The organism is Streptomyces sp. NPDC088915 (assembly GCF_044749825.1).
Classification (GTDB): Bacteria; Actinomycetota; Actinomycetes; order Streptomycetales; family Streptomycetaceae; genus Streptomyces.
Map to the genome: position 1 here is coordinate 1 of NZ_JBIVIR010000026.1, position 55,657 is coordinate 55,657.

The 55,657-nt window shown below is 70.6% G+C and carries 63 protein-coding genes (1 of these 63 cut by a window edge); 43 read left to right on the forward strand and 20 right to left on the reverse strand.

Annotated elements, in window-relative coordinates; translation table 11 throughout:
- Positions 1-205: 205 nt before the first annotated feature.
- Positions 206-964: a hypothetical protein gene (locus ACIP5O_RS34035; protein ID WP_401300803.1), complete on the forward strand. Its 759-nt coding sequence runs from the start codon at positions 206-208 to the stop codon at positions 962-964.
- 379 nt (positions 965-1,343) lie between these two features.
- Here ACIP5O_RS34035 and ACIP5O_RS34040 read toward each other — a convergent pair whose 3' ends face one another.
- Genes ACIP5O_RS34040 through ACIP5O_RS34050 form a run of 3 tightly spaced genes read right to left on the reverse strand, consistent with a single transcriptional unit; the run spans position 1,344 to position 2,732 of the window.
- Positions 1,344-1,667, reverse strand: coding sequence for a hypothetical protein (locus ACIP5O_RS34040; protein ID WP_401300806.1), 324 nt, complete (start codon positions 1,665-1,667; stop codon positions 1,344-1,346).
- A complete protein-coding gene (locus tag ACIP5O_RS34045; protein WP_401300809.1) occupies positions 1,664-2,191 on the reverse strand; it encodes a DUF721 domain-containing protein in 528 nt (175 codons plus the stop codon). Before ACIP5O_RS34045 ends, ACIP5O_RS34040 begins: the two co-directional genes overlap by 4 nt.
- A gap of 4 nt (positions 2,192-2,195) precedes the next feature.
- Positions 2,196-2,732 carry a hypothetical protein gene (locus ACIP5O_RS34050; RefSeq protein ID WP_401300811.1) on the reverse strand — a complete coding sequence of 179 codons (537 nt, stop codon included), beginning with the start codon at positions 2,730-2,732 and terminating at the stop codon, positions 2,196-2,198.
- A gap of 286 nt (positions 2,733-3,018) precedes the next feature.
- Between ACIP5O_RS34050 and ACIP5O_RS34055 the strand changes: the two genes are divergently transcribed.
- Both ACIP5O_RS34055 and ACIP5O_RS34060 read left to right on the forward strand, forming a co-directional pair.
- Complete coding sequence (locus ACIP5O_RS34055; protein ID WP_401300814.1) at positions 3,019-3,978, forward strand: DNA-processing protein DprA; 960 nt, start codon at positions 3,019-3,021, stop codon at positions 3,976-3,978.
- Positions 3,979-4,202: 224 nt separating this feature from the next.
- Complete coding sequence (locus ACIP5O_RS34060) at positions 4,203-4,730, forward strand: ComF family protein (RefSeq protein ID WP_401300817.1); 528 nt, start codon at positions 4,203-4,205, stop codon at positions 4,728-4,730.
- Between the two features lie 3 nt (positions 4,731-4,733).
- Here the strand turns inward: ACIP5O_RS34060 and ACIP5O_RS34065 are convergent, their stop codons facing one another.
- From ACIP5O_RS34065 to ACIP5O_RS34105, 9 genes are all read right to left on the reverse strand, one after another.
- Entirely contained in the window at positions 4,734-4,862 is a 129-nt protein-coding gene (locus ACIP5O_RS34065) for a hypothetical protein (RefSeq protein WP_401300820.1), read from the reverse strand.
- Positions 4,863-5,351: 489 nt separating this feature from the next.
- A complete protein-coding gene (locus ACIP5O_RS34070; RefSeq protein WP_401300823.1) occupies positions 5,352-5,585 on the reverse strand; it encodes a hypothetical protein in 234 nt (77 codons plus the stop codon).
- Between the two features lie 333 nt (positions 5,586-5,918).
- Positions 5,919-6,764, reverse strand: coding sequence for a DciA family protein (locus tag ACIP5O_RS34075; protein WP_401300825.1), 846 nt, complete (start codon positions 6,762-6,764; stop codon positions 5,919-5,921).
- 4 nt (positions 6,765-6,768) lie between these two features.
- Complete coding sequence (locus ACIP5O_RS34080) at positions 6,769-9,381, reverse strand: hypothetical protein (RefSeq protein ID WP_401300826.1); 2,613 nt, start codon at positions 9,379-9,381, stop codon at positions 6,769-6,771.
- Positions 9,382-10,278: 897 nt separating this feature from the next.
- The gene (locus ACIP5O_RS34085; RefSeq protein WP_401300829.1) at positions 10,279-10,587 is read right to left on the reverse strand and encodes a helix-turn-helix transcriptional regulator; all 309 of its coding nucleotides are present in this window, start codon (positions 10,585-10,587) and stop codon (positions 10,279-10,281) included.
- A 116-nt stretch (positions 10,588-10,703) separates the two neighbouring features.
- Positions 10,704-11,168 carry a deaminase gene (locus ACIP5O_RS34090; RefSeq protein WP_401300832.1) on the reverse strand — a complete coding sequence of 155 codons (465 nt, stop codon included), beginning with the start codon at positions 11,166-11,168 and terminating at the stop codon, positions 10,704-10,706.
- The gene (locus tag ACIP5O_RS34095; protein ID WP_401300835.1) at positions 11,168-11,848 is read right to left on the reverse strand and encodes a RibD family protein; all 681 of its coding nucleotides are present in this window, start codon (positions 11,846-11,848) and stop codon (positions 11,168-11,170) included. Before ACIP5O_RS34095 ends, ACIP5O_RS34090 begins: the two co-directional genes overlap by 1 nt.
- Before the next feature lie 21 nt (positions 11,849-11,869).
- Complete coding sequence (locus ACIP5O_RS34100) at positions 11,870-13,297, reverse strand: helix-turn-helix domain-containing protein (RefSeq protein WP_401300838.1); 1,428 nt, start codon at positions 13,295-13,297, stop codon at positions 11,870-11,872.
- Positions 13,298-13,450: 153 nt separating this feature from the next.
- On the reverse strand, positions 13,451-13,783 hold the full coding sequence (locus ACIP5O_RS34105; protein WP_401300841.1) for a GntR family transcriptional regulator: 333 nt from the start codon (positions 13,781-13,783) through the stop codon (positions 13,451-13,453).
- A 186-nt stretch (positions 13,784-13,969) separates the two neighbouring features.
- Between ACIP5O_RS34105 and ACIP5O_RS34110 the strand changes: the two genes are divergently transcribed.
- The 8 genes from ACIP5O_RS34110 (at position 13,970) to ACIP5O_RS34145 (ending at position 20,058) form a co-directional block, all read left to right on the forward strand.
- Entirely contained in the window at positions 13,970-14,347 is a 378-nt protein-coding gene (locus ACIP5O_RS34110; protein ID WP_401300844.1) for a hypothetical protein, read from the forward strand.
- A gap of 744 nt (positions 14,348-15,091) precedes the next feature.
- On the forward strand, positions 15,092-15,439 hold the full coding sequence (locus ACIP5O_RS34115; RefSeq protein ID WP_401300847.1) for a hypothetical protein: 348 nt from the start codon (positions 15,092-15,094) through the stop codon (positions 15,437-15,439).
- Between the two features lie 79 nt (positions 15,440-15,518).
- Entirely contained in the window at positions 15,519-15,701 is a 183-nt protein-coding gene (locus tag ACIP5O_RS34120) for a hypothetical protein (protein ID WP_401300850.1), read from the forward strand.
- A 159-nt stretch (positions 15,702-15,860) separates the two neighbouring features.
- Positions 15,861-16,190: a hypothetical protein gene (locus ACIP5O_RS34125; protein ID WP_401300852.1), complete on the forward strand. Its 330-nt coding sequence runs from the start codon at positions 15,861-15,863 to the stop codon at positions 16,188-16,190.
- A gap of 106 nt (positions 16,191-16,296) precedes the next feature.
- Positions 16,297-16,674, forward strand: a complete 378-nt coding sequence (locus ACIP5O_RS34130) for a hypothetical protein (protein WP_401300855.1) — start codon at positions 16,297-16,299, stop codon at positions 16,672-16,674.
- A gap of 66 nt (positions 16,675-16,740) precedes the next feature.
- Entirely contained in the window at positions 16,741-19,008 is a 2,268-nt protein-coding gene (locus tag ACIP5O_RS34135) for a hypothetical protein (protein ID WP_401300858.1), read from the forward strand.
- A gap of 176 nt (positions 19,009-19,184) precedes the next feature.
- Positions 19,185-19,838 carry a hypothetical protein gene (locus ACIP5O_RS34140; RefSeq protein WP_401300860.1) on the forward strand — a complete coding sequence of 218 codons (654 nt, stop codon included), beginning with the start codon at positions 19,185-19,187 and terminating at the stop codon, positions 19,836-19,838.
- Between the two features lies 1 nt (position 19,839).
- Positions 19,840-20,058, forward strand: coding sequence for a hypothetical protein (locus tag ACIP5O_RS34145; RefSeq protein ID WP_401300863.1), 219 nt, complete (start codon positions 19,840-19,842; stop codon positions 20,056-20,058).
- Positions 20,059-20,442: 384 nt separating this feature from the next.
- Here ACIP5O_RS34145 and ACIP5O_RS34150 read toward each other — a convergent pair whose 3' ends face one another.
- Complete coding sequence (locus ACIP5O_RS34150; RefSeq protein WP_401300866.1) at positions 20,443-21,039, reverse strand: hypothetical protein; 597 nt, start codon at positions 21,037-21,039, stop codon at positions 20,443-20,445.
- Between ACIP5O_RS34150 and ACIP5O_RS34155 the strand changes: the two genes are divergently transcribed.
- The 9 genes from ACIP5O_RS34155 (at position 20,993) to ACIP5O_RS34195 (ending at position 27,182) form a co-directional block, all read left to right on the forward strand.
- A complete protein-coding gene (locus ACIP5O_RS34155; RefSeq protein WP_401300869.1) occupies positions 20,993-21,466 on the forward strand; it encodes a hypothetical protein in 474 nt (157 codons plus the stop codon). The two genes, ACIP5O_RS34150 and ACIP5O_RS34155, sit on opposite strands and share 47 nt — an antisense overlap.
- A 50-nt stretch (positions 21,467-21,516) precedes the next feature.
- Positions 21,517-21,909: a hypothetical protein gene (locus ACIP5O_RS34160; RefSeq protein WP_401300871.1), complete on the forward strand. Its 393-nt coding sequence runs from the start codon at positions 21,517-21,519 to the stop codon at positions 21,907-21,909.
- Positions 21,910-21,922: 13 nt separating this feature from the next.
- Positions 21,923-24,226 (forward strand): hypothetical protein, encoded by a 2,304-nt coding sequence (locus ACIP5O_RS34165; RefSeq protein ID WP_401300874.1) that lies wholly within the window; start codon positions 21,923-21,925, stop codon positions 24,224-24,226.
- The gene (locus ACIP5O_RS34170) at positions 24,223-24,678 is read left to right on the forward strand and encodes a hypothetical protein (protein ID WP_401300877.1); all 456 of its coding nucleotides are present in this window, start codon (positions 24,223-24,225) and stop codon (positions 24,676-24,678) included. The genes ACIP5O_RS34165 and ACIP5O_RS34170 overlap by 4 nt, the downstream gene beginning before the upstream one ends.
- A 20-nt stretch (positions 24,679-24,698) precedes the next feature.
- A complete protein-coding gene (locus tag ACIP5O_RS34175) occupies positions 24,699-24,908 on the forward strand; it encodes a hypothetical protein (protein WP_401300880.1) in 210 nt (69 codons plus the stop codon).
- Positions 24,909-25,037: 129 nt separating this feature from the next.
- Positions 25,038-25,373, forward strand: coding sequence for a hypothetical protein (locus ACIP5O_RS34180; RefSeq protein ID WP_401300882.1), 336 nt, complete (start codon positions 25,038-25,040; stop codon positions 25,371-25,373).
- Positions 25,374-25,551: 178 nt separating this feature from the next.
- Entirely contained in the window at positions 25,552-25,851 is a 300-nt protein-coding gene (locus ACIP5O_RS34185) for a hypothetical protein (protein ID WP_401300884.1), read from the forward strand.
- A 142-nt stretch (positions 25,852-25,993) separates the two neighbouring features.
- Complete coding sequence (locus ACIP5O_RS34190; protein WP_401300887.1) at positions 25,994-26,983, forward strand: AAA family ATPase; 990 nt, start codon at positions 25,994-25,996, stop codon at positions 26,981-26,983.
- Positions 26,967-27,182, forward strand: a complete 216-nt coding sequence (locus tag ACIP5O_RS34195; RefSeq protein ID WP_401300890.1) for a hypothetical protein — start codon at positions 26,967-26,969, stop codon at positions 27,180-27,182. The genes ACIP5O_RS34190 and ACIP5O_RS34195 overlap by 17 nt, the downstream gene beginning before the upstream one ends.
- 103 nt (positions 27,183-27,285) lie before the next feature.
- Here ACIP5O_RS34195 and ACIP5O_RS34200 read toward each other — a convergent pair whose 3' ends face one another.
- Positions 27,286-27,513, reverse strand: coding sequence for a hypothetical protein (locus ACIP5O_RS34200; RefSeq protein ID WP_401300892.1), 228 nt, complete (start codon positions 27,511-27,513; stop codon positions 27,286-27,288).
- Positions 27,514-27,611: 98 nt separating this feature from the next.
- Here ACIP5O_RS34200 and ACIP5O_RS34205 point away from each other — a divergent pair, with 98 nt between their 5' ends.
- The 16 genes from ACIP5O_RS34205 (at position 27,612) to ACIP5O_RS34280 (ending at position 41,059) form a co-directional block, all read left to right on the forward strand.
- Positions 27,612-28,034, forward strand: coding sequence for an RRQRL motif-containing zinc-binding protein (locus ACIP5O_RS34205; RefSeq protein WP_401300895.1), 423 nt, complete (start codon positions 27,612-27,614; stop codon positions 28,032-28,034).
- 30 nt (positions 28,035-28,064) lie between these two features.
- On the forward strand, positions 28,065-28,319 hold the full coding sequence (locus ACIP5O_RS34210; RefSeq protein ID WP_401300898.1) for a hypothetical protein: 255 nt from the start codon (positions 28,065-28,067) through the stop codon (positions 28,317-28,319).
- Between the two features lie 378 nt (positions 28,320-28,697).
- Positions 28,698-29,327, forward strand: a complete 630-nt coding sequence (locus ACIP5O_RS34215; protein WP_401300901.1) for a hypothetical protein — start codon at positions 28,698-28,700, stop codon at positions 29,325-29,327.
- Positions 29,328-29,428: 101 nt separating this feature from the next.
- Positions 29,429-29,947, forward strand: a complete 519-nt coding sequence (locus tag ACIP5O_RS34220) for a hypothetical protein (protein ID WP_401300903.1) — start codon at positions 29,429-29,431, stop codon at positions 29,945-29,947.
- A gap of 80 nt (positions 29,948-30,027) precedes the next feature.
- The gene (locus ACIP5O_RS34225) at positions 30,028-30,582 is read left to right on the forward strand and encodes a hypothetical protein (protein ID WP_401300906.1); all 555 of its coding nucleotides are present in this window, start codon (positions 30,028-30,030) and stop codon (positions 30,580-30,582) included.
- Between the two features lie 211 nt (positions 30,583-30,793).
- Positions 30,794-31,471, forward strand: a complete 678-nt coding sequence (locus ACIP5O_RS34230) for a GGDEF domain-containing protein (RefSeq protein WP_401300909.1) — start codon at positions 30,794-30,796, stop codon at positions 31,469-31,471.
- A complete protein-coding gene (locus tag ACIP5O_RS34235; protein WP_401300912.1) occupies positions 31,468-31,929 on the forward strand; it encodes a hypothetical protein in 462 nt (153 codons plus the stop codon). Before ACIP5O_RS34230 ends, ACIP5O_RS34235 begins: the two co-directional genes overlap by 4 nt.
- Positions 31,926-32,432, forward strand: coding sequence for a WhiB family transcriptional regulator (locus tag ACIP5O_RS34240; RefSeq protein WP_401300915.1), 507 nt, complete (start codon positions 31,926-31,928; stop codon positions 32,430-32,432). Before ACIP5O_RS34235 ends, ACIP5O_RS34240 begins: the two co-directional genes overlap by 4 nt.
- 8 nt (positions 32,433-32,440) lie before the next feature.
- Positions 32,441-33,133, forward strand: a complete 693-nt coding sequence (locus ACIP5O_RS34245; RefSeq protein ID WP_401300918.1) for a hypothetical protein — start codon at positions 32,441-32,443, stop codon at positions 33,131-33,133.
- A gap of 3 nt (positions 33,134-33,136) precedes the next feature.
- The gene (locus ACIP5O_RS34250) at positions 33,137-33,613 is read left to right on the forward strand and encodes a hypothetical protein (RefSeq protein WP_401300921.1); all 477 of its coding nucleotides are present in this window, start codon (positions 33,137-33,139) and stop codon (positions 33,611-33,613) included.
- 112 nt (positions 33,614-33,725) lie between these two features.
- On the forward strand, positions 33,726-34,844 hold the full coding sequence (dnaN, locus tag ACIP5O_RS34255) for a DNA polymerase III subunit beta (protein WP_401300924.1): 1,119 nt from the start codon (positions 33,726-33,728) through the stop codon (positions 34,842-34,844).
- A gap of 84 nt (positions 34,845-34,928) precedes the next feature.
- Entirely contained in the window at positions 34,929-35,360 is a 432-nt protein-coding gene (locus tag ACIP5O_RS34260; RefSeq protein WP_401300927.1) for an NUDIX domain-containing protein, read from the forward strand.
- 189 nt (positions 35,361-35,549) lie between these two features.
- Entirely contained in the window at positions 35,550-35,813 is a 264-nt protein-coding gene (locus ACIP5O_RS34265; protein WP_401300930.1) for a hypothetical protein, read from the forward strand.
- A gap of 346 nt (positions 35,814-36,159) precedes the next feature.
- Positions 36,160-37,407, forward strand: a complete 1,248-nt coding sequence (locus tag ACIP5O_RS34270) for a ParA family protein (protein WP_401300932.1) — start codon at positions 36,160-36,162, stop codon at positions 37,405-37,407.
- Positions 37,404-38,588: a ParB/RepB/Spo0J family partition protein gene (locus tag ACIP5O_RS34275; RefSeq protein ID WP_401300934.1), complete on the forward strand. Its 1,185-nt coding sequence runs from the start codon at positions 37,404-37,406 to the stop codon at positions 38,586-38,588. Before ACIP5O_RS34270 ends, ACIP5O_RS34275 begins: the two co-directional genes overlap by 4 nt.
- A 476-nt stretch (positions 38,589-39,064) precedes the next feature.
- A complete protein-coding gene (locus tag ACIP5O_RS34280) occupies positions 39,065-41,059 on the forward strand; it encodes a hypothetical protein (RefSeq protein ID WP_401300937.1) in 1,995 nt (664 codons plus the stop codon).
- 73 nt (positions 41,060-41,132) lie between these two features.
- On the opposite strand, the gene ACIP5O_RS34285 is transcribed toward ACIP5O_RS34280, so the two are convergent.
- Positions 41,133-42,071 (reverse strand): hypothetical protein, encoded by a 939-nt coding sequence (locus ACIP5O_RS34285; RefSeq protein WP_401300940.1) that lies wholly within the window; start codon positions 42,069-42,071, stop codon positions 41,133-41,135.
- A gap of 172 nt (positions 42,072-42,243) precedes the next feature.
- On the opposite strand from ACIP5O_RS34285, the gene ACIP5O_RS34290 reads away from it, so the two are divergent.
- Positions 42,244-42,411 (forward strand): hypothetical protein, encoded by a 168-nt coding sequence (locus tag ACIP5O_RS34290; protein ID WP_401300943.1) that lies wholly within the window; start codon positions 42,244-42,246, stop codon positions 42,409-42,411.
- A gap of 63 nt (positions 42,412-42,474) precedes the next feature.
- Here ACIP5O_RS34290 and ACIP5O_RS34295 read toward each other — a convergent pair whose 3' ends face one another.
- The gene (locus ACIP5O_RS34295) at positions 42,475-42,771 is read right to left on the reverse strand and encodes a hypothetical protein (protein WP_401300946.1); all 297 of its coding nucleotides are present in this window, start codon (positions 42,769-42,771) and stop codon (positions 42,475-42,477) included.
- A 277-nt stretch (positions 42,772-43,048) separates the two neighbouring features.
- Here ACIP5O_RS34295 and mobF point away from each other — a divergent pair, with 277 nt between their 5' ends.
- Complete coding sequence (gene mobF, locus ACIP5O_RS34300) at positions 43,049-45,046, forward strand: MobF family relaxase (RefSeq protein ID WP_401300948.1); 1,998 nt, start codon at positions 43,049-43,051, stop codon at positions 45,044-45,046.
- A gap of 1,163 nt (positions 45,047-46,209) precedes the next feature.
- On the opposite strand, the gene ACIP5O_RS34305 is transcribed toward mobF, so the two are convergent.
- The 3 genes from ACIP5O_RS34305 to ACIP5O_RS34315 all read right to left on the reverse strand — a co-directional run bounded on the left by ACIP5O_RS34305 (position 46,210) and on the right by ACIP5O_RS34315 (position 49,012).
- Positions 46,210-46,713 (reverse strand): hypothetical protein, encoded by a 504-nt coding sequence (locus ACIP5O_RS34305; protein ID WP_401300951.1) that lies wholly within the window; start codon positions 46,711-46,713, stop codon positions 46,210-46,212.
- Positions 46,714-47,082: 369 nt separating this feature from the next.
- The gene (locus ACIP5O_RS34310) at positions 47,083-47,526 is read right to left on the reverse strand and encodes a hypothetical protein (protein ID WP_401300954.1); all 444 of its coding nucleotides are present in this window, start codon (positions 47,524-47,526) and stop codon (positions 47,083-47,085) included.
- Positions 47,527-48,182: 656 nt separating this feature from the next.
- Positions 48,183-49,012, reverse strand: a protein-coding gene (locus ACIP5O_RS34315; RefSeq protein WP_401300983.1) for an IS5 family transposase whose coding sequence is annotated in 2 segments (ribosomal slippage) — positions 48,183-48,676 and positions 48,676-49,012 — 831 coding nt in all. Because the reading frame shifts where the segments join, the coding sequence is not laid out codon by codon here.
- 676 nt (positions 49,013-49,688) lie between these two features.
- Here ACIP5O_RS34315 and ACIP5O_RS34320 point away from each other — a divergent pair.
- Positions 49,689-50,258 carry a mucin-2 gene (locus tag ACIP5O_RS34320; protein ID WP_401300956.1) on the forward strand — a complete coding sequence of 190 codons (570 nt, stop codon included), beginning with the start codon at positions 49,689-49,691 and terminating at the stop codon, positions 50,256-50,258.
- Between the two features lie 336 nt (positions 50,259-50,594).
- Here the strand turns inward: ACIP5O_RS34320 and ACIP5O_RS34325 are convergent, their stop codons facing one another.
- On the reverse strand, positions 50,595-51,038 hold the full coding sequence (locus ACIP5O_RS34325; protein WP_401300959.1) for an ATP-binding protein: 444 nt from the start codon (positions 51,036-51,038) through the stop codon (positions 50,595-50,597).
- 568 nt (positions 51,039-51,606) lie between these two features.
- Here ACIP5O_RS34325 and ACIP5O_RS34330 point away from each other — a divergent pair.
- The 4 genes from ACIP5O_RS34330 to ACIP5O_RS34345 form a co-directional block, all read left to right on the forward strand.
- Positions 51,607-52,677, forward strand: coding sequence for a LacI family DNA-binding transcriptional regulator (locus tag ACIP5O_RS34330; RefSeq protein ID WP_401300961.1), 1,071 nt, complete (start codon positions 51,607-51,609; stop codon positions 52,675-52,677).
- 381 nt (positions 52,678-53,058) lie between these two features.
- Positions 53,059-54,333 (forward strand): extracellular solute-binding protein, encoded by a 1,275-nt coding sequence (locus ACIP5O_RS34335; RefSeq protein WP_401300964.1) that lies wholly within the window; start codon positions 53,059-53,061, stop codon positions 54,331-54,333.
- Between the two features lie 89 nt (positions 54,334-54,422).
- Entirely contained in the window at positions 54,423-55,427 is a 1,005-nt protein-coding gene (locus tag ACIP5O_RS34340) for a carbohydrate ABC transporter permease (RefSeq protein WP_401300966.1), read from the forward strand.
- Positions 55,427-55,657 carry the 5' end (the start) of a sugar ABC transporter permease gene (locus ACIP5O_RS34345; protein ID WP_401300969.1) on the forward strand. It continues 663 nt past the right edge of the window, so 231 of the gene's 894 nt are visible here — the first part of the coding sequence; it begins with the start codon at positions 55,427-55,429; the stop codon falls past the right edge of the window. The genes ACIP5O_RS34340 and ACIP5O_RS34345 overlap by 1 nt, the downstream gene beginning before the upstream one ends.

Sequence of the window (55,657 nt, forward strand, 5' to 3'; positions counted from 1 at the left end):
CGCCTCGCTCACCACGGCCTCCGCGAAGGCCCTCGCCGAGGCCGCGCTGACCGGCTCCTCCCTGGACTGGCAGAAGAACGTCCGGCCCTGACCCGACGCCACCTGACTCCGGCCTCGGGGAGCATGGCCGACGTGGGTGACGGCGGGGTGTTCAGTTTGTTGAACGGCCCGTGCGGGGTGCTCGGAGGCTGGCACGCTGGGCGGGGTGAAGGGTGACTGGCTGGGGAAGGTCCGGCGGCAGCGGCGTGTCCTGGCTCGCGTGCGCAGGGCCGCCTGGCGGTTGGAGCAGGCGGAGCGGGAGCGGGCCTGGGCGTTGGTGGCGGCCAGGGTGGAGGGGGTGTCGGTGAGGAAGGCCGCGGAGGCGGCCGGGCTGTCGCCCAGCCGGGTGCATCAGCTGACGAAGGACGCCGACCTGGACGCCTTGGACGTCGTCCTGGGCGAGCTCCGAGCGGCGGGCTGGCCGGCGCCGGAGGACCCGGAGGGCAGCGACGAGGAGCTCTCCGGCCGCGCGAGCGTCGCTGAGCGGCTGGTGGACGAGGTGGGCTGGATCCGGCAGTGCGCCGACTGGATCGATCATCTGGACCGCGAGTCCTACCCGCCCGCCGCCAACCTCCGCCCCGAGGCTAACTTCCCGGACCGTGCGAGCGTCGTGGTGGACTCCGCCCGGATCTCGGCGATCCTGCGCCGGATCGCCTTCGACGTGGACGAACTCGCGCGCGCCCGGAGCGTGGAGGACCTGACCGGCGCCCGTGTCGGCGACGACCCGCGCGCTGAGCGCCGCCGCCGGCTCGCCGAGCCGGTCCTGGAGTACGCCGAGTTCACCCGTAGGAAGAACCTGCCGTGGGGCTCCACCCAGCAGGGCGAGGCGGCCTGGGACGCCTACCAGGCCGAGCGGCACCGCCGCGGCGAGACGGACCAGGCCCCGTACACCGCGTACAACCCGTTCCGTCCCGGGCGCGCCTGATCCGGCGCCACCCGCCTTCCCGACGTCCGTCACCCGTCCGGCGACCGCCGGCACGCAGCCTCTCCCGTCTGGAGCCGTCCCGCCATGAGCACACCCCCGCGTGCGCGGGGAGCAGACGTCGGCACCCGTGTCGATCGAGCGGGCCCGGGGATCATCCCCGCGCCCGCGGGGGTTGCTCGTCCTCAGCGGGCGCGCTGTACGACGCTGGGGTGTCGTCCCCGCGCCTGCGGGGGTTGCTCTGTGCAGCACCTCGACCTCCGTCCGCTCGGGTCGTCCCCGTGCTGGTGAATGGAGAGTTGTCCCTGCATTTGCGGGGGTTGTCCGATCCAGACGTGGGAGCGTAGAAGAATCAGGTGCGGCGCCGGGCCCGCAAGGGTGCTCACCCGGCCCGGCGCAGCGCAGGCGCGGCGGGCGGCACCATCCGTTCGGCTCGCTCGGCGCGGGCCCGCAGGATCGTGGCGGCGCGTACGGCTTCGAGGCTCTGGCGCTGCTGGACGCGGACGTCCTCGAGGAATGGCGGCACCTCGTCCTTCTGATCTTGCTCGACGTCGGGGAAGGCATGGGCGGCGAGTTCACGGCGGACCTGTTCCTGCCATTGGACGGCGTCGGCCAGGTCCGGGTCCTCCTGGCGGGTCGGGGCGACCGCACGGTAGGCGTCGAGGGCACGGCGATAGCCGGCCGACGCGCTCTCCCGTGTCTTCACCGGCCCGGCCGGAATAACCGGGCGCGGCGCCGGGTCGTCAGCGGCCGCGCCTGGAACGCCGTGGCCGTGGTGGCGGTATGGGCGGCGGGGGCCAGGACGTGAACGGAGCGGACGTTCGCGCCCCGCACCCGCTCGTTGGCCGCCGCGATCAGCGTCGATGCGCTCCAGCGCAGCTGCGTGCCGTACGCGGGGGCGCCGGGGGCGACGTCCAGGCGGCCGGTGTCCGCGTCGAAGCCCACGGCCCTCACGTGTCCGGCGAGTTCGGGGGCGGTCACGGCGAGGATGTCGTCGAACTGGGCGAGGACGCTGCCGCCGGCGGCCGGGGCGACCAGGCCGCACTCGGTCATCATCAGGCCGATCGCCGCGCCCAGCCCGAGCGGCTCACGGCCGTCCCTCCGTACGGCGGTGCCGGTGCGCCGCTTCGGCTTCTTCGTCTGGGCGCCGTTCTTCTTCGCCGTCTCCCGGGCGGCGAGCAGGGCCTGGCGGGCGAGGTCGACGCCGGACAGCTCCGGGACGGCGTTCACGCGGTCACCTCCAGGACCTCACCGTCCAGCGGGCGGGCGGCGAGCTCGGGCAGACGCTGGGCCCACGGAGCGGGGCCGGACCGGGGGTGGGGCGGGCCTGGGTGTGCAGCTGCTCCAGCCGCACGGCGAGCAGGTGCTCGGCGATGCGGGTCTGGGCCTTCGCGGCGGCCTCGGTCGCGGCGCGCTGGGCGTCGTCGCTGTCGGGCAGCGCCCGGAACCAGGGCTTGGCGAGCTCGGTCGCGTACGCCTTGCGGGCCTCAGCCTGGACGTCCTCGCTGCAGCCGAGCATCACCAGGGCCTCGTGCTGGCACTCCACGGCCGCGCTCTCAGCAGTCAGGAACGCGTTGTGCGCGGCGGCGTCCTCGATGGCCGTACGGACCTCAGCGGCGACAGCCGCGACGGCAACCGGGTCGGTCAGGTCGGCCGACCACGTGGCCGCGAGGAGACCGGCCTCGCCGATCAGGGCCTCGGTCTGCCGCCGGTGGTCGCACGCCTCGCACAGTCCGGCCGACCGTTCCCGGCCGCAGTCCTCGCACGCCACGGCCTGCCTCGCCGCCGCCTGCTCCCGGGCCTCGGCCCGATCTATCGGTCACAGAACGTAGTTGGCTACGTTCATCCCGGCGCTCACTCGGGAGAGTGGCAGAAACCGCTCAAGACAGAAGCCCTGGTCATCCTGGGGAAGAGGCGGCCGTCCGGGTGTTTTGCAGAACTGAAACGACGGGCCCCCGTGCGCGCCCCGGACGCCGTACGCCATGATGGGAAACGGCCCAAAGAATCAGAGCACCACCCTTCGAACAATCGGGGCCATAAGTAGAAGGACACAAAAAATGCCAGCCATAACGCCTGAGCAGAGGGATCTACTGGCGATCTGCGCCCTCCGCGTCGGAAGCAAATCCGTCGACTGGAACCTGATCGCCCGAACCTGCCAGTCGCCCGAAGCGCTCCAGGTCGTTCTCGGGGGCGACATCCCCGAAGACTCCGCTGTCGCCCGCAAGAACCTCCTCCTCCTACGCGAAGCCCTGCCGACGATCGACGACGCCCGCGCACGCGTGGCCACGGAGCTGGAAGCAGCCGAGAAGGCAGGCGCCCGCCTCGTGACGGTGCTCGATCCGGACTACCCGGCCAACCTGCGCCTCGTACCCAACCTGCCTCCGTTTTTGTTCCACCTCGGCGACCTCGAAGAACGCGACGCCCGCTCGGCCGCCATCGTCGGCACGCGCAATGCAAGCGAGGACGGGATGCGCCGTGCCGCCCGGATGGCGCGGCTCCTGGTCGACGAGGACGTGGTGATTTTCAGCGGCCTGGCCAAGGGCGTCGACACCGCCGCGCACACGGCCACGCTCGATGCCGGCGGCCGGACCGTCGCCGTCATGGGAACCGGCATCGCCGCGAAGATCTACCCCGCCCAGAACAAGGGCCTGGCCGCTCGCATCGTCGACGAGGGCGGAGCCCTGGTCTCGCAGTTCTGGCCCACCTCGCCGCCGGCCACGTGGACCTTCCCCCGCCGTAACGTCGTCACTTCGGGCTCCACCATGGGCTCGATCGTGATCGAGGCGTCCTCGACCTCCGGCGCCAAGATGCAGGCCCGCATCGCCCATGAGCACGGCAAACAGGTCTTTCTGATCAAGTCCCTCGCGACGAGCGAACCGTGGGCTGCGAAGATGGTCGCGGAAGGCAAGGCGATCGAAGTCGCGGAGCTTGACGACGTGATCTCACGCCTCGGCAACGCCAAGCGAGTACAGCAGGCGGCACAATTGCGCCTCCAGCTCGCTTTGGCGGGCCTGTGACCCACGCCTCTGATCTGCCCACGCCGCTCGGATTCCCTGACTGCCCCAAGTGCGGGTACGTGCGCGTTGGAACGCCTGAGATCTGCGCTCTCTGCGCGACCAAGACTCTGCGTCCTCTGGCGCAGCATCATTGCAAGCTGTGCAGTCAGACCCTGAGTGCGGCAGACACATCGTGCCGAAACCCGATCTGCCGCTGGACGCCGGAACAGAGGTTCTTCACCCGAGTGGACGCTGTTGCCCTGTTCGCCGCCCCGCTTGACGCCAAGATCAAGAAGTTCAAGTACGACGGGGCCAAGGGATGGGCGGTCATCTTCGGCCGCCTGATCGTCGGCTGGCTTAACGCGCACGCTGATCAGCTGGCTGATATTGACCTGATCGTCGGCAACCCCTCGGCCGCGGAACGTACTCCGATCCAGCACATCGAGACCATCATGCTCGCGGCTCATGCGGAAGATACGGCCGGTCGCTGGCCGATTGCCGCGCCGTCCAGCCCCGTTCTGGTGAAGACGAGCGAGACGAAGAAGTCGGCTGGCGACGGTGTGAGTTGGTCGGACAAGATGGAGGCGGCCAAGGCTCACGCCGCGGTCCTCAAGCTGCGTCAAAGCGTGCAGGGGAAACGCATCCTCCTGATCGACGACGTCTTCACCACAGGCGCGACCTTTCACACCGTGGGAAAGATGCTGATGACTCAGGGGCGCGCGACGGAGGTGCGGGGACTCGTTCTCGCACGGGTTCCGTTCGGTGGGTCCTGAGGCTCAGTTCTTGCTCAATTCGCCCCGTTGGACCGCGTAGGCCCAGTCCTGAAGAATGGGGCTGTCCTCGTCGAGCCGCAGCGCCTCGTGCGTGTCGCACACCAGCCGGCACGCCGTGTCCTCGGCCGCCACGAGATCGACCTCGAAGGGCCCAGCCTTGTAGAACGGCCGGCGTTCGTTGCCGACCTGCTCCCAGTTGCTGGCGGTGGCGATGATCCGGGGGCAGGAGGCGGAGTTGGGTGGCGTAGGCAGGCGAGCCGGGGCGCAGGTCGAGGCTGCCGGCCTCCGGGTCGTAGCCGGTGGCCTGGACGTGGGCGGGCAGGGTCGGGGAGACGGCGGCGGCGATGTCGGGCCACTGGGCCAGGACGGTGCCGCCAACGGCGGCATGTCCCACGCGCGTTCGGCCATCAGGTGCTGCGGGACGACGGTAAACCCGGCCGGGTCCCACCGGTCGGGCAGCACGCCGTTGGGTCGGGGACAGCGACTTTGACGGGTGGATGGCGACTGCCGAGTCGCTACCCCCTACCTCTATGTGCCGCCTGAGCTGGCCTTTTATCGTGGCAGCGGGAGAATCCCAACAACTGCTTCGGCCCCTGCCGAAGCAGGAACCGAAGCGGCCTGTCAATACCGGCGGACGACCTCGGCGAGCGAGATCAGCTCCACGCGCTGCTCGTCCGCCAGACCCTCGCCGGTCATCTTGTTCATAGCCTCGCGAACCGCCTTCGCTATTTCCCACTTCCGGTGGTTGCTGTCCGTCAAGAACGGCATCAGCTCGCCGATCGGCGCCGTGGTCACTCCCGGCAGGAGTAGCAGCTCCACCGCCCGCAGCAGCTTCTCCCGGTCTTCGCTTGCCATCCCCCAGCCCCTCTACTCGTTGGTCGCGCCGTCCGACGGTATCCCGGCCCCGCACCTGCCGGGACGGGATTTCGACACCCGCTCGAAGCCGTCCATGAGCCCGCAGGCGACGCCCTCTCATTCCCAGTGCCCGGGTCCGGAGGCCGCGAAGGCCGGTTCCAGGCCGCGAGGGACGCGTCCAGGGCCAGCCCCGCGACTCCGACCATGACGTCCATCTCGACGACGGCCACGGCCAGGACGAGCAGCACGACGACGAAGGCGACGACGGCCAGGACGGCCAGACCCGGGGGCCGATCGGCTGGGGCCGCTGAACACCCGCCCGCAGCACGGCCCTCACCCGGCCTGCCGCAGCACGGGCACGGCGGGCGGCACCGTCCGTCCGGCGCGCTCGGCGCGGGCCCGCAGGATCGCGGCGGCACGCACGGCTTCGGCGCTCTGGCGCTGTTGGACGCGTACGTCCTCGAGCGATGTCGGCGCCTCGTCCTCCTGGTCCTGCTCGATGTCGGGGAAAGCACGGTCGGCGAGCTCGCGGCGGGCCTGCTCCTGGCGTTCGACGGCGGCGGCCAGGGCCGAGTCCTCCTGGCGGGGCGGGGCGACCGTGCGGTGGGCTTCGAGGGCGCGGCGGTAGCCAGCCGACGCAGTCTCCCTCGTCTTCACCAGCCCGACCGGAACGTCCGGACCCGAGACCGGGCCGTCGGCGGCCGTCGGGGACGTCGCCGACGTGGTGGCGGTGCGGGCGGCGGGCGCCAGGACGTGCACGGTCCTGATGTTTGCGCCAGGCACTGCCTCGTTGGCGGCCGCGATGAGCCTCGGCGCGATCCAGCGGGCCCGTGTGGCGTACGCGGGGGCGTCGGGGACGACGTCCAGGCGGCCGGACTCCTCGTCGACCGCGACGGCCCGGACGTGTCCGGCGAGTTCGGGCGCGGCCGCGGTGAGGATGGTGTCCCACTGGGCCAGGACGCTGCCGCCGGCGGCCGGGGCGACCAGGCCGCGCTCGGTCATCATCATGTTGATCGCCGTGCCGAAGGCGAGCGGGGCGCGGCCGTCGCGGACGACGGTGGTGGTCCGCCGCCGCGGCTTCTGCCGGACCTCGGACTTCTTCGCCTTGGCCGCCTCGCGGGCGGCGAGGAGGGCCTGGCGGGCGAGGTCGACGCCACTGGTCTGCGGTGCGGGGCTCACGCGATCACCTCCGGGGTCTGTTCGTGCAGCGGGTGGGCGGCGAGCTCGGGCAGGCGCTGCGCCCACGGAGCGGGGCCGGACCGGGGGTGGGGCGGGCCTGGGTGTGCAGCTGCTCCAGCCGCACGGCGAGCAGGTGCTCGGCGGTGCGGGTCTGGGCCTTCGCGGCGGCCTCGGTCGCGGCGCGCTGGGCGTCGTCGCTGTCGGGCAGCGCCCGGAACCAGGGCTTGGCGAGCTCGGTGGTGTACGCCTTGCAGGCCTCGGCCTGGGCCTCCTCGCTGTGCCCCAGCATCACCAGCGCCTGGTCCCGGTACTCCATGACCGCGCTCTCGGCGATCACGAACGCGTTGTGCGCGGCGGTGTCCCGGGTGGCGTCCGGGCCGGCCGCTTCCAGGTCCGCCGGGCTGGTGAGCTGCAGGAACTGTTTCCATCCGGCGGCGGTGTCGGTCTCGATGGCCGTACGGACTCCGGCGGCGACGGCCGCAACGCCGGTCGGGTCGGTCAGGTCGGCCGACCACGTGGCCGCGAGGAGACCGGCCTCGGCAATCAGGGCCCGGGTCTGCCGGCGGTGGCCGCACGCCTCGCACAGCCCGGCCGACCATGCCCGGCCGCAGTCCTCGCACGCCACGGCCCGCCGGGCCGCCGCCCCGGCCGCCGCCCGCTCCTGCTCGACGGCGGCCTGCGCCTCGGCCTCGGCACGGAACGCCGCCTGGCGCGCCTCCCGCTCCCGGGCCTCGGCCTGCCGGGCCACTAGGCCGGCGGCTTCGGCCTCGGCGTGACGGCGCATCCGGGCCTCGATCTCCCGGTACCGGGCATCGGTCTCCAGGCCGGGGAGCTCCTGGTCGACCTCGGCCGCGATCCGCACCCGCCACGCCCGCCGTGAGTGCAGGATGTTGGCGCAGTTGTCGCAGTCGGCGCCGGTGTCGATCCGGGCGCCGTCGTCGCACCGCACGTCCGAGCACGACGGCCGGCGCACCAGCCCGCGGTGGGTGATCCAGCCGTACGGGCGGGCGATCAGGGCCTCGCCGCCGGTCTCCTTGAGCCGGGACGTCAGCCGGGAGGCCAGCACCGACGGGGCCTGCCCCGCCCACTCCAGCACGTTCCGCAGCTGCGCGAGCTCCGCCTTCGCGGCCTCCACGACATGGTCCTGCTGCCAGCAGTTCAGCTTCGTCCACAGCCAGGACATCGGCGCCAGAGCCACCCGCAGGTCAAGATCGGCCGGGAGCTCCGACTGCCCCTGCTGCTGCGTCTTTCGCCCACCAACGACAGTCAGTCGGGCACCGGCGTCAACGGCGATGCCGCCTGCCTGCTCCTGCTCGTCGACGGGTGACTTGGTGGGCTTTTCACCGCGAAGCGGGTCGGCCCCAGCCACCAAGCTTCCGGCTCCGGCAACGGCGCTCTCGTCGTCGGCGGCCTGGTCCTCGCGCACACACGCGCGTCCCGGCCGACGGCCCTCACCCCCACGGCCTTCGCCGGAAAAGCCACCAGAGAGCTGCGGAGGAACTACGGGAGTAACTACAGAAGCGTGGTCTGCGTGGAGCTCTGCACCATCGGGACGCTCCTGAACCACCGCGTCCCCGGCCTCCTCAGCACCGCCGATCCCAGACGTACCAAGGGCACCAGCCGCAGCGGCCCGACCATGATCTCCGGCTGCACCATCGGGACGCACCGAAAACGAGGGCTTGGGCTCCTGGATGGCCTCCAGGAAGCGAGAGCGGCAGCCGTAGGCGTGGGCGACCGGCAGCAGCATGACCCGGCCCTTGCCACGCATCCGCGTCGCCGTGTCCCGGTGCTCGCGCGCCACGACACCGGTCTCCGCCAGCCGCGCCAGCACCTTCCGGGCCCCCGAGGGCGAGCAGCCCAGCAGCCGGGCCAGCGTCGCAGCCCCGCGCCCCTCCTTCGCCTTCACCGACCCGCCGACCAGCTGCAGCCAGCCCGACGCCCGCGTGTTCAGCACCATCAGCAGCAGCCCGAGCCGGTCGGTCGCAGCCCCCTTGCCCGTACGGCCGGCCAGCAGCCCCGGCGGCGTCGGCTCCTTGTCCTCCGGCGTCCAGCCAGGCCCGAACAACGCCTCGATGAGACGCAGCAGCGTCGCCAGCTCCGCCTTCGTCAGCACCAGAGGATGCGCGGCCCCGCCGGTCTTACGGGCACGCCACAAGGGCATGACCAGGCAGTCCAGACCGGTCGGGTGACCCTTTTCGTTCCTCTTCTCCTTGGTGTGCACCCCGTCCGACGCACGCAGCGGCACCAGCGCCCGGCGGTTGACCGTGGACTCACCCACGCCCATCCACCGGCCCAGCTCCGCAACCCAGATCGACGTCTGGTTGTCGTTCTTCGCACCCTTCGGCGCCCGCGACTTCGCGTACAGCACCACCGCCGCGAGCCTCGCCACGTCCGACTGCCCGGCGATCGACGGGTCCGCCAGCAGCGCCTGGACCGCGGCGAGCAGCCGCAGCCGCATCGTCCGCCCCAGACGCAGCGGGTCATCCGAGCCGCCCTCCCCCGGCCGCCCGGAAGCCGGCACCGACCGCAACGCGCGACGCGGCCGGGGAAGCCGGGGCGCGACGAGCGCCTCGTCGTCGAGGTCGGGCACCGTCGCGGCCGCCGTCGAAGCGCTCATCGAGCACCCCCGGCGAGTACGACGGAGGAAGTACGGGCGTGGAGGACTGCCGGAGTGGACAGGGCGGTGCAGGTCATGGCCGTGGTGTACCGGCCAAGGCGGACACTCCCGCTGGGAGCGGGACGGACGCCGGGCGCAGCAGCGCGAGAAGAGATCACCCCGGCAGCCTGGACCGGCCACCCTGTGGACAGAGGCCACCGAGACCCGATTGCCCCCGGCGCTCCCGCACGGCGGGCAAGAACCTTAAATCGCGTCCCGCGTGATGGGACGGCCGCCTCGAGGGCAGCACGGACGGAGTCGTCGCGGACATGGACGGAGGCCGACCGGACAGAACCGGTCGGGCTGTGGCTTCCTACAGGAAGACCCACTTCCTGTAGGAAGGGCGCGAAAGCGGAGGAAGCGGACGGCTGTTTCACTGAGTGAAACGCGCGAATCGTCCGGACCGTGCCGAAACGGGCGGCGATCGACTTTTCAGGGGGCACCAGATCGGGCACTATGGCGAAGACACCAGCCTTCATATGGATCGCCCCGACCGCGACCAGGCCCCTGCCAAGGGACCCGACCACGGCCGAGCGTTCTGTATGGATGGATACCAATGCGGAGCCCCGAGCCCGACGGCCTGCCAAGGCCGCCGGAACCTGGGATGAAGCTGTGGTTCGACAGAGGCCCCCTGCCAAAGGGGCTTCCGAAAAGCCGGGGTGGCCCGCTTGCCAAAGCGGACCGGGTGCCCGCCTGCCAAGGCGGGGTTTTGCAAGAGATCAGCTCGATGAGCTAGAGCCCAGGACCGGCGCCAACCGGAGACTGGGTGGCCGACCTGATGGTCGGCGTGAAGGGCCGCGCGAGGCCGAAGTGGATGACCGTCCACTCGTTTGGCGCGCGCGGCCGGTGGCGGCTACGTCACCCCGACCCCCTTGATTTCGAGGCTGGCGTCGGCATGCCCTCATCCGGCCTTGCGGCCTCGGGGAACCGTTCGGCGAGGCCCTTAAGCAGGTGCATGTAGTTCTCGCGATGCGGACGTCGCGGGTGGGCCTGTCCCAGCTCCCAGCGAGCCACGGCAAGGCGCTTCACGCCTATGGCCTTCGCGACTTCCTGCTGAGTGAGGCCTGCGGCGAGTCGCAGCTTCGCGCGCACACTTGGTGGTGGCAGGACGTCATCCAGGCTGCTCAGCAGGGCATCAACCCGCTGCGAGCCATCGGGAACGGACATAGCCAACCCTTCCATGATCCAAGATGTATTGAAAGATACACCATTGGATCTTTGGAAGGGAAGCTGCTGCCCTACTGCCGGTGAAACGGCGATGTCGGGGGCACGGACAGGCGTGATCATGGGAGCCTCAGATGCGAGTTCGCCGCGCGCGCGGCCTCCGCGAGTTCCGGCAGCTCCACGACGTCCACACCTGCCTCGGCGAGCTGTTCGACTCCCACGCAATCGGCAACGAACAAGGTCGGCTCGCGCCAGGCGATGACGACGCGCGGGATGCCGGACTCGAGGATCCGCTGTGCGCATGGGGTTCGGTCCGCGCTCCGCTGGGAGCATGGCTCGAGGGACGAGTAGATCGTCGCCGTGGCCAACCGGCGGTCGCCCGGCGGGATCTTTGCGAGGGCGGCCTCCTCCGCATGCTCACGTGGATCGGCCTCGCGCGAGTAGCCGGCCGCGAGCTCGGTGCCGTTCTCGGCAACGATGACCGCGCCGACCGAGTACGCTCCGGCGGCCGGAGAACACAGCGCGGCGAGGTCGATCGCGCGCCGCATCCAGCGCACATCCTCATTCCGGTCGATCGAGCGCATCAGGAGCGCTCCCCCGGCGCGTAGCGCAGCAGGACGACATCGCCGACCGTCCGAGCTTCCAGCAGCCGCATGCGGGCGGTCGTGCCGCCCGGGTAGTCGGCGGCGCCGAGGAAGCGTGGGGCAGTCGGCTGCCCCACCAGGAGCGGGGCGACGGCGAGATGGAGCTCGTCGGCCAGATTCTGGGCCATGAACTGGGTGTGGATCGTGCCGCCCCCCTCCACCATCAGCCGGCCGATATCTCGACGGCCGAGCTCATCGAGGACCAAGCCCCAGTCGAGCTTCGGACCGACGCTGACGACGTCCGCAAGCCCGTCGAGTGTTGCGCGGGCCTTCTCCACCGCCTCGTCAACGGTGAACACCAGCTTGGCCCCGCCGTGGTGCCAGAAGTTCAGGTCGGAGGAGAGGTCCCCCGTCCTGGTGACCGTGATCTTGAGTGGGTACTCCGACCGGCCCTCCGCGATCCGCTTCGCGCGGCGCTCCGCCGAGTTGACCAGCAGCCTCGGGTTGTCCCGCCGGACGGTCGTTGCGCCGATCAGGATCGCGTCGCAGGAGGCCCGGACCTCGTCGACGCGGTCGAAGTCGGCCGCGTTGGAAAGCAGCAGCCTCTTGGGACTGGCGTCGTCCAGGTAACCATCGACCGACATAGCGGCCGAGAGGAGAACGTAAGGACGGGTGGTCATAAGTGGTGTGATCCGTTCTGCTCAGGATTCGTGGACGAGCGCACCGTCGAAGTGCTCGCGGAACTCCGCGACCTCGGGCTGGCGCTGCCAGGGCACCAGCGCCTTGTCGAGACGCGCGAGCTCCCGGACGATCCGGCCGGAACCCGTGTCGTTGGCGATGGTCAGGGCCTGGAGGCCGACCGTGGCGGCCTGATCGAGAGCTCCGGCACCGGCGTGGGCTACGGCGGCCCGAGCCATGTAGACGCCGCGGTCGCGGTGGTAGCCGTCGGGCAGTGCCTTGATGGCGCTGGTGAAGACCTCGGCGGCTTCTGCGTGCTTGCCCAGCACCTCCAGACCCTGCGCCCGGTGAATCTCCACGTACTGCTCGTTCAGCCACACGCCCCAGGGGGTTGTGTCGCCGGAGACGCGATCGAGAGCGTTGCGTACGTCGTCGATCGCACGCTCACTGTCGGTCGACTCACCGCGCAACGCGTGCCCGTACGACTCGTAGGTCCGGGCAACGGCGGCCAGTCGGCTGCGGGGCCGGGCCATGCGTTGCGCGGCCTCAGCGAGGTCGACGACGTCGACCAGGTCGCGCATTTCACCAGCGAGTTGTGCTTTGCGGGCCATCACGTACGAGGTCAGGTCACCGTCCCCGACGGTGTGGCTCCACTGGAACGCCCGGTCGAGCCAGAACTGTGCGTTCTTGAAATCGCCTAGGTCCTGGTAGAGCCACGAGGCGAATTCGGCGTACTGCGTCTGGAGCTCCATGAGGGCGTGGCGGTCAGCGCCTTTCGCATCCTGGCGCAGGTCCTTGATGTCCTCGATGTGCTGACGGGCAGCCGCGATGGCTCGGCCGGGGCCGAGAAGGTTGTCGCTGTCGATCAACAGGCGCCGTGCACGCTGGAAGTGTTCCACCGGCGTGCTGCTGTAGGCGGAAGCCGATCGGGCAGGCCGCGCCAGGCCCGGCAGGGAGCTGGCGGCTGCCGGCGTTCCCCCGCCCAGTGCAGCGGCTGCACCGAGCCCCATCCCACCACGCAGCATCGCGCGTCGATCGAGCGCCACGAAAACCACCGATCCATCCCGTAGACGAGCGGGGACAAAGATCCCCTCATCGTCCGACGTTGCCCGCTGAGACGCGACCATGGCCAGGTCTACCGATGATTCGGACACATGGAGCCCCGAAGCGGACACATGGTCTCGCGGGGAATCATCCGTGCCGATGTGCTCCCACAGCTCGATCAGGAGTCCCTGGGCTTTGAGTACGCGGTCCAGCTCTTCGACCTCGGAGCGGTACTTCGGAGCGCGCTTCGCGTTCTCCCATTTCCACAGCTTGGAGTACGAGCAGAAGGTGGCTTCCGCGAGACCGCGCAAGCTGAGGCCGCGGCGCTCACGGAGGTCTCGGACCGTGTAGCCGAAGCGGTCCAGGGGTGATGCCTCCGGGGTCAGAACGTTCGGCTTCTGCCCCACGTTGATCCCCCTCCATGTCTCCTATCGGTGTGTCCAGTGGCTGGACACATGTCAGACCTAGAACCAGCTCCGTGGCCGGGCCTACAACTTTGCTAACGAAGTTGGACCAGCCGGGGAGGGACGAGCATGAGTAACGGGACGCGAGGAAGGACGTCAGTCGCTTCGGCCCTTTTCGATTCGTTCGAGGCGTGCAGCGAGATCTGCGACCTGTTCCTCAAGGGCCTTGAGGGCGCGGGCGGTCGAGTCCTCGCTGGACTTGGAGGCGGTCTCCGTGATGAAGGAGCCGCGTCCTTGGTGAGAGTAGATGAGTCCAGCTGTGCGCAGCTCCCCCAGGGCTCGCTGGACGGTGCCGGCCGCGACGCCGTACTCCTCCGCCAGCTCGCGCGTGCTGGGCAGTTTCGTCCCGGCGGTCCAGCGGCCGGACCGGACCTTGTCGCGGACGTCCTGAACGATTCGCTGGTACGGCTGCACGGCCTCGTTGCTCATGAGCGACATCGTAGGTCGACCCCCTCGTCCTAGCTAGCTTCCATAGCTTCCTCAACCAAGCGCTTGACACGCCCCCGACTGTATCAGCTAAGTTATGTATGTCGATAAGGTGAGTGGAACGGCAAAGCCCCCCACCTGCCGCTTTCTGGGATCAAGAGAGCCCCAACTCGAAGGGAGCGCCACCCCATGAACGTCATTCGCCGCCCCGCCGCCGGCTTCGTCACCGAGGTCTTCGACGCCGAGACGATCGCGCTCCTGGGGGCGGTCGAGGTGCCGCTCTCCTGCCTCTCCGACTTCGACGTCGACCTGGACGTCGCCTTCGGTACGCCGCTTGAGATGCATGAGCCGTTCGCCACACCCCGGGAGAAGGCGGCCGGGCTGACCCGCCCGGACGAGGTCCTGGCCGACTTCTTCGCACGGCGGCACGCGGCCCGGGACATCCTCGCGGGCGATCCGTCGATCACCGTCCTGGTCCGCGAGCGCCTGGCCGACGTCCTCCTCCCCTACGCCGAGCAGCTGCGCATCGCGCCGTCGGCCGCCGCGCCGCTCTCGATCGCGGCCTGACTCCCCCGTACGACCGCCGGGTCTTCGGACCCGGCTCCCCCACCCGGAACCGCCCCTCTGCAGGGCGGCGCCGGATGAGGGAGCCGGAAGCGACTCCCGACACCTCGCCCGGACATCCAGCCCTCGGGCTGGCTCTGAAAGGCAGCGACCGTTCTTTAAGAACTGAAGACGCTAAGCCGGCGTGACGACTGCCGCCCCCGACCAGGCGACTGGATGGGTGTTGCGCGTAAGGGTGTGTCCGGAGCCCAGTCCTTGCGGGGCTGGTGACTTGGCGTCAGAAGGGCAGGCCGGAGCCAGATAATCCGGCCACCGTGAACGGCGATGTACGACGGGCGAGTGAGCAGCGGACCTGTTGTGCATCACGGAGCGGCGGCAAGGCAGACCTCGAGTCTGTTTCGGCTGCCGCGTGGGCCGAGCGATCACCCTCCCCTGCAGAACCTTGCGGCGGTAGCGCGACGACAGCCCCCGGCCGGTAAGCGGAACATCGCACGACCCGGCGGGTGAGCCAGTGGTCGCGGGCACTCCACCTCCCGGTCGAAAGGTGGTCAGCGCGGAAGGCAGTAGGCCGTGCACTGCAAGATCCCAAGTACTTCGCAGCCCCGCGCTGCCCAGGTGCTCACCACCCGTCTCGACGGTTCGGTGAGCGGTGGAGAGCGCGGAGGACATCCCGCTCGCCCCCAAGAGCACGACAACCCCCCGGGATGATGCCCCAGAGGGTTGTCCAGGACCTGCATGGAGGACCTGATGCCCGTCAGCATCGCACAGACCCGCCTCGATCTCACGGGCACGTGCCCGACGTGTTCGGGCTCGTTCGAGACCTGCCGCTGCGGCGCGCGTCCCAGCCTCGCGGTACGGGCCGGAATCGCCAAGGAGATCGCCAAGGACATGGAGTGCGACGGCAACCAGCGGGGCTACGAGCGCGAGCCCGAGGCCCGGTTCCACGAGCTCGTGCAGCACCTGGTGGCCGACGGCGACCGCCGCGCCCGGAGCGTCGGCCGCCAGGCCCGGCGCACCCGGGAGCAGATGGCCCCGGGTCACCAGCCCCGCGAGCTCCTGTCGATGGTCGGCGCCGGATCGGCCCGGGGGGAGTGAGCGCCGTGACCGACGAGGAGCGCGCGGCGATGCTGCGCAAGCTCGCCGAGACGAACAAGCGGTCGGAGACCCACCAGAAGTGACCGACCGTCAGGCCAGCGACCTGTACCGCCGGTACATGGCCGCCGACACCGCCTACCGCGAGCACGCCGCCGCCTGCACGGCCTGCACGATCATCGCCCCCGGCCCGGCTTGCTCGGCCGGGGTCCGGCTCTACGAGTCGTTCTCGACGCTCCAGGCCGCCTACATCAACCAGCAGTAACCCGGCCGCGCTCCCGCCTGCCGGGAGCCCGACCGAAGTGCCTGCCCGCGTCACCGCACCATCCGAGGCCGGCGGCCCGCCTAACGGACCGCCGGCCTTTCGCACGCCCCGCCGCCGGGCACAGTCCCGGGCCACGCACCGCCCCCAGGAGGCAGCAGCATGCGTACCACCCGCCGCGACGGCTGGACCGCCGCCGACTACGACTCCCAGCAGATCCTGCACGAGCTCGGACACCGCGACGCCACCGCCCGGGTGACCCGGGCCCGTCGGCCCCGTCCGGTTCGCCGGGTCTGGCGCGCGCTGCGGACCCGGCTCCACCGTCCCGCCGCCGCCGAGACGCCGGCGCCGGTCATCGACTGGGCCTCGGCCCGGGCGGCGGCTGACGCCGTCAACCGCGGCGACGGCGAGGCGGCCGGCCGCATCATCCAGGCCACCGCCGACCCGAGCATGACCGCCTTTGCGGCGTTCCGGTTCATCGACGTCCACTGACGCCTTCCGCCTGGCGGTTGCCTCCCCCGCCCGTCCCGGCCCTGTGCCGGTACGGGCGGGGGAGGGGAGCCGGACAGTCCGGACCATGTTCACCAAGGAGCCTGCGATGCCCCTCTCCGTTCCGACCCTCACCACGTCGGCCACCGAGTTCAAGCCCGAAGACTTCGTGCTGTACCGCGACCCCGCGAAGTTCTGGGCGGGTACGCCGGGCCACACGTACGTCTGTCGCGTCAGCGCCGTGATGCGCTGGGCCAGCGGCCCGGTCCGCTACAACCTCCTGCCGCTGGCGGGCGGCCTGGTCCGCGACGTCAAGGGCGACTACATGCGGCTGCTGCCGCCCCTCGACGCGATGCGCGACATCGACACCGCCGCGCTGGACACCGACGGCGCGGCCGACGCGATGACCGCGGCCGCGGTGGCCTGGCTCGTCCGGCAGCACGCCACCGCCAGCGCGGAGCCGAAGCTGCCCGCCCCGCGCGACTGACCACCCCCGTACGACCGCCGCCCCGGCCCCCTTCCCGGGGCGGCACCCGATCTGAAAGGAGGCGGCGTGGCCGCCACCCGAACCCGGAACAAGAGGGCTACCGCCCGCACCAAGAAGCCGGTCACGGCGCCGGTCGTGCAGCCCACCGCCTCCACCCTGCCCGCACCCGCCCCGATCCCGGCCGCCGAGACGGCGACGGTCCCGGCGCTGGACGTGGACCTCGAGGCGCTGGCCCGTCTCGCGGACGCCCGGGACCGGGCCGCCGACATCGTCGACACCGCCCGCGAGAGCGCCGCCGTCCTTCAGGAGCGGGCCGAGGAGCAGGCGGCGCACACCGTCGCCGACACCCACGAGCACACCGCCACCCTCTTGGCCGAGGCGCACACGCGCGCCGAGGCCGTCACCGCCGACGCCCAGGAGGAGGCCTCCGCCCAGCGGGCGGCGGCCGCCGCCGAGACCACGTCGGCGCGCCAGGAGGCGCAGAAGCTGCGCGGCGAGGCCGACCGGCTCCTGGCCCAGGCCCGCACCCGCGCCGACGAACTCCTGGCCCGGGCGCGGGCGCAGGTGGTGGAGCTGACCGAGCTGGCCGCCGCCGACCACCAGGCCACCGCCACCGCGGTCGCCGAGCTGCGGCGCCTGGCCGAGGCCGACCTCACCGAGATCGGCGCCCTCGTCGAGGCCCGCCGCACCGAGGCCGGACAGATCCTCACCCGCGCCCGCGCCGAGGCCGACGAGCTCCTGGCCGCCGCACAGGCGGAGGTCGACCAGGCCCGCGAGCGCCACGCCCAGCTCGCCAAGGTCGCCGCCGAGCAGTACGACGCCCGGCGCGCCGAAGCCGAGGCGCTGCACGCGGACGCGGTCGAGGCCGCCGCCGAGCGACGCCGCGAGGCCGACGCCCACGTCGCCGCCGTGAACACCGAGGCGGAGACGGCCCGCGCCGAACTGCGCACCGAGCTGCGCGAGCTCGGCGAGAAGTTCGACGCCGAGGCCGCCCTCAAGCGCCAGGCCCTGGCCGAGGAGCTCACCAACCTGAAGGCGGCGTGCGACCGGCAGCGCGAGAAGCTGCGCACCGAGGCCACGACCGTCGCCCAGGAGCTGCGCGAGGCCGCCCAGAAGGAGGCCGGGCGCATCACCGCCGAGGCCGAGCGCAAGGCCAAGGCCGTCACCGAGCGGGCCCAGGCCGACGAGGCCCGCGCCCGCCGGCTGCTGAACGAGGCCCGCGAGGCCAAGAAGGCCGCCTCGAAGTGGCGCGGCTGGCGGCAGAACCTCGGCGGCAAGCTGTGGAAGATGGCGCCGTGGGTCGCGCTGGCCGCCGGCGTCGGCCTCGCCGCCTCCGGCGAGTACGAGCTGGCCCGCATGGTCGGCATCAACCAGTACGTCGCCACGCTCCTGCCGGTCAGCATCGACGTCTACTGCGTCACGGCGTTCCGCACCAAGCGCGACATCGCGGCGGCGCTGCTGCTGATGGCGTCGGCGAACGTGGTCTTCCACCTCTCCGAGCAGGCGCACCTCGTCCCCGAGGGCGGCTCGGCCCCGTGGTGGCTGACGACGTTCGTGGTGCTCATCTTCGTGGCCGTCATCTGGCGCGTCCACACCCTCATGCACGACGACGGTACGGACGGCCACGACGGCAAGCCCGCGCCGTCCGGTACGGCCGCCGGTACGCCGGGCCGTACCGGTACGGACAGCGGAAACGGAACGCCCGCCCGTACCGGTACGCACCGCCGGACGGACGGTACGGACAGCACGACGTCCGGCCGTACGCAGCCCGCTCACAGTGACCTGTACGCCGCGAACAACGGTGTACAGGGTGGCGGTACGGGCCTCGGACACGACGGTACGGACCCGGCATACGCCTTCTCTCACCCCCCGCACGGCGACAGGGGCGAAGGGGGTCTGACCAGGGCGTACAGCGACCGTACACATGGCGTACACACCACCCCGGACGGGGCGGCGCGTACAGGTACGGCAGCGGCGGGGCGTACCGGTACGGCTCACGCGGCCGTTCAGGGACGCACCGGCACGGTCAGCGTCCGTACACCCTCCGGCGAAGGCGCCGTACAGGGTGGCCGTACCGGTACGACGACCACCTCCTCCCGCGCAACCGGAACCGGCGGTACGGGCCGTACAGGCGGTACGGAACGGCCCGGTACGCCCGCCCGGACGGACGCCGAACTCCTCCCGCTCGTACAGGCGCTCCCGCGCGACGAGGACGGCTACGTGACCTTGTACCGGGTCCGTACCGACCTCTCGGTCAACCAGCCCCGGGCGGTCCGGCTGCTGAAGGAGGCCGGCCTGCTGCGGCCCGAGGACGCCGACAAGTACCTCGCCTGACCTGCACCATCCGTCCGGCACACACCAAGGCGGGCCAGCCCAATGCAACTGGGCTGGCCCGCCTTGCGACTGCCGGAAGCAGCCACCCCCAGTACAGCACGTTTCCCCTGATCAGGACCCGCTTCCGGCACGTCTGGGCGGGCTTGAAACACCATCGCGAAGGAGACCAGCCGCCCATGTCCGGAATCGACTGGGACGAGGAGTTCAGCCGCATGAACCCCCCCACCCCCCAGGACCCCCCGGCCCCCCAGGCGCCGGAGAAACCGCAGAAGCCCCAGGCGAGTTCGCGTCTGTCCGCCGCCGTCGGCGGGGTGCGCCGCAACACCGCCGCGCTCGCCGTGTGCGGCACGATCGCCGTCGTCGCCGTGTGCGGCACGGTCATCACCGTCGCCGGCATCCAGAGCGAGCAGGCCGCCCAGGACCGTGCGCGCGCCCAGGAGGACGCCGCGAACGCCCTGGTCGAGGCCGAGGCCGACAAGCAGCGGGCTCAGACCGAGGAAGCCACCGCGAGAGTCGTGTACGAGCGGGAGATGACCGTCTACCGCGAGTGCATGAAGCTGCGCGCGGCGGCGGTCGCCAAGGCGGCCTCGTACGACATCGCGAGGATCCCCACCTGCGACGCCCCGACCTTCGGCAACGCGTCCCCCAGGTCCCGGGAATCCGCTAATTCCGGCTCCGGCGCCGGCGCCATCACCTCCAGCCCGTGGCTGTGGGTGGCGCTCATCGGTGGCGGCGGATTCATCGCCTACAAGAAGCTCTCCGTGCCCTCCGGTTCGGGCGCGGTCGTCCCCGCGAACAACAAGGGTTTTACCTTCGAGAAGGGTGCATGAAATGACGCTCCAGTTCTTCGCTCTCGGCCTGTTCTGCTGGGCCTTGTTCTTCACCTTCAAGAAGACCAAGGGGAAGCAGATGGGGATCTGCATCATGCTGATCGTCGCGGGGATCTTCCTGCCGTACACGCCGTTCAGCGAGGAGATCCGCAGCACGCTGGAGTCGGTGTTCAACACGGCGAACTCGACCGTGAACAACATCGGCTCCTCGTCACGCTGAGTGTCCGTCCGTAGTTACCGGTTACCGGTTACAGCCCCCAGGACACCCCTGGAATCGCCCCTCAGGCGGCCCGAACCGGTGTCTTGAGGGCCTGTAACCGGTAACCGGTAACCGCCCGCAACCACGCAGAGTCACAGAAGGGAGGGTCGTGGAACTCCTCTTACTCCTCGCCATCAGCTACCTGGTCGGCGTGGACAACACGCACGGGAAATATGAGCAGGTGGGAATCAAGAAACCCCCGGCCAAAACGAAAGAGAAATGGGAGCCGTCCCGGGCTCCGGAAACGTTCAGAAACGGCGCGTACAACGCGGCTGCGAAAATGCATTACGGGCTGCTGGCGGGTGCGAACTGGGCCGGTGGTCTGCGGGACGGCTGGCGCTCGGCCTATCTCAAGAAGCCGGGTGTAAAGCCTTCCGGTTCCCCTTCCTCAGGGCCTTCCGGGACCACCAAGCCGCCCAAGACCAGCACGCCTCCGACGGCCCCGCCGACGGCGTCGACGGCCCCGCCGACGACTCCCCCGCCGCCATCGGCTCCGCCTCCGACGACGGCGTCGACGGCGCCTCCGCCGCCGACTTCCCCGCCCCCGCCGACGACCCCGCCGACGGCGTCTTCGACGACCCCGCCTTCGGCGTCGACAACCCCGCCTTCGGCGCCGCCGACGGTGCCTCCGCCCCCGACGACTCCCCCGACGGTGCCTCCGCCGCCGGCGAGTCCGCCGACGGTGCCTCCGCCGCCGGCGAGTCCGCCGACGGTGCCTTCGCCGCCGGCGAGTCCGCCGACGGTGCCTTCGCCGCCGGCGAGTCCGCCGACGGTGCCTTCGCCGCCGGCGAGTCCGCCGACGGTGGGAGTGCCGGGGTCGGCGGTTCCCCCGGCGGGCACGGTCCCGCCGCCCCGCACTGTCCCGCTCCCCGAGCACATCAGGAAGGACCCTTCTATGCAGCCCAACCCGCCCACCCCGCACTCCGCGACCGTCGACGACAAGGGCGTCCACGTCACCACCGCCGCGGGCAAGGCCCGCACCTACAGCGGCGGCGAGGTCATCAACCTCACCCAGGTCATCGACCTCGCCGAGGGCTCGGCCACCCTGTGCCAGGCCAGTACCGAGACCTGCCTGGACCTGGCGGACGAGGCCGCGCAGCTGGCCGCGGACTGTGACGAGCTCATCGCCGACATCACCGCGAAGGGCGTCGGCGCGAACCTGATCGGCAAGTGCGAGTTCCTCAAGGAGCAGCTCGACCTCCAGGCCGCCGCCGCCAAGAAGGTCCACGAGCAGATCCAGGGCGGCGAGGAGGCCTGCCGCACCGCGTCGGCGAACGCCGAGCTCCGCCACGGGCCCATCTTCCGGGCCGTGGCCGACTCCCCCCTGACCAAGCCCGCCGAGCGCGACTTCTACAACGCCCGGTCCTGACCGCCTCCGCCGACCACGAGTCCCGCAACACCCGACAAGGAAGGCCCCACATGAGCGTCACCGAGACCCTGAAGGACGCCGCGAACTACGCCGTCCTGCGCACCAAATTGGCCTGGCTCACCCACAAGGTCCACGCGCACAGCCAGACCGTCACCCAGCTCGCCTCCGACATCGACGACGCCGCCGAGCAGATGCTCGACGCCGCCGAGACGATGAAGGCGCTGTCCGTCGACGACGCGACCACGGCCGAGTTCGCCGACGCCGCGCTGACCATGACCGGCGTCAAGGACGCGGCCGGCGCCTACACCTCCGCCGCCGACAGCGCCTCCGCGGCCGCCGACGACGCGAAGACGACCACCGAGAACGACCACGGCGGGATCGCCGAGGCCGTGGCCACCTCCCCCGTCGACATGGCCGAAGCCAGCTTCTACACACAGAGTTAAGGAGATCCAGACCGTGGGGCCGACCCGAGCACAGTTCATCCAGTACGCGCCCGCCGCGCTCGCGGTGGTGCCTCTCGTGGCCGGCCCCTGGTCCGCCCTCGCCGCCGCGGCGGCCGGAGCCGGGGCGTGGGCCGTCAACGCCTCCGCCCCGGTTCTGCGGTCCCTGATCGCGTGCGGGGGCACGGCCACCGGGTGCGGCATCGCCGCGCACGAGGTCCTCGCCAGCGGCATGAACCCGCTGATCGCCCTCGGGCTCGCGGTCCCGGCCGGGGCGGCCGCCCTGGCCCACCGCCGCAACATCGCCGGCCACCTCCCCGCCGCCGCGCTCACGCCCGTGACCACGGGTGCGGGTGCGGAGGCGGGGGCAGGGCAGTCGTCGCAGGCGCAGCTCATCATCGCCTGGTGGAAGGAGTTCATCTCCGGTCCGACCCAGACCGAGGGCCGCGTCCTCATCCAGGCCGGGGCCACCCTGGAGCACCTCGGCATCGACATCGGCGACGACCACCTGGCGTTCACCGGGATCATCACCCTGCCCCAGGGCCAGCAGGTGCGGGTGAAGGCCTCCGACATCGCCTCCGTCTACCAGGTCCCCGTCTCGCAGATCGAGCTGGGCGACCCCAAGCACTACGCGCCCAACGCGCTGCCCGTCACCGTGTACCTGAAGGTCCCGGCCGCGCAGCCGCAGATCGCGGCCGGCGCTCCGACGACGCCCGAGGAGGTGTGGGCGGCGTACGTCGGCGTGCCGGAAGGAGCGATGCCCGGCACCAGCCTGAGCGTCACCCGCTACGACGGGCCGCTGGACTGGGAAGGGATCGCCACCCGCGACCGCCGGGCGATCGGCACCGTCAACCTCCAGGACCTCGCGGGCAACCTCGACCTGGAGACGATCCAGATCGCCCTCTCCCCCGGCGACAAGCCCAGCCAGATGGGGGTGCGGGTGATGCGGGAGCACGCGCTGATGCACGGCACGATGCTCTCCTCGGTCCTGGACGAACTGTCCATGGACTCGCGCGGCTACGTCCGCGCCGGCACCTACGTCGACGGCCGGGCAGCCCTCCTGCCGCTGGCGCAGCCCGGCTCCGGCGCCCGCCACCTCTACCTCGTCGGCGGCTCCCGTTCGGGCAAGTCCGGACTGCTGGAGCAGCTCCTGCTCTCCGCCCACCGCTCCGGGATCGCGGTGATTCTTGCCTCTCCGCAGGCCGGGACCATCGCCGGGGCCCGTCTGGCCGCTTACCTCGGCGACGGCCTGGACGAGGCGATGGGCGCGCTGCGCCTGGCCTACGCGATGATGCTCGACCGCGAGGCCCGCTACCGCAGCCCGGCCTTCCCCTTCACCGACCCCCTCATCCTGTTCGTCGTCGACGAAGCGCACATGCTGCTGTCGGAGTCCTCCCCGTACCACGCGGAGGCCAAGGCGATCGTGGAACAGCTCACCCGCCGGTCCCTCAAGCGGGGCATCGGCGTGGTCCTGGCCACCCAGACCCCGCTGGCCGCGGACGTCGGCAACTCCACGGTCATCCGCTCCCAGCTCCTGATCGGCGGCGGCGCGGTCTTCCTGCGCTGCGCGCGCGGGCAGGGCTCGCTGATCGGGGCGAACGCGGTGGAAGGCGCGGAGGGCATCGACCTGTCGATGATCCCCTCGCAGTGGCCCGGCCAGTACGCCAAGGTCGCCGACCGCGACATGTCCGGCCTGGCCACCGACATCCCCGCCGCCCCCGAGGACGGCACCTTCGGCCTGGGCTACCTCCTGACCCCCGGCTCCCAGGCCGTGCAGTTCCGCTCCCTGCACCTGGACGTCGCCCCCGTCTCTCTGGCCGGGGGCGAGCCGCCGGTCGGGATCGAATACTGCGACGCCTGGCGCGAGCGCGACGCGATCGCCCAGACCCCGATGGTCGACAAGCGCGGCAAGAACCTGATCGGCAGCCTCGCCGACCTCCTCGCCGCCGCCCAGGGCGCCCCCTCCTCGCAGGAGGCGCCCCACCACCCCACTGGCCCCCACGCAACGACCACGCCCTCCGGCCCCGCCGGTCCCTCCGGCCCCGCCGGCCCCGCCGGTCCCTCCGGCCCCGCCGGTCCCTCCGGCCCCGCCGGTCCCGCCGGAGCCGGTGGGCCTGGTGGAGCTTCGGGGGCGCCCGACGGACAGGAGCTGATCAAGCCGCGCATCCTCGAGCTCCTGCGGGAGCAGGGCATCCCGATGACCGCCGAGACCATCGCCCGGAAGCTGAACACATCCGCCAAGAACGTCAAGCCGCGCCTGTCCGAGCTGAAGAAGCGGGACGAGGTCACCAACGAGAACGGCCTGTGGAGGGCAGCATGAACATCCGAGTCCAGAACGGCTTCACCCCCATCGACCCCGACCTGTACGCGAGGGCCTTCCAGCTCCTCGACCCCGACCCGGAACCCGCCGCCCCCGCGCTCCCGGCGGCTCCCGCGAAGGTTCCCCTCACCGCCACTGTGCCGGTGCGCCTGACCGGCCCGGTGGAGAAGACCCTCACCGACGCGCTCGCGTTCCTCGACACCCACGGCTGGGCCCGCGGCACCCTCATCCACCCCGAGGGCGCCCGCTGCTCCATCGGCGCCCTGCGCGCGGCCGCCGGCGCCCGCAACGCCGCCTACTGCGACGCCGGGAACCTCCTGCTCGACGAGGCCCGCCGCCAGCACGGCACGAAGTGGCAGTCGATCCCCTCCTGGAACGACTCCCACAGCGGAGCGCAGGTGCGTAGCGTGTGGGAGGCCGCCATCCGGCGCGCCCACCACATGAACATCTGACGCACGCTAGAGGAGCTGCCGTGTCGTTCTCGTTCACCAACCCCGAACCGGACCGTGACAACCGGTCGTTCTCCTTCACCGGCCCGCAGCCGGGCAGCGACGACAGCCGCTCGTTCTCGTTCACCGGCTCGGACCCGGCCGACATCGACAGGCAGCTCCAGACGATCGCCGACATGGCCACCGAGATCCTCCGCCGCATCGCGGACGTCCGCAGGCAGATCAACACCTGACCGCCTCCTCCGCCCCGACGCGGAGAAGGCCACCAACACCCCGCTCGGCATCGCGCCCCGCCCGGACCTCCGGGCGGGGCGTCGCCTTTCCCTGCCCGAAACACCCTCACCCGCAGGAGACCGACCACCGTGCGCCGCTACCGCTACCGCTGCACCGTCTGCCGCACCACCAGCCCCATCGTGACCGAGATCGCCGCCCTCGCCACCGTCGGCGAGGACCACCGGCAGACCCTCCACGGCGGGCACTTCCCCGACGACGAGATGGCCGGCCAGATAGACCGCCTGGGCCGCTGGTACGCCGCCCTGCCCCCGCTGACCGCGCTCCACGCGCGCATCGCCGACGCCCTCAGCGACCTGCGCGACATCAAGACCCTGGGCCACTACTGGTGGGCCAGCGCCGGCGCCACCCTCCTGATCGGCGGAACGGCCGCCCTCGCCCTCCTCGTCCTGGCCGCCGTCCTCTGACCCCCGGCTCCGGCCACCGTCCCGCCGAGGATTTCGACGGGACGGTGGCGAGCACGGTCTGACGGCTCCCCGTGCCGCCCCCTGGCCCGCGCGCCGCGCGGAGTCCGGGGGCGGTGCGGAGGACCGGACAGCCCGGCCCCGGCCGCACAACGGTCTCGCCCCGCGCAGGAGAACGCCGATGACCGCCACCGAGACCCTCATCCACCGCTACGCCGACGACATCGCCTACGTCGCCGAGCAGCCCCCGGCCACCGACCTCGCCGCCCTCATCGGCCAGCTCGACACCGCCGCCCCGCGCTACCGCATGGCCGGCATCAACGGTCACGAGGACCTTCAGACCGCCTCGATCCACCTCGACGAGGCCCTCAACAGCGCCGACGAGACCTCCCGCGGCGTCTTCCTGCGCCGGGCCCACGAGCTCCTGCGCCCGCTCGTGTGGGACATGACGCAGGAGTACCGCGGCATGGTCGGCGACTGATCCGACCCCCGGCTGTCCAGACCGCTCCCCGTGCGCCCGGCCCCGCGATCGGTGGGGCCGGGCGCACAACGGCGGCCCTCTTCACCGCCGCCCTCTGCCCCTCGGCACTCGCACCGCTCCCCCGACAGGAGAACTCGCGCTCATGGCCCGCACCTTCACCGCCACGCTCCAGCCGCTCGACACGACCATCCCCGACCCGGCACTCATCGTCCTGATCGGGGCGGCCGGCTCCGGCAAGTCGACCTTCGCCTCCACCTGGAACCCCTCCCAGGTGCTGGAGCTCGACGCGTTCCGGGCGATGGTCTCCGAGGCCGGCGACCAGGACGCCACGGCCGACGCGGTCACCGCCCTGCGGACCGTCCTGGAAGCCCGCCTAGCCCGCAAGAAGACGACCATCGTCGACGCCACCAACTGCGAGCGCACGGTCAGGGCGGGGCTGGTGCAGGCCGCCCGCCGCCACGGCGTCCCCGCGGTCGCGGTCCTCATGGGCACCCCGGTCTCCCTCTGCGTCGCCCGGCAGACCGCCCGCACCCCCGACCGCGCCGTACCCGCCGACACCGTCCGCGCCCAGCACACCGCCGCCGTCACCGCCTTCCCCGGCCTGCGCGGCGAGGGATTCACCCACATCGTCTTCGCCGACCAGCTCCACCGCCTGGAGCCGCTGCTGCAACGGGCCAGCGACACCCGCCGCGCCGACCTCGGCTGGGACGGCCACCCCGGCCTCGGCTCCCTCCTCCTGGTCCGCCGCATCTTCGGCGACACGGTCCTGCCGCTGTGGCGGTGGGTTGACGGTTCCACACTCGCTGGCGGCGACCGCGTCGCCGAGATCACCCTCGGCGCCGACCGCCTCATCCTCGCCCTGCGCACGGACATCGACGCCGAGGGCGACTACGGCTTCGACCTGCTGACCGCCTGCCCCGTCGATGACGAGTGCACCGCCCCGGCCTCTGGGCCCCCGCCCACTGCATCACCACGCTCCTCGACGCGGTCACCGGCGTGCTCGCCGGCGCCCCGGACACCGTCTGCACCGTCCACGGTGACGGTGACGTCCTCGACCTCCAGGACGGCGGCGCCAAGGGCGGCTTGCAGACGCCGTACGCGGATGCGGGCGCCGCATGAGCCGCGCCGCTGACGGCCCGCACCCCCACCCGCTCACCCCGGCCGAACTCCCCGAGGGTGACGACTGGCTCCACGGCTGCCCGGACTGCCACCTGCCCATCCAGGGCGGGGGCGCCGGCCTCGCCGCGCACTACCGCACCGTCCACAACCCCCGCCGCGACTACGGCGACCGCCGCATCCCCATCACGGTCCGAGTTCACTTCGACCTCTGATCCGGCCAGCGCACCGCAGGAGACCCCCCTGCCCACGTCTGTGCTGCGGAGGCGTACGACGGATCCCGCTTCCCAGGCCCCGCGTGAGCGGGGCCTGGGGCTCTCAAAGGCTCTTGGGGCCCGGCTTCGCGGGTTCGATGCCGTGCTCGCGAGCGATCCGCCGTACGTACGCCGCCGTGAACGGGGATCGCTCCGTGACATCGGTGGGGCGCATGCCGTCGCGCAGCGCGGTGACAACGGCCGTGATCGCGGCCTGCCGTGCTTCTTCGTGGGCCTCCTCGGTCTTTCTGTACTGCCGCGTGGCGTGATCCAGGGCCTGCTCAGCATCCATGCGCAACAGGGTAGCGCTACACACTTGCGTATCGCTTCTCTGTATCGCTACTTTGTATCGCAATGGTTGATCGGTTCTCCCGGTAAGAGGAGGTACCTGTGCGCGCCCACGACATCGATGAGAAGCCGGTCGACGTCGACCCGTACGACGACGGCTCCTTCCCGGAACACCGCTTCAAGCAGGCACCCAAGGGGCTCGCCACCCGCCGGCAGTTGCGCGCCATGGGCCTGCGGCCCGGAGGGCAGGAGCCCGTCGCCCGGCTGACCTGGCGGCGCGGCACACGCTTCGCCTGGCTGTACCGGATCGACCTGGCGTTGCCGAAGCGCGTCCCGTCCCTGGCCCAGGAGCTCGCGCTGGACCGGGCGATGGCCGCCCGTCAGACCTGTCCCGGCTGCGACCGCCGGTACCACCACTGCCTCCCCTTGCGCACCCTCGGCACGTGCCTGGAGTGCCACGACGGCACCCCCGCCGACCCCTCCACCTACATCACACCCTCCGGCCCGCCCTCCCTGGCCGCCTGACCCGTACGACCCAGAAGGAGCTCCACCACCATGACCACCGGCCTCGCCGCCATCCGCTCCTCGGCCTTCACCGAGCCCGAGCGCCCCAAGGGCCTGCAGATCCGCTACGCCACCATCGGCGGCTCCTACGTGGACGTCGTCAGCACCAACAAGCACCTCAAGAGCAGCTGGTTCTGTCACGGCTGCAAGGACGCCTCGGAGTTCCCGGAGGCCGACTACCTCAGCCAGATCCGCAAGAAGGCCAACGACCACGCGGGGGCCTGCCGCGCCATCCCGCTGACGTGAGCGCCCTCCGTCCGCGCACCGCGCTGCTGCTCGCCGCCGTCCCCACCGTCACGGTGACGGCGACGGTGGCGGCCGCGTTCGCGCTCAAGCACGGCGCCTGAGAACTGGACGTCTCCCGCCACGCGATCCGCCTCTCCCCGCGCCCCCGCCCTAACTGCCCCGACTGCCGGGGCGCGGGCGGCTGGTGGTCCGACGGCATCTACCCCGACGCAGACGCCTGCCGCTGCTGGGACCGTCCCACCCGCACCCTCCACCTCCTGCCCCGCCCGGCCTGGGACGACGAACCCCCGTTCTGACCCGGCCCACCGCTCACCCCGCACCGCCCCCGGGCGCCCCGCACTTCGCGGGCCGCCCGTCCACACCCCGAAGGAGACCTTCGTGAACACGTTCGTCCGCCGCACCGCCGCCGCCCTGACCGAGGCCGCCGACGCGGTGGCCCTGGTGGCCGGAGCGGCCACCGGCGCCTGGGCCGGTTACACCTACGTCCCGGCCGGTCTTGACGCCGCCCTGCACCTGCCCTTCACCGGCGCCGCCGCTCTGGCCGGCGCCTTCGCCGTCAACGCGGCCGCGGACCTGATCCTCGCCCCGGCCCGCCGCTTCGCCCAGGGCTTTCCGGCCTACGCCTACGACCAGGAGCACGGCTCCGTGCCCGGCGACCTGGACGAGGCGCTCGGCCAGGTCGCCGTGGCCACCGAGGACGACGCCGCGCGCCGTGCCGCGCAGGGCGCCTTCCGTATCGACCTCAGCAAGGGCCTGCTCAGCAACGCCGAGCGGTGGCGTGGCTACACCAACGCCGACGCCTCCTTCTACCTCGCCCCCGGCGCGGTCCTGCACCACCACCGGGAGGAGGACCAGTACGGCGTCCTCCAGCACCACTACCTTCTGCTGACCGCCGAGGACCCGACCCCGGTCCCCATCACCAACGTTCAGCAGCTCCACCACGAGCTCGCCCTGCGCGCCCGCGAGACGACCGAAGCCGCCGTCGAGGTGGTGCCGAGCACGGTCTGACGGCTCCCTGTGCCGCCCCGCCTCCCGCGTCTGCCGGGGGCCGGGGCGGTGCGGAGGACCGGACAGTCCGGCCCCGGCATCCCTGGAAGGACCTGCCCCTCATGACCTCTGCACACCGCAACGCCGCCGTCTTCGCCACCCTGCTCGGCCTGACCCGCGCCGCCTCCGCGATCGGCGACTTCTGGGTCCAGTCCGACTACTGCGCCCGGGTCAAGGGCGCCTCGGACAAGGACCGGGTCACCTACGAGGACCCGCGCACGAAGAAGACCACCACCCACGGCACGTCCGACGGCCGCAAGGCGTGCCTGGAGCACTGCCTGACCTACACCGCCACCCAGGCGCTCGTCGCCGGGCTCGGCGCCCGCGCCCTCGGGCTGCGCATCCACCCCGCGGCGGCCGCCGCCGCGCTCGCGGTGTCCTTCACCACCCACTACGCCGCCGACCGCCGGGTGCCGGGCAAGGGCGTCCTGGAGAAGCTCGCCACCAAGACCGGCAAGGGCGGCTTCTACCGCCTGGCCGATCACGGCATCAACGGCGCCTTCCACCTCGACTCCGCCTGGCACTACGGCTGGGAGACCCTCGCCGCGCTCATCGCCACCACGAAGGCCACCAGCCGGTGACCCACCCCACCCTGCTCTTCCCCGTCCCGGCCTTCGCCGCCCTCGCGCTGTAGAACCTCACCCCCCAAGGGGCAGTCCCCATGGACCACCGCCTCACCGTCCCCGCTCCGGCCGGCTCGTCCGTCCGGCCCGATCCGCTGGAGCGGCTCGCGACGGTCCTCCTGGACCGCCTCGGGCCGGCGTGGGTGTCGGACACCCGCCCCGGCGAGAAGGCGGTCGTCCTGCTGCACGTGGGAAGCGGCCGCCGGATCGGCGCCGACCCGCGCGAGAGCCGGATCGTGATGCAGGCGTGGACCAAGGGCAGCGGGCACGTTACCCCCACCGCCCACTACACCCCCGACACCACCGGCCACCCCGGCCTCGACCACTGGCTGTCCACCGGCGACCTCACCGACGCCGGCGCCGTCATGGCCACCGCGCTCAACCAGCTCCTCGCCCAGCTCCCCGGACCGGACACCGAGCCCGCCGAGGAGGTCCTCACCCGGCAGGCGACCCTCCTGGCGCACAAGGCCCGGGAGTTCGCCGCCGGCCTCATCCACCGGCGGCCCGCCGGGCAGGCCGCGCGGGAGATCGCTGCCCTGGCCGCCCAGCTCGTCGAGATGGCCGACGCCACCTACACCCAACGCGGCCACTGACCTTCGTGAAAGCACTCCGCGCCGCCCCGCCTTCAAGCCCGTACGGGGCCTCGAGGACGGGACGGACGCGGTGGCCCCTCACGGCCAGCACAGAACCGCCGGAGCACCGGCACCCAGACATAGAAAACCCCCGAGGCAGACGCCACGGCGTCCAAACCGACGCCTGCCCCGGGGCCGCCCGTCCCGCACGAGACGAGAGGGAGATCCCAGTATGGACTCCGCCCTGCGCACTTGGGGCCGGATCGGCCCGCGCACCCTCCTGATCACCACCGCCGTTGTGCCGCTGACCGGCTGGGCCGTTCACGCCACCGCCCTGCACCGGCGCCTCGCCGCCAGCCGGGTGGACCCGCTGACCGGGCTGCTGCGGCGCGACACCTACACCGCCCGCGCCCGCCGCCTCCTGGCCCGCCACGGCGACGACGCGACCGTGGTCATGGTCGACGCCGACCGGTTCAAGGCCATCAACGACCGGCTCGGGCACGCGGCCGGCGACACCGTCCTCGCGGCGTTCGGCGCCCGGCTCACCGCGTGGGCCGGACCCCGCGCCGCCGTCGGACGTCTCGGCGGCGACGAGTTCGCGCTCGTCCTGAAGCTCTCCGCCGCCCGCCGCGTCCAGCGCCTGGAGCAGCTGATGCGGATGCTGCACACCCCCGTCGTCCTCGACGACGGGCGGACCGTCGACGTCGCCGCCTCCGTCGGCGCCGCCACCCCGGCCGCCGTCGCCTCCCGCGACCTGACCGCGCTTCAGCGGGCCGCCGACGCCGCCCTCTACGACGGCAAGCACACCGGCCGCGCCGTCCTCGCCACGCGCGAGCACGCCTCGGTCCCCTCCTTCAACGGCCGCCGCCTCGGTCGTCCGGGCACGGCCGCGTGGGGACGGGCGGCATGAACGACCTGACCCTTCCCGCCGACCCGGGCACCTGGGTGCGGGGCATCACGATCCGCCAGCCCTGGGCCACCTGCGTCCTCGCGGGCAAGAGCGTGGAGAACCGGCCGGTGCACTGGCCGTGGCGCGGCTGGCTCCTCCTGCACGCCGGACAGAAGACCGAACGCGCCCCGCAGCGCGACCCGCTGGTCGCCACCACGATCCGCGGCCGCACCCTGCACACCGGCGCCGTCCTCGGCATCGCCTGCCTGACCGACTGCCACCAGGACCCGTCCGGTACCCCGCCCTGCTCCCCCTGGGCCCAGGCCGACGCCTGGCACCTGGTCCTGACCGACGTTCACGAACTCCCCCTGCCGGCCCCCTTCACACACGGGCAGCTCGGCGCGTGGAAGCCGACCCGAGCCCTCGTCGACCAGGTCCGCCTCCAGCTCCCCCAGCTCACCCCGGAGTCCACGTCATGACCCACACCGAACCCGACCCTCGCTTCCCCTTCCCGGCCACCACCGCCCGGACCCGCTGTCGCCGGCGCCCGGAGCTGTTCGACCTCTCCTTCGGTGACCTCGGCGGCGACACGAAGAAGACGGTGCAGAAGCGGCTGGAGCAGGCGCGGCAGGCCTGCTCCGCCTGCCTGGTCGTCACCGAGTGCCTGCGCTGGGCGCTGGTCAACAAGCCGCTCACCCGGGAGAACGTCTTCGCGGGCACCACCCCCGGCCAGCGCAACGCCCTGCGCCGACGCCTGACCGACCGGCTCGGACCCCAGTGGATCGACGTCCTGGCCGCCCGGGACCAAGCCCGCCGCGAGCGCGCCGAGACCGCCCGCAATACCCCGCTGAGCGTGCCCCAGGCCCGCGTCGTCCGCCTGGACCGCGAACTCAACGGCCCCCTGAACCTGCCGCCGCCGCTCACCGCCGAGGAACAGCGCCTCAACCGCAACCGGCTCACCGCCAGCCTCAAGGCCGCGTAGGAGGCGACGTGTTCACCGACCTGACCGTCAGCACCCAGGCCGGGACGCTGGCCCTTAACCCCAGCACGGCGCCCCAGCTCTCCGCCGCCGCCCGGACCGTCGCCCGCCACGCCCGCGACGAGAACGACCTCGCGCTCCTCCTGGACGTCCTCGGACTGCCCACCGACGACACCACCGCCACCGACCCGCTCCCGGAAACCGGAGACCCCGCCACCATGACGAACACCACCGCCCTCCCCTCCGCCGCCCCGGTGATCGACGTGCCCGTCGTCCCGCTCCCGGGCTCCGACCCGCTCCAGGGGCTGATCGAGTGGGCGACCGCGCACCCGGCCGCCTCGGTCCGCAAGCGCGCCGCCCGGATCACCGCCGACCTCACCGAGCTGTCCGAGCGCCGCGAGAGCGAGGCCGCCCAGCGCGAGGCGGAGGCCCGCGTCGCCAAGGCGAAGGCCGAACTGGAGAAGGCCGAGCAGGACCTCAAGGCCGTGAAGACCGGCACCCGCACCACGACGACGACGGCGGCCGCCGTGGCGCCCACCCCGATCCGTCCCGGTACCACCTACAGGCGGGACGAGCTCGCCGCGATCCGCACCTGGGCGCGCGCCCACAGCCACCAGGTCGCCGACCGGGGCCTGCCGTCCAAGGCGGTCCTGGACGCGTACGCCGCCGCCCACCCGGCCACCCCGACCCGCAAGGCGGGCTGACCCATGACGGCGATACCCCTGCTCCTCGACGGCTACCTCGACGAGCTCCCCGTCGCCGACGACGACGGCCTCATCGCACGGTTCCGGGTGATCTCCTCGCCCACCGACGACGCCACCGACGAGACCGTCTGGGCCTGCCGCACCGCCGACCCGCACCTCGCCTACGCCCTGCTCACCCTGATGCAGCCCGGCGACCTGCTGCGCGTCGGCGGCCACCTCGCCCTGCCCGGTCCCGGCGACGAAGGCGGCCCGCGCCTCGACGTCGACGCCCTGGAACTCCTGTCCCCCGCGCCCGCCCGGCACCTGACCGAGATGGTCCTCGACCGCTACGGCCCCTACCTCATCGTTCTTGACCCCGAGACCGACAGCGTGCCCGTCTTCACCGAGACCGGCGCCTGGGTCGGTACCGCTGAGCACGCGGACGCCGTCACCGACCTGATCCACGCCCACGAGACCGGCAGTCCGCCCTCCAGCTCCTGAGCCCGACCCGTCCGCTCCTGGCGGAGTCGCCCGGAACCACCGGGCGGCTCCCCGCCCCGGCAGCCGTCCGGCTGCCTCCCGGTCTCGCCGCATCCGAAGGGACATCCCTCCCGTGCAGTTCACGATCGACCACGCCGACCTCGCCGCGGCTGTCGGCTACGCAGCCCGCACCCTGCCCTCCCGGCCGCCCGTCCCGGTCCTGGCCGGCCTCCTCCTCGACGCCACCGGCGGGGAGAGCCTGCGCGTCCGCGCGTTCGACTACGAGGTCTCCGCCGACACCACCGTCCCGACCACCGTCACCACGCCCGGCCGCGCCCTGGTCCCCGGGCGGCTGCTGGCCGACATCACCGCCACCCTCCGCGGCGCCGTTCACCTCGACCTCGACGCCACCCGCCTCACCCTGCGCGCCGGCTCCGCCCGCTTCACCCTGCCGCTGCTGCCCCTGGAGGAGTACCCCACCCTCCCCGAGCCCGGCGCCATCACCGGCACCCTGCCCGCCCTCGCCTTCGCCGAGGCCGTCTCCCAGGTCGCCTGCGCGGTCAGCCGCGAGGAGGCCCTGCCGGCCCTGACCGGCGTCAGCCTGCGCCACGACCACGAGGCCGGCACCCTCACCCTGTCCGCCACCGACCGCTACCGCTACGCCGTCCGCACCGTGCCGTGGAAGGACGCCCCGCTCCCCGACACCAGCGCGCTCGTCCCCGGCCGCGCGCTCCTCGACGCGGTCAAGGCCGTCGCCGACGACGCCACCGTCGACCTCGCCCTCCCCAAGCGCGGTGGCCTGTTCGCCCTGCGCGGCGGGCAGCACACCACCACCATCCGCGCCCTGGACGGCGAGTTGCCGAAGTACGCCTCGCTGTTCCCCACCGAGTTCGCCCACACCGCCACCGTGGAGATCGCCGCCCTCAAGGCCGCCGTCCAGCGCGTTGCCCTCGTCTCGCCGAAGAAGGATGGCCCGGTACGGCTGACCTTCACCGGCGACGGCACCCTCGTCCTGGAGAGCGGCAGCGGCGACGGCGCCCAGGCCCTCGACGCCGTCGACACCGCCCTCAACGGCGACGGACTCACCATCGCCTTCAACCCCGCCTTCCTCCTCGACGGACTGGGCGCGCTGACGGCCGAGTCCGTCGACTTCGGCTTCACCTCGTCCACCAAGCCGGCCGTCCTGCGCGGCCACGGCAGCGACGACCAGACCCTGCGCTACCTCCTCATGCCGATCCGCCAGACCGACTGACCCACCCTCGGGAGGGCCGGGCCCGCTGCGGCCCGGCCCCCATCCCACCCACCCCTCACCGAGCACCCGTTCAAGGAGCTGACCATGAGCGACACCCACAAGAACCACGCCGCCATCCGCTACACCGCCGACGTCGTCGCCGTCACCGACGACAGCCGCGTCCTGCTCATCAAACGCGGCTGGCCGCCCTTCGAGAACCACTGGGCGCTCCCGGGCGGGCACGTCGACGACGGCGAGACCGGCCTCCGGGCCGCCGTGCGCGAGCTGGAGGAGGAGACGGGCGTCCGCGTCGCCGAGGACGAACTGCGCCTGGTCGGCGTCTGGGACCAGCCCGACCGCGACCCGCGCGGCCGGTACGTCACCGTCACCTACCTCGCCACCGTCCCCGCCACTACCCAGGCCGTCGCCGGAGACGACGCCCGCGACGCCCGCTGGTGGCCCCTGACCGACCTTCCCGAGCAGTTGGCGTTCGACCACGCCGACATCCTCGCCGCAGTCCTGCGCCCGGCCGCCTGACACCGCCGCACCCATCCCCGGCGGGGCCGCCAGGACTCTTCCCTGGCGGCCCCGCCGGGCGGTTCGACCGCTCCGTTCTCCACGTGGCCCGGACACCGGGCCACCGCACCCGACACCGACCACCCCACCCTCTTCGTCCTCCTCGGCCACCACCGCTGGGTCACCGCCATCCAGGCCGCCGACCTCTACATGCGCCGCGTCCACGACTGGACCCGCTGGTGCCTCCACTCCGGCGACGACCCTGACGAGGCGATCCTCCGCATTCCCCGCGCCCGCCACACCCACGCCACCATCCACTGCCACCCCGACGACAACTGGCACCTCGCCTGGGCCCGGCCTGGCGAGCCTGGCGCCCTGCCGGTCACCGTCATGCGGCACCCCGCCACCCTGATGACTGCGGCCGCCGTACCTGACCCTGACTGCGACGAACAGGCCGCCACCTGGGCGCTCTGACCGCACCGTCACGACGAAGGCCGTCGCCCCGCATCCGCGCGGGGGCGCCGGCCTTTTCGTGTTTCTGGGACGTGCCCTGAAGCGATGCCGGATCGAGGTTGAAGGCGTCTTGGCTGACGCTGAGCTCCTGGTGCATGAGGGGAGGCTGGTAAGGATCGATCTGGCAGGGGTGAGTCCGGCCGGGCGTAACGCGCGGTCTTCATGGCGAGTTATCACGGCGTGATAGGTGGGCGGTTGCTGAAGTGGAGTGAGGGGCTATCACGGCGTGATAGCTCGCGACGAGTTCGTAACCTTGCTAACGCGTCAATGGCTGAAATTGATCTAAGTAGTTAGTACAGTGACGCCTATGACGTCACCTGACACGGGCGGCGACCGGGAGAAGGTCGTCACCAAGCTCACCAGCATCCTCCGGCAGGACCTCAAGATCCGCGCCGCGCTCCACGGCCTCGACATGCAGAACGCTGTCGAAGCCGGCATCACTGCCTGGCGCAGCCTCGGTTCAAACCCCACGTCCGTCGACACCGCAGGAGCAGAGACTTACGCCACCTTCCTCCCTGAAGGCCTGTGGGACGGATTCCGCGACGACTGCAAGAACCGCGGTGTTTCCCTCACCCAAGGCATCGCCCAAGCCGTCACCCTCTGGCTCGACAACAACCCCGCGCCCGAGGTCAAACGGCCCGCGACGGTTCGACGCTTCATCGTCTGCAACCAGAAAGGCGGCGTCGGCAAGACCGCCATCACCGCCGGCCTCGGCGAAGCCCTTGCCGAAGACCCCACCGCGCTCGTCCCTGTCCGCGTCTCCAAGCACTTCGCCGCACTGCTCGAAGAGGAGAACCGGCCCGAAGACCCACTCGCCCTGGAAGACCTTCCCGGCCTCGGGCTGCGCGTACTCCTGGTCGACTTCGACCCCCAGGGCCACCTCACCAAGCAGCTCGGCCATGAACCGCTCGCCATGAACGGGGACTCCCTCACCAACCACATGGCAGGCGAAGGCAAGGGCGAACTGTCCGACCTCATCGTCACCGTGGACGAGAACCGCTTCGGCGGCAGACTCCACCTCCTGCCCGCCTGCACCGACGCCTTCCTCCTCGACGTCCGTCTCGCCTCCGTACGGGCCCGCGAAGCCGCCCTCGAACGCGCACTGCGTCCCGTCGAAGCCGACTACGACGTCATCATGATCGACTGTCCCCCCAGCCTCGGTCTCAGCATGGACGCCGCCTCCTACTACGGACGCCGCCGGGACAACGAAACAACCGGCAACTCCGGCGTCCTCATCGTTGTCCAGGCCGAAGACAGCAGCGCCGACGCCTACGGCCTGCTCACCTCCCAGATCGAAGACATGCGAGGCGACCTCGCCCTCGACATCGACTACCTCGGCCTCGTCGTCAACCACTACGACGCCCGCCGCGGATACATCGCCACCTCCTCCCTCCAGTCCTGGATGGACATAAAGGATCCGCGCGTCGTCGGCGTCATCGGAGACCTCAAGGAACAGAAGGAAGCCGTCCGCGCCAAGCGCCCCCTCCTCGCCTACGCACCCCGGTGCGAGCAGTCCGTCGCCCTCCGCGCCCTCGCCCGGGAGATCAGCAAGTGAGCAAGGCCAAAAACCTCGGCGCTGGCACGTCCTTCACCCAGGCCCGCCCCATCAGCGCACGCCGCGCCGCGATCGGCGCCGCTACAGACGCCCCCACCGAAGGCGTCCCCGACCCGACCGAACTCCCCCTCCACCTCATCAGCCAGAACCCCGACAACCCACGCGAGGCACTCCGCAACCTCGACGGCCTGGCCGAGAGCATCCGCGAAATCGGGCTCGTCAACTCCATCACCATCGCCACCCTCGACGCCTACCTCGCCGAGCGGCCCGACCGAGCCGGAGACCTGGACGAGGACACCCGATACGTCGTCGTCGACGGCCACCGCCGCCTCGAAGCCACCCGAATCGCCGGCAAGGACACCATCCGGGTCAGCGTCAACAACAAACTCGTCGCCACCGACCAAGCCCTCCTCGAAGCCGCGTTCGTCGCCAACGTCCACCGCGACGACATGAACCCCATCGAACAGGCCCACGCACTCAAGACGCTGGTCAAGTTCTACGGATCGCAGAACAAGGCCGCCAAGCGACTCGGCATCGGACAGTCGACCATCTCCTCCAAGCTGTCCATCCTCGAGCTCGACCCCACGCTCCAGGCCGACCTCGTCGAAGGGCGCCGCACCGTCGAGCACGTCCGTAACCTTGCCAACCTGACGCCCGAAGAGCAGCGCGCCAAGGCTGACGCACGTGCCGAAGCCGCAGAGAAGAAGGCCACTGCCAAACGGGGGGTATCACGCCGTGATAACCCTGGCGCTGGCACGATCGCTCCCCCTGCCAACAGTCCACAGCCCGACGGCGCAGCAGACCTATCACGCCGTGATAACCCCGCTGCCCCCCAGAACGAGGCACACGCCTCGGCAGATGACGTTCCCGCCCAGAGGAACAGCTCTGAGTCACAGGAGAAGACCACACAGCCTGCATTCGAGCAACACACCCTCAGCGAGACTTCCCAGACGTCCGTCAGTGCCGAGGTTCCCTGGCACGACGGAGCAGCGCTCATGGATGCCGCATTCGACCGGCTGGACCCTGCCGAGCGGAGCGAGTTCATCCTGCGTTACTTCCGAAGGAGCCAGGGAGTCGAAGCCGTCATCACCGACATGCGCGGAACCCTCCCCGCACAGGCCCGCTCCTCCCTCGCAGCCATCTTTCACGAAGTTGCCGCAGGGCTTCTGAAGGACACATAGCCAGCCGCAAGGGCCTCTGCTCCCCCACACCCGAAGGGGAGCAGAGGCCCTTTTTGCTGTCTGGGTACCCAACGCGATGCCGTAAAGCCCACCCCCGCCGCAGTTACATCACGAGACCCTCTCGACCTCATACGAGAACAGGTTCCGCCCTCTCACACTCTGTGCCCACCACATCCTGCACCTTGAAGCAGGCCTTTCCTGGAAGCGGCAGTATGCGCCTCGTGCAACCACCGCACAGCACTCCCCCACCATCACCATGCCAGGCACGATCACCTACCGACAGGCCCATGCGCGACAAAGCGGACACCGCGTAAGCGGTAAATAGCGGCAGGTGCGACGTATGCCAACCCATTCGAACGTGCTGGCCTGTTTCCTCTGCCACCTCGTAAACAGTGATCTCCCTCCTGTCGCGGTGACCCAGGCCGTGATGGGGTGCGCGGCGGGCGCGTACAACCCATAAAAAGGGGATCACAGAAGTGAAGATCAACCGCTTACCGATGTGGCGGCACATAGCCGCCGGAGCCGCGCTGGCTCTGCTGGCCGGGACAGGAGCAGGCACCGCGACAGCCGCTCCCACCCCTCCTGCTCCTGGAGTGGGGGCTTTGCCAGCCGCGGTCGCCGCAGCCGGACCGCAGGACCTGTCGGTCATCGCCGCTGGCGGCGCACGGCCAGTGTCGGGCAAGACCCCATCGGCCGGCCCCAAGTTCTCCAAGTCGGGCACCGTGTGGAGGGTCATCACCCCTCAGGTGGTGCTGCGTAACACCGTCACCGACGCCGACGGGGACACCGCGAACCTGACGTTCCAGGTCTACACGACGAACGCGGACGGCACCCCGAAGGCACAGGTCGACCTCGACGGAACAGGCCAGCACGGCGTACTGGTCTCCCCGTATGTCGCCTCGGGTGCCACCACCTCGGTGAAGGTCCCGTACGGCAAGCTGAAGCCCGGCGTGCTGTACAAGTTCCGCACCTCCGCCTACGACGGCAGCCTGTACGAAACGACCTGGTCGCCCTGGGCGGACTTCCGCATCGACCCGTACGTGAAGTTCCCCGCACCGCAGGCATCGTCGACGATCGACCCGCTGGCCCAGACCGAAACCGAGATCACGCGCACCGACCCGGGCGCTGTCGCTCTGACCGGTCTCAAGGCCACCGGCAAGCCGTCCTGTTCTACGATCGATGCCCAGGGCCGCAAGCTGTGCATCGAGGTCACTCCGCCATCCGAGCAGAACAAGCAACCCGCCACACCCCCGCGAGTCTCGGCCGCCGGACCGGTTGACCTGGTGTCGTGGTGCGGAAGCAAGCCGGTCGGCAAGGACTACATGAACCGCACCGAGGCGTGCCTGAAGAACCTCGGCACCGCCACGCTGATCTTCCTGGACACCGACCCGCAACTGCCCTCCCTCGGCACAGCCACGTTCGACCTGCAGCAGCGGATCAAGACCTACCCGAACAAGGGCGCATCGGGATCCGACTTCGCCGAGTTCGACCAGCAGCTCGTCGCCATGCCCCGCAACATCGACGCCGCCCTCCAGGGCGTCAACCTCACCTGGCTACCCACCAACAACTGCTCGTCCTGCACCACCTCACAGACACGGTGGACAGACATCTACGGCGCTCCCGCCACCGGCCACTGGGCATTCTCCGAAGCCGGCCCCCTCAACGCCCGCTACGGCACCGTCCAGACCACCTGGTCCGGCACGGGCAAGGAGACCATCGACCTCGGATGGGCCATCCGCGGCACCGTCGACGTCAGCCTGGACGCCTCCGCGACCGCCGACTTCGGAACCTCCGGCATCACGCAGGTACGGGAACTCGCACCGCGCTGCGACGACATCGTCAAGGGCTCGGCGCCGGGCTGCGTGCTGCCATTCTTCAAGACGACCTGGACCGTGGACACCAACCTCTACCCGGCGGCCGGCGCCTACTACTGGTACATGCAGCAGGTGATGCCCGATCACGCCGGCTCCAAGCGGTGGGACTCCCTGATGCACTACCTCGGCCCGGACACACCGGTGAAGAACAGCGCCGGCGGCACATGGACATCGGACAACAGCCGCACCCGCGTATGCGACAGCACCTGGAGCGTCCACCCCTCCGACGCATCGGTCGGATCGGTCGACTGCGACGAGTTCGCCATGGCCTCCACCCATGAATCCGGCGGCTACCCCAAGAGCGTCAACTTGGTGACCTCGGGCAGCAAGTGCGCCCAACTGTTCACCGACAAAATGGGCGACGGAACGGCGAACTTCGGCATCCTCGCCGACACCCGCACTGCGACGAACGGCCCCAGCGGCACCGAGCGGTGCGGACGCGCGGCGATCCCGAGCACGCAGAACCAGCAGGCGTTCAACGGGTTCCCGGCTCCGGCATGGCGGATGCTGGACGGCGACGGGTTCTTCGTCACCCTGCCGGGCTTCGAACACTGCACCTCGGCCGCGACCACCTGCACGTGGCGCAAGATCGGCTGACACAGGCTGAAGCGCCGTAGATGAGGACAGGTGAGGGGGCTGGCCTGCAGGCAAGCCCCCTCACCCCTTGCTGTCAGCCGGCCAAGGGCCGCCACTGGCCTTCTTGTACGGGATCGATACTGCTCAGCCACACCAGCGCGCCATCGACCAAACCGGGCTTGTCGCGCGCCGCCAAGGCTGGGGCTTCGACCATGTCGGCAGCCTCCTCCAGGTATGTGACCAAAGTGTCACGCTCGTCACCGGGACCTTCGCCATACCGAGACCAACGGCCCAGGTAGCCGGTTGCGGCATCCAGGTACAAGCCCGAGGTGCTGTCGGCCGGGCCCAGAGCAACCAACGGAATCCAAGACGCCTCCCATACAGTCACCTGGTCTTCCTCGGACCGACCAACGTTGAGCGTGTCCTGGTGGGCCTGTGCATCTGTCTTCATCCGGTAGAAGGCAGCCACAGCCTCCAGGGACATCAGTGCTGTATTCCCCGGGAGGCACCCTCGGCCGTGGACCCCGTCATCACCTGCAGTCAAAGTCCACAGGACACTCAGCTCGCCAGGCACCCGGATACCGAGCTCGCTCTCCAGAGCGGCAATGTCGGCAAGGCTGGCACCGGCACGCAGCGCGGCACGAGAAACAGGAGCATTGCGCTCGAGCCAGCCGGCGAAACGCCCCCAAGCATCGGTGACCTGTCGATCAGTGACCGCATCAGCAGCAGGTGCAGCAGTCTCCGCCAGCGGCCTCTGGTCCTGCTCCTGAGTTTTTGCAGCGCGGGAGGGGGCTGGGCTTACGTACCGGATCTCGATCCGGTCGGCCTCACGGATGTAGCCGACGACCAGGGCAGGGCATTCCTCGAACAGGTCGCCGTCAACCGCCACGTTGAGAACGCCAGGTAGACCCGAAGGCCAACCCATATCCGGATTGTCTGCCAGCTGACTGGCTAAGACCTTCAACGCGTAAGGGACACCCGCTCCGAGCTGGGCCCCGGTGTTGCTTACGGCCTGAGGAATCTCGACATTCACAGCCTAGAACTCCTTGCTTGTCGGGCATAGGGCGATGCTTCACACAGTAAGACGCCTACCCATGGGACAGAGCAGACAAGATGCTAGGCATGCTGATCCAGCCCGGCTGCCTATGGGTATCGTCGGCCCGCACCCCAAGACGCAAGGCGTTACAGATCGTACGGTCCGCTCCATGAAAATCCTGCTGCAGTACGGACCGGACCACGGCCGAACCCTCACCACCGATCGAGTCCACGCCACGGGTGACGAGGTACACGTCGCTCCCGGCCGCTGCGTCTACCTGCTCACTGACCAGGAGGACGACCGAGGCCGGAGGATTGCCAAGGTCTACTTCGACTGAGCCGCGGCCTCACCAGCCCTTTGCTCCGTCATCTACCTGACGGAGCACGGCAGGAAGCTCCGCTCAGGGCCGGGCGAAGATGTCGTGGGTCCCGATGCGGCGCCACACGATGTGCCGGTCCCCGGTTATCCGTGCTCGGCCGTAGCACCACGTCGCGCGCCCGTCCGGCGCCCAGGTCAGCTCGTAGATGCCCGGGGCGGAACGGACGCCCTTGATCCGAAGGCCCGGGTGGAAGCGGCGCCCAATGCGCAGGTCGGGGACGAAGGCCTCGAGGACGGCGCGGCGGAACCGCTGGCGCTGCGCGGGGGTGAGGCGGTCAAGGTCGGCGGCGAAGCGGGTGGTGGTCTCGAACGTGGGCACGGTGGTTTCCTCCGGGCAGCACGACGAGGCCCCCGGTGGATACCGGGGACCGGGTGAGGGTTCGGGGGGAAGCGGAAAGAGTGCGTTACGTGGTGCTGATAGGCGTCAGGCGACAGGTTGGGGGTGGTGCCGGAGAGCGATGACACTCCGGGCCGGCCCCGGGCCGTATCCCGCCCGGCGGGACGCGGGCGAGAAAGTCGGCGGCCTCGTCCCGCCAGGCGGGACGTGCACCGGATCGGCCTTTTCTTACTGGTCAGCGCGGTGTGGCGTGGTGGTCATGATGGATGTCAGGCTGCTCAAGCGCGGTCAGATGTACCGCTACTACCTGCGGCAGGTCGTCGTCGGCGACTACCTCCGACCCGTCCGCACACCCCTCGGTATAGCCCAGGTACAGGTGGGTGTTCCGCCGGGCCGGTGGACAGGACGGGGTCTGGCCGACCTCGGCCTGCGCGCCGGGGCGATCGTCACCGAGGACGAGCTCCGCCAGCTCTTCGGGCAAGGCCGGCACCCGCACGGCGACCGGCTCGTCACCGAGGCGCTCGCCGCCGGGAAGACTCCGGCGGTCGCGGCGAGGGCCGGGAAGCTCGGCCGGGTCGTGGAGGTCACCGGAGCGGATCTCGTCTTCCGCCCGCAGCCGACCATCCAGCTCCTTTGGGCGCTAGGCGGCGAGGAGGTGCGGCGGGTGATTGAGGCCGCGCATGAGCGGGCGATCGAGGCGACGCTCGTCTGGATTGAGGACCACGCGGCAACCATCCGCGTTGGTGCCCAGGGCCGCTACCCCACCCGGCCCGTCCACGGCCTGGCTTTCGCGCGCTTCCGCCACTACGAGTCGAGAGCCGGAACCCCGCTGCTCCATGACCACGTCCTGGTGTCCCTGCGCGGGCTGCGCCCGGACGGGAAGTGGGGTGCGGTCCATTCCACGACCCTGCTGGAGAACGTCGTCGCGGCCTCCTCCCTCTACAACGAGCTCGTCATGGCCGAGGTGTGCGAGACGCTGGGCGTGGCCTCCGAGCCGCGCACCGTCAGCACGGGGCGCCGGCCCGTGATGGAGGTGGCCGGGGTGCCGCACGAGCTGATCGGCTGGATGTCGAAGCGCGGCCAGGAGATCGACCTGTGCCGCCAGGAGCTGGAGCACGAGTACGTCACCGCCGTCGACGAGGACGGCAACCTCAAGTTCGCACCCGTCGTCTCCGAGGAGGCCCGTACGAAGCTGAACCGGATCGCGGCCAGGAAGACGCGCCCGCCGAAGCCGGAGGCCCGCTCGCTCGCGCAGCTGCGCGCCGACTGGAGGGCGAGCGTGAAGGAGTTCCTCGGGGAGGCCGCCGAGCTCGTCGACATGCTGCTGGAGCGGGTCCGGGCCGCGGCCGCCGCGATCCGTGCCAGGGTCGCCGAGACCCTGGACGTCGCCCTGGCCGCCCTCGGCGTCAGCGCCATGGTGTTCGTGATGAGCGGCAACGGGCTCTTCCACCGCCGCCATCTGCTCGCCGAGGCACGCCGGTTCCTCGCTCTGGTCCAGCGCGGTCGCCGCCGCGAACCCGGTCTGGACGACGAGATCGTGGACACGGCCATCGCGGCGTACTGCCTGGACGTCACCGAACCGAAGACCACCCGCGGGCTGCTGGCGGACTACCGCCTCTACACCACCCACTGGGCCCACCCCGACCCGGCCCGCAGCCGCCGGCGCGCACCGGAAGCGGCCCCCGACGCCGACCACCGGCCCCCGGCCGGGCTCACCGCTCCGAACGTCCCGGCCCCGCCGGACAAGCCGGGGGAGTGGGACATCCCCCGCGACGCTCCGGTCCTGCCGGTGGAGCTGGGGGAGTGGGAGATCCCGCGCGTCCCGCTGCGCTACGACCGCGCGGTCATCGCCTCCACCGCCCTCACCCACCAGTTGCGTACCGCGCGCGGCGCGGGGCGCGCCCGCTACTACGAGGGCGTCGTCGCGCACCAGCAGGCCGCGATGCCTGAACAGCTCCTCCTCTTCCCTGACACCGACGTCGAGGAGCCGGAGGCCGGGGGCGAGCCGGTGGACTACATGGAGAGGCTGCGGGCGCTACAGAAGGCGCGCGCCGGGACGGACGTACAGGACCTGACCGCCGAGCAGATCAGCAGCATCCAGACCCGCATCGAGGAGATGAAGAGGCGCGGCGAGGCGCTCCGGGAGCGCTATGAAACCCGCCCCGAAGCTCCCGCTCCCCGACCGGTCCTCGAGGACCAGGAGCACGGGCAGCATCCTGGGCAGCCCGGCACCGGACATGGAGGGGCGAGTCGCTGAGTGGACTCCACTCTCCACGGGTGGGCTCCACTCCGCGGAGAGTGGCGCCCACCGAGTGGAGCCCACCCACTTCTTCGTTCCTCAGCCCGCTGGGTGGACCGGAGGCCGAAGTGACGGTCGCACCGGATGGGACGCGACCGGCGGCCACGCCCTGGAGGTGGGGGAGGGAAGGCGAGGGTGGGCGGAGCCGGTCACCGATGTACGGAGGTCCTCGCCATGGCCCACCCGATCCCGGATCTCACACCCGAGTACATGGAGCGCTTGGAGCAGCTCGCCGACGCGGTCCGGCTGCGGGCGGTGCTGTACGCGGCGCCCGCCGTGCCCGCGCCAGCGCGGGGGTGCCGGACGCGGCAGTACCCCGGGGGCCGGCCTAACCCGCCCAGGGCCGTACACCCGCACCGTTCCCACCGCCGCTGATCCCACTGCCTCCACCTGGCGCGGCCGTGCGGCCGGGGGGTGCCGCACCGCGCCACCGCGTGGAAGTGGGTTCCACCGGCCCCGGGACAAACGGTGCGGTCAAGGGGTAGTCAAGGGGTAAAACGGACACCACCGTTCACGGTCTCGACCCCCCGGGGCGGACCTGTCGAGTGGAGCCCATCCGGTGGATTGCACCGGATGGGCCGCAGCTCCCACCGAAGTGGCCGCCACGAAAGTGGGCTCCACCCGGTGGAGGGCGGAGCCCACTTCCGTTCCACTCCATCCGGTGGATCTCACACCGTCCCGGCTGCCGGGCGGAGTCCACCGGGATGTGCCGCCCGGGGTCAGGCGGCGGGCGGTCGGCCGGTGGCGACGTTGCCGCGGATGTCGGCGGCCTGCGCCGAGGCGGTGGCGGTCTGCATCGTCGTCGTTTCCATGGGGGCTTAGCTTTGTTCGCGAGAACCGGTTCTGGCACAACTTCTGTGCAGCTACCCCGACCGGCCTTCTGTCTGCCCCACAACAGGCCCCTGACCTGCTGGTTCCCGGCGCACTCCAGCCTTGGCCACCGAGCTTCGACTCGACACCACAGAAGTTGTGCCAGAGCCCGAGAACCGACAGCAGATGTTCACCACTTCGGGAGTCACTTGAGTGAGTCCCGTAATCGAACTGGGCCTCTCCTCGGATCAGCCCGCCCAGGGGAGAGAGACCCACCTGGCGGCACCGAAGGATCCCGAGCGGCTCTCGCTCTAACTGGCGTCGAGCGAGGCCGCGATGCCCTCAAGGATCCCGATGAACTCCTCGGCCGGGATCTCGATCCCGAAGACCGCACCGGCGTCTTCGGGGTGGCTGACCAGGTGTTCCTCACGCCAGAAGTCCAGCGTGATCACCAAGCGGTCCTCTTCGCGGAACAGGTAGGCCATCACGTTGTCGGTGGTGGGCCCCCAGAGCAGGAACCGAAACCGGCTGCGCAGCTGGTAGTCGGCCTCGGACTCGTCGTCGTCCCCCGCGTGCTGCCTGAGACGCCGGTGTGTGGCCTCGGCGGAGAAGCCGGCGAACGGCAAGGAAGAACCTTCGCCGGACCGCAGCCAGGCAGCGGTGTCCAGCACATCGCGGCGGAACTGGGGGACGTACGCCATATTGTCGTCGCAGGTCAGCCACTTTCCAGCCATCCAGAGGTCGACCCGGCACAGTGGGCCCGGTTCGCCGACCTCTGCGGCGAACCTGGACTTGTCTCCCAGAACCACGTTCATGCCGGTGACCGTCGCAGGTTCAGCCCTTCATGAACAACCGAATACTTCGTCGGTCCAGTCGCTGGCGGGCCTCAGTGGAAATCGAACGGCCGCTGACCGGGTGACTCCCGAAGTGGTGAACATCTGCTGTCGGTTCTCGGGTTCTGGCACAACTTCTGTGCAGCTACCCCGACCGGCCTTCTGTCTGCCCCACAACAGGGCCCTGACCTGCTGGTTTCCGGCGCACTCCAGCCTTGGCCACCGAGCTTCGACTCGACACCACAGAAGTTGTGCCAGAGCCGGTTCTCGCGAACAAAGCCAGGGACTCCTTGTCCGTGTCGGGGCGAGCGCCTGCCGCACCCGCCTGCCTGCCTGTAGAGGAGAGAGGGGTTATCGGGTGGCGGGGGCCGGGTGGGCCTGGATCGCCTGGTGCAAGGCGGAGCTGTTGAGGTGTTCCAGGACGTCGGCCGGCTCCTCGTCGTCCTGGACGAGCAGCCGCGTGATGAGGTGCAGGGCGGTGCGGGCGAGGGGTTCGGCGGTGTGCGGGCCGGCCGTGGCCCAGGTGCGCAGGGTGGTCACGAAGACGCTGCCGAGGGCGTCGAGGGCGAAGGAGTCGTCGCACGGCTCCGGCCCGCGTTCGCCGACCGTGGTGACGGGGACGACGATCCGCTCGACGACGTCCACGATCAGCTCGGGCATCCGCGGTTCGGCGGCCGCGAGCTCGCCGGCGAACTCGGTGTCGTCGACGCTGACCGCCCGCAGGTGGTCGAAGACGTCCATCACCGCGTCCGGGGTCATCGGGACGAGCGGTATGGCAGTGGTGTTCTCGGGCACGTACGGCTCCTCGGTTCCGGGCCGCCCCGCTGATCACGGCGGCCTCAAGACCGATGCTCGGATCGCAGGCCTGTGGACAGAGCCCGGAGATTTCTCCCACCCATCACAAAAGGGCGAACAGGTCAGCAAGGGTCAAACCGCCCCTTCGGCTGCCTCGATCGCCCCGGCGGCACGTCCAGTCCTGACCCCTTGTCCAGCTCTGCTACCGCCCTGGTGGCCGACGCATTCTCCAGGGATCCGACCGTGATGCCGCTCACGGACAAACCCGCACGACAGTGGCCTAGTCGAGGAGGAATCGGGCACCGGATGCCGGTGGCGGTCAGACCGCGGACAAGGGGGTCTTCCTCACGGTGGGCCCAGCTCGTACGCACCTCCGCGTACGAGCCGGACGCTCACCGACCCGGCCCGCAGGCCGGGGGAAACCGAGGACACCGTGCCCACCGAACCCACGCCCGACCCCGCCCGCGACCACCACGCTCCCTGCGACCGCCGGCCTTTCGACGACGTCGATCGGGACCCGCTGGTCCCCTCCGCGGGCCCCTCCGTCGCCCCCTCCACGGCCGCTTCGCCTGCCGGGCGCGTCTCCGCAGGCCAGCCCCGGAAATCAGGGTCCCGCGAGGCGTTCGACAACCCTCCTAGGAGTTGTCGTCAAAGTGTCAGGCCCACATCAGGAGTGACGCGAGGGTGACGGCTGCCTTGTAGGACTGGGCGGTCTTGTCGTAGCGGGTGGCTATGCCCCGCCATTGCTTGAGGCGGTTGAAGCATCGCTCCACGACGTTGCGGTGCTTGTAGATCTCCGCGTCGAAGGCCGGAGGGCGCCCACCGAGGCTGCCCTTGCGGGCCCGGTTGCGGATCTGGTCGGCCCGCTCGGGGATGGTGTGTCTGATGCCGCGGCGCCGCAGCCAGGTGCGGATCGCCTTCGAGCTGTAGCCCTTGTCGCCGATGACGTGATCGGGCCTGGTGCGGGGTCGGCCCGGTCCGGTCCGGGGGACCCGGATGGCGTTCATCAGCGTGGTGAACTGGGTGCAGTCGTTGGTGTTCCCGCCGGTCAGGACGAACGCGAGCGGGCGGCCGAGCGCATCGCAGGCGAGGTGAATCTTGCTGGTCAGTCCGCCTCTGGACCGGCCGAGGGCCGGGCTCTGGTGCCCCCTTTTCGGGCCCCGGCCGCGTGCTGGTGGGCGCGGACGATTGTCGAGTCGACCGACACCAGCCACTCGATGTCGCCGGCCGCGTCCGCCTTGGCCTGGGCGGCCCGCAGCATCCGGTCGAACGTGCCGTCCGCTGCCCAGCGGCGGAACCGGGTGTGGAGGCTGGTCCACGGACCGTATCGCTCGGGCACGTCCCGCCATGGAACACCGGTGCGGAACTTCCACACGATCCCGTTCAGGACCATCCGGTCGTCCAGCCGGGGCCGCCCCAGCGCAGGCCGGGGCAGCAACGGGCGTATCAGGTCCCACTCGGCATCGGACAGTTCATGGCGACGTATCACCACACCATGATCCACAATCCAAGATCGCTTTGACGACAGGCTCTAGAAAGGGGGCCAGCAGGAACCGAGGGGAGGCGTGGGGTTGACACGATTCCCACCACGCATCTCCGACGGCCAGCGCTGGTCAATGACGGCCGCGGTCTCCTTGCAAGCACCGCAGGCATTGCTCCGATCCGGCACCCACCAGTACGGAGAGACCGAGAGGCTTTCGTGTTCTATGCCGCACAGCGTCGCGCCGGAACCTGTGTAGGCATAGGCCGTGTCGTAGGCGTGGGCCACGTCCTCAGGAAGATCCGGCGATTCCGCCCGCTCCCAGCGCCCGTACATGGGCTGGTACTGGGGTCGTGAAACCTCACGGGGACCGTATCCCAGCTCGGTCCACGCGTAGCACCAGGAGCAGAACCACCGCTCCTTCACCGGCAAGTCCCACGCCATTCGCGGTTCAGCCACCGGCGCCCGCCGCATCTCGTGGCCACACACATCACACGTCACAGCCGGATCCTGTCATGCAACGCCACACCCGCCGTTGGCAGCGGAGTCTTCGACCGACCCGCATTTTGTTAGGGGTTCTAAGAGCGCGCCCGCGTACGCGAGGAGGAGATTCACCCGTCCGGGCATCCCGGCGACCTGGCGAAGCACCCCTTCCCGGCCCGCGCTCTGGAAGGCTTCGGCCATGAACGAGGACACCGACGAGGATCTGGCCGTCAAGACGCACGCCGCCGTCCAGCGGTTCGGGGACCGGGTGTTCCAGTGCGATGCGACGGCGGTGTGCACGATGCCGGACGGCACCCGCGCCTACGCCCTCCTCGACGGGGTCGGCGACACCCCGGCAGTCCGGGCCTGGACCCGTACCGCCGCGCGGCGTCTGGCCCGCGCGGCCGCTGGACATGGCGAGGCGGAGGCCGGCCTGCGCGCCGAGTACGAGCGCTACGCCGCCGACCCCGCCCGCCACACCCCCGACCACGACCTCCCCGCCGCCGCGGCCGTCGTCGCCGTCCACGCCCCCGGCGGCCTGTTCTCCGTCGCCTGGTCGGGCGACGCCCGCGCCCACCCCCTCCTCGACGGCCTCGGACTCCTGCGACAGCTCACCGAGGACCACAACGCCCGCCGCGTCTGCGACGGCTACGGCGACCGCAACCTCATCACCGCCTGCCTCGGCGGGACCCGCGACGACGAGGAGACCGAACAGCACTGGGGGCACCCGGCCATCGAGTACATGTCCGGCCCCGCCCGCCCCGGATGACTGCTGCTGGCCTCCGACGGCGCCTACGAACCCCGCGAGGACATCGACCACGACCTGGGCGGCTACCTCACCGGCGATCCGTACGACGTCGCCGAGTTCCTGGTCGACGACGCCGTCCGGCGTGCCCGCGCGCAGCGGGACCCGTACGCGGACAACGCCACCGCCCTGATCGCCCGTATCACCTGCCCACCCAACTAACGAGAAGATCAGTAGTGGCCACTGCGGGAGGCCGCGCGTGGGTCGAGAAGCAAGCCGCGCGACACATCATGGCGGCCCGTGTCCGCTTGGCGGCGGCCAAGCCTCACCCGCAGACGGCAGCCGAGTTCCGGGAGCTCCTCAGTCGGCAGTGGGCAGCCAGGCCCAGGTTGTCTTTCCGGCTTCGGTGCGCCTGCAGCCGAAGGAGGTGGCCAGGGCTTGGACGATGAACAGTCCGCGACCGCATTCCTCTTCGGTGCGGGGAGTGTGCCGGGCGGTAGTGGTCAAGGACGCAGGGCATCGGTCGCGGACGGCTATCAGCAGTCGGCCGGCGTGAAGGAGCAGGTGCAGTTCCACCGGTCCTCCGGCGGCATGCCGCTCGGCGTTGGTGACCAGTTCGGAGACCACGACCAGTGCGTCGTCGATCGCGGGCCGGGGAAGGCCCCAGTCGGTGAGGGTGGTGTCGGCATGGTGCCGGGCAGCGGTTGCGGGACGGTGGGCCCTGAGCAGGGGAAGGCGGCTGGACCGGACGTTCAGGTTGGTTCGGAGCCGCTGGACGACTGTGGGCTGGGTCGCGACGTTCACGGCTGCTACCCCGCTTCGGGAGAGGAGAGGGCTCGGTCTCCTGCCGGGAGGTGTCGCGGAGCTCTGTGGCGAGCTGGTCGGCAGGGAGGTAACCGAAGGAATTCACTCAAGTTAATAAAGGGTTAGCAATCCATGTCAAGAGGGACAGAAGTGCCGTGCCTCGCGATCTCGGCCGATTGCGCCTGCGTTCCTGGTGGTTGCTGAAAGTGAACGCGCTCGACCACATAGGGGTCGAGAAGATCTGCCGGGAGATTCAAGCGGATCCTCTCTCGGCCTGCTGTTTCGTCGCGCCGTGAGGCCTTGGAGGGTGGCGACTGGACGGGCCCGGCCGCCGTGCGGCGTGCCGGTCGGATGTGGTCAGGTGTGGCTGATTCTGGCGGTTGGGCCAGCTCAGAGGTTTGCTAACTCAATTTATTAATGAGTTAATGACCGGTAACGGGAGCGCGGGTATCGGACAGCGCCTCACCCTTCCGTTCCCGGGGGAGGCCGTCGTCCCGGGCGCCGGTGGCGCGGGGCGGCGGCCGTGCGCTATACCGTTACTAATCGTTTACCGACACAGGGGGCAGACATGCCGGCCATCACATCCGGGACTGCCTCGAGCGACGGGAAGGCCCGGCCGACCGCCAAGGACGTCGCCAAGGCGGCGGGCGTGTCGAGGTCGGCCGTCTCGTTCGCGTTCAACAGCCCGGAAAAGCTCTCGGCCACCACCCGGGACCGCATCCTGGACGTGGCCAAGGAGCTGGGTTATGCCCCCAACACTCTGGCCCGCATGCTCAAGGCCGGGCAGACCCAGTCGCTGGGTGTGCTGCTGCCGCAGAATCTCGCGCGCGTGATGGAGAACCCGTACTACGCCCGGTTCCTCACCGGGGTGGGGCAGGTGTGCGACGAGCAGGGGTACACGATGCTGCTCACCCCGCCGCTGCGGGACTCGGTGCTCAAGGCGATCCCGTACGCGGCGGTCGACGGGTTCATCGTGTGCGGCCTGGAGCACGACCGGGGCGAGGTCGCCGAACTGCGCCGGCGCGGCATCCCCTTCGTGCTCGTGGACAGCAGCCCCCACGAGGGGGTCTCCAGTGTCGATGTCGACGACGAGGGCGGTGCCTACGAGGCGGTGCGGCACGTCCTTGATCTCGGGCACCGCCGGATCACGCTGTTGTCGTTCGATCCGGGTCCCGAGCGGGCCGAGCGCGGCTACCGGGGGCCGCTGGCCCGCCGCATGGCCGGTGTGGCCCGCGCTCTGGAGGAGTCCGGGATGACGGTGCAGGACATCGAGGTCGTCGAGGTGCCGGCCACGCGCATGGACGGATTTCGGGCCACCAAGAAGTTCATGGCCGCCCGGCCCGTCACCGCGATCGTCACGATGTCGGACATCCTGGCCTTCGGCGCTGTCGACGCCCTGCACGACATGGGTCTGGAGATTCCCCGGGACGTGTCCATCACCGGTTACGACGACCTGCCCGACGCCTCCTGGATGCGGCCCCGTCTGACCACGGTGCGGCAGGCCATCACGACCAAGGGCCGCACGGCGGCGGATCTGCTGTTCTCGGCCATCAGGCAGGAGGACCAGCACCCCCACCAGATGCTGGGCACTCATCTGATCGTCAGGGACTCCACGAGCCGGCCCTCCGCCACGAACTGACTTCCCACCTCACTCGCACCCCGTCCGCCGTCCCGGCGTGGCGGGGTGCGGCGTTTTACCAGCTCAAGACCACTTTCTGTTGGCCGTTCCGTCCTGCGGCGCCGCGAGTGGCTGCCAACATCCACGTTACACAAACGTTAACTAACTGCTGTTAATAACCTGCTAACGTCTGCGTCATCAAAGAGCTCGCGAGGGGCTCACCCCGCCGCCCGCAGCGGAACCCGCTTCGGGTGGGCGGGGGAGTCCACCCGCGGCCCGGCCTTCCTGACACGACCGATATGTGCGGGAGGTGCATGATTGCTAGCTGTCGTCGGTTCCGTCCCGCTCCGGCGGCAGCGCCCGGGCCGCCCTTCCGGTCAGACTTTCTCCGAGGAGTTCCCCATGCGCCGTGGTCTTGCGGCAGCCGTCGTCGTAGCGGCTCTCACCATCTCTGCGACTGCCTGCTCCGGCGGCAGCTCCGGCTCTTCCGACAGCTCCGGCCCGGTGACGATCACCTGGTGGGACACCTCCGACGCCACGAACGAGGCCGGGACCTTCAAGACCCTGGTCAAGGACTTCGAGAAGGCCAACCCGAACATCAAGGTCAAGTACGTCAGCGTGCCCTTCGGCGACGCGCAGACAAAGTTCCAGACCGCCGCGGGCAGCAAGGGCGCCCCCGACGTGCTGCGCGCCGACGTCGGCTGGACCCCGGGCTTCGTCGAGGCCGGCTTCCTCGCCCCGCTGGACGGCACCGCCGCCGCGGCCGAGAGCGGCAAGTTCAAGCAGAACCTGATCGAGCAGGCCAAGTACCAGGGCAAGCTCTACGGTGTCCCGCAGGTCACCGACACCCTGGGCCTGATGTACAACAAGGAGCTGTTCACCAAGGCGGGCATCACCAAGGCCCCGGCCACCTGGGATGAGCTCAAGGCGGACATGGCCAAGGTGAAGGAGAAGACCGGCGTCGACGGCTTCGCCTTCAACCCCCAGGCGTACTACGCCATGCCGTTCCTGTACGGCGAGAACACCGACATGGTCGACGCGGCGAAGAAGCAGATCACGCTGAACTCGCCGGCCGCCGTCAAGGGCATCGACACCCTCAACTCGGTCCTGGCCGCCCCCGGCATCCGCAAGCTCGACACCACCAGCAACGCGTACGCCAACATCATGGACGCGTTCAACAGCGGCAAGGTCGCCGCCATCATCCAGGGCCCCTGGGAGAACGCCAACGTCTTCAAGGGCGCCGCGTTCAAGGACAAGAACAACCTCGGCATCGCCCCCCTGCCCGCGGGCAGCGCCGGCCAGGGCGCGCCGCTGGGCGGTCACAACCTGGTCGCCTACGCCGGTTCGGACGCCAAGCACCAGGAGGCGTCGCAGAAGTTCATCGCCTTCATGACCTCCGCCGACTCGCAGAAGAAGGTCGCGCTCGCCAACGGCACCCTGCCGACCCGCGACGACGCCTACACCGCCGAGGTGAACGCCAACCCGGGCATCGCCGGTTACTCCCAGCTCCTGGGCGGCGGCAAGCCGCGCCAGCCGCTGGCCCAGTACTCCTCGCTCTACACCCCCTTCGAGACCCAGCTCATCAAGATCGTCTCGAAGCAGGAGGCCACCAAGAGCGGTCTGGACAAGGCAGCCGCCGAGGCGAAGAAGCTCCTGCCGGAGTTCAGCACCCAGTAACACCCCCGCGGGCCGCCCCCTTCGCCTGCCGAGGGGGCGGCCCGCCCGGCGGACGCTCCTTTTCCTTCCCTGTCCCATGAGGTGCCGAGATGGCCACAGTCGTCGAGGGCAACACTGCCCGCCAGAGCCACCGCGGCCGGGGCTCCGGCCGCGGCCCGATGCAGCGCGTCAAAAACTCCTACAACCAGTACTGGTACGCCTGGGCCATGTGCGTGCCCGTCGTGCTGGTGTTGCTGGCCGTGGTGGCCTATCCCCTGATCCAGGGGATCTACCTGACCTTCACGGACGCCACCAGCGTGAACGTCGGGCGCACCATCGGCGTCAACGAGATCCCCGACTCCTACTCCTGGGTCGGGCTGAAGAACTACACCGAGATCCTCACCGGCGCCAACAACCAGTTCTGGCCGCACTTCGTGTGGACGGTGATCTGGACGGTCGCCTGCGTCGCCCTCACCTACGCCCTCGGCCTGGGCCTGGCGGTCGCGATCAACCGGCAGATCAAGGCCCGCGGCTTCTACCGCATGCTGCTGATCCTGCCCTGGGCCGTGCCGACCTTCGTGACGATCTTCGCCTGGCGGCTGATCCTCGCCGACGACGGCGTCGTCAACCAGTTCCTGATCGGCCTCGGCCTCGGCCTGGACGGGCCGTCCTGGCTCAGCGATCCCTTCGCCCAGAAGGTCGCCGCGATCGGCGTGAACATCTGGTGCGGCTTCCCCTTCATCATGATCTCGATGCTCGGCGGACTGCAGTCCATTCCCCGCGAGCTGTACGAGGCGGCCGAGATGGACGGCGCCACCCCCTGGCAGCGGTTCGTCAACGTCACCCTGCCCGGCCTGCGGCCCGTCAGCAGCACCGTGATCCTGCTCGGCGTGATCTGGACCTTCAACCAGTTCAACGTGATCTTCCTGCTCTTCGGCGGCAACAGCGACAGCGTCCAGATCCTGGTGACCTACGCCTACCGGCTCTTCTTCGGCCAGCAGCCCCAGGACTACGCCCGCTCCGCGACCGTCGGCATCCTGTGCCTGTCGCTCCTCGTGGTCTTCACGAGCGTCTACCGCCGCTGGCTCAAGCGCAACGACCAAGGGGCCCTGTGATGACCACCATGACCACCCCGCCGGCCGGGGGCATGCAGGCCCTGAACGATCCCGCCCGGCTGCGCAGCCGCCGCGGGCGCGGAGCCTCGCTCTCCCTGCACACCCTGCTCGCGGTCTCCGCCTTCATCGCCGTCTTCCCGGTCCTGTGGATCGCCTACATCTCCCTCGGCCCCGACAAGAACGACTATCAGCACCCCTCCCGCATCCTCAGCAACGCGACGCTGGACAAC

Bases quoted from the DNA above. Each gene is read 5' to 3' on its own strand.
- ACIP5O_RS34220 (WP_401300903.1), top strand. From the start codon at position 29,429: ATGACCTCTGCACACCGCAACGCCGCCGTCTTCGCCACCCTGCTCGGC.
- ACIP5O_RS34155 (WP_401300869.1), top strand. From the start codon at position 20,993: ATGCAGCCCAACCCGCCCACCCCGCACTCCGCGACCGTCGACGACAAG.
- ACIP5O_RS34195 (WP_401300890.1), top strand. From the start codon at position 26,967: ATGAGCCGCGCCGCTGACGGCCCGCACCCCCACCCGCTCACCCCGGCC.
- ACIP5O_RS34270 (WP_401300932.1), top strand. From the start codon at position 36,160: ATGACGTCACCTGACACGGGCGGCGACCGGGAGAAGGTCGTCACCAAG.
- ACIP5O_RS34265 (WP_401300930.1), top strand. From the start codon at position 35,550: ATGCGCCGCGTCCACGACTGGACCCGCTGGTGCCTCCACTCCGGCGAC.
- ACIP5O_RS34235 (WP_401300912.1), top strand. From the start codon at position 31,468: ATGAACGACCTGACCCTTCCCGCCGACCCGGGCACCTGGGTGCGGGGC.
- ACIP5O_RS34170 (WP_401300877.1), top strand. From the start codon at position 24,223: ATGAACATCCGAGTCCAGAACGGCTTCACCCCCATCGACCCCGACCTG.
- ACIP5O_RS34185 (WP_401300884.1), top strand. From the start codon at position 25,552: ATGACCGCCACCGAGACCCTCATCCACCGCTACGCCGACGACATCGCC.
- ACIP5O_RS34080 (WP_401300826.1), bottom strand. From the start codon at position 9,381: ATGAGCGCTTCGACGGCGGCCGCGACGGTGCCCGACCTCGACGACGAG.
- ACIP5O_RS34130 (WP_401300855.1), top strand. From the start codon at position 16,297: ATGCCCCTCTCCGTTCCGACCCTCACCACGTCGGCCACCGAGTTCAAG.
- ACIP5O_RS34110 (WP_401300844.1), top strand. From the start codon at position 13,970: ATGAACGTCATTCGCCGCCCCGCCGCCGGCTTCGTCACCGAGGTCTTC.
- ACIP5O_RS34115 (WP_401300847.1), top strand. From the start codon at position 15,092: ATGCCCGTCAGCATCGCACAGACCCGCCTCGATCTCACGGGCACGTGC.
- ACIP5O_RS34140 (WP_401300860.1), top strand. From the start codon at position 19,185: ATGTCCGGAATCGACTGGGACGAGGAGTTCAGCCGCATGAACCCCCCC.
- ACIP5O_RS34260 (WP_401300927.1), top strand. From the start codon at position 34,929: ATGAGCGACACCCACAAGAACCACGCCGCCATCCGCTACACCGCCGAC.
- ACIP5O_RS34105 (WP_401300841.1), bottom strand. From the start codon at position 13,783: ATGAGCAACGAGGCCGTGCAGCCGTACCAGCGAATCGTTCAGGACGTC.
- ACIP5O_RS34305 (WP_401300951.1), bottom strand. From the start codon at position 46,713: ATGAACGTGGTTCTGGGAGACAAGTCCAGGTTCGCCGCAGAGGTCGGC.
- ACIP5O_RS34085 (WP_401300829.1), bottom strand. From the start codon at position 10,587: ATGTCCGTTCCCGATGGCTCGCAGCGGGTTGATGCCCTGCTGAGCAGC.
- ACIP5O_RS34330 (WP_401300961.1), top strand. From the start codon at position 51,607: ATGCCGGCCATCACATCCGGGACTGCCTCGAGCGACGGGAAGGCCCGG.
- ACIP5O_RS34095 (WP_401300835.1), bottom strand. From the start codon at position 11,848: ATGACCACCCGTCCTTACGTTCTCCTCTCGGCCGCTATGTCGGTCGAT.
- ACIP5O_RS34320 (WP_401300956.1), top strand. From the start codon at position 49,689: ATGAACGAGGACACCGACGAGGATCTGGCCGTCAAGACGCACGCCGCC.
- ACIP5O_RS34070 (WP_401300823.1), bottom strand. From the start codon at position 5,585: ATGGCAAGCGAAGACCGGGAGAAGCTGCTGCGGGCGGTGGAGCTGCTA.
- ACIP5O_RS34250 (WP_401300921.1), top strand. From the start codon at position 33,137: ATGACGGCGATACCCCTGCTCCTCGACGGCTACCTCGACGAGCTCCCC.
- ACIP5O_RS34335 (WP_401300964.1), top strand. From the start codon at position 53,059: ATGCGCCGTGGTCTTGCGGCAGCCGTCGTCGTAGCGGCTCTCACCATC.
- ACIP5O_RS34160 (WP_401300871.1), top strand. From the start codon at position 21,517: ATGAGCGTCACCGAGACCCTGAAGGACGCCGCGAACTACGCCGTCCTG.
- ACIP5O_RS34340 (WP_401300966.1), top strand. From the start codon at position 54,423: ATGGCCACAGTCGTCGAGGGCAACACTGCCCGCCAGAGCCACCGCGGC.
- ACIP5O_RS34055 (WP_401300814.1), top strand. From the start codon at position 3,019: ATGCCAGCCATAACGCCTGAGCAGAGGGATCTACTGGCGATCTGCGCC.
- ACIP5O_RS34145 (WP_401300863.1), top strand. From the start codon at position 19,840: ATGACGCTCCAGTTCTTCGCTCTCGGCCTGTTCTGCTGGGCCTTGTTC.
- ACIP5O_RS34290 (WP_401300943.1), top strand. From the start codon at position 42,244: ATGAAAATCCTGCTGCAGTACGGACCGGACCACGGCCGAACCCTCACC.
- ACIP5O_RS34240 (WP_401300915.1), top strand. From the start codon at position 31,926: ATGACCCACACCGAACCCGACCCTCGCTTCCCCTTCCCGGCCACCACC.
- ACIP5O_RS34190 (WP_401300887.1), top strand. From the start codon at position 25,994: ATGGCCCGCACCTTCACCGCCACGCTCCAGCCGCTCGACACGACCATC.
- ACIP5O_RS34125 (WP_401300852.1), top strand. From the start codon at position 15,861: ATGCGTACCACCCGCCGCGACGGCTGGACCGCCGCCGACTACGACTCC.
- ACIP5O_RS34225 (WP_401300906.1), top strand. From the start codon at position 30,028: ATGGACCACCGCCTCACCGTCCCCGCTCCGGCCGGCTCGTCCGTCCGG.
- ACIP5O_RS34090 (WP_401300832.1), bottom strand. From the start codon at position 11,168: ATGCGCTCGATCGACCGGAATGAGGATGTGCGCTGGATGCGGCGCGCG.
- ACIP5O_RS34200 (WP_401300892.1), bottom strand. From the start codon at position 27,513: ATGGATGCTGAGCAGGCCCTGGATCACGCCACGCGGCAGTACAGAAAG.
- ACIP5O_RS34230 (WP_401300909.1), top strand. From the start codon at position 30,794: ATGGACTCCGCCCTGCGCACTTGGGGCCGGATCGGCCCGCGCACCCTC.
- ACIP5O_RS34210 (WP_401300898.1), top strand. From the start codon at position 28,065: ATGACCACCGGCCTCGCCGCCATCCGCTCCTCGGCCTTCACCGAGCCC.
- mobF (WP_401300948.1), top strand. From the start codon at position 43,049: ATGATGGATGTCAGGCTGCTCAAGCGCGGTCAGATGTACCGCTACTAC.